Source organism: Caniella muris, assembly GCF_943193035.1.
GTDB lineage: Bacteria > Actinomycetota > Coriobacteriia > Coriobacteriales > Atopobiaceae > Granulimonas > Granulimonas faecalis.
In genome coordinates this window covers 1-57,051 of sequence record NZ_CALPCK010000002.1, presented here as the reverse complement: position 1 = coordinate 57,051, position 57,051 = coordinate 1, and the positions used below count along the sequence as shown (strand labels likewise).

Annotated in this window: 49 protein-coding genes and 1 other RNA gene (1 of these 50 only partly in view); 11 read left to right on the top strand and 39 right to left on the bottom strand. The window is 71.0% G+C overall.

Features of this window, described 5'->3' with window-relative positions:
- The 10 genes from leuB to NFR49_RS07295 all read right to left on the bottom strand — a co-directional run.
- Window positions 1–9: the 5' portion of a 3-isopropylmalate dehydrogenase gene (gene leuB, locus NFR49_RS07340; RefSeq protein WP_251158995.1), read on the bottom strand. It extends 1,101 nt beyond the left edge of the window; only the first 9 of its 1,110 coding nucleotides appear in the window; it begins with the start codon at window positions 7–9; its stop codon lies beyond the left edge, outside the window.
- Between the two features lie 2 nt (window positions 10–11).
- Complete coding sequence (locus NFR49_RS07335) at window positions 12–518, bottom strand: 3-isopropylmalate dehydratase small subunit (protein WP_135978937.1); 507 nt, start codon at window positions 516–518, stop codon at window positions 12–14.
- A gap of 2 nt (window positions 519–520) precedes the next feature.
- Complete coding sequence (leuC, locus tag NFR49_RS07330; RefSeq protein WP_251158994.1) at window positions 521–1,798, bottom strand: 3-isopropylmalate dehydratase large subunit; 1,278 nt, start codon at window positions 1,796–1,798, stop codon at window positions 521–523.
- A 25-nt stretch (window positions 1,799–1,823) separates the two neighbouring features.
- Complete coding sequence (locus NFR49_RS07325; RefSeq protein ID WP_251158993.1) at window positions 1,824–3,353, bottom strand: 2-isopropylmalate synthase; 1,530 nt, start codon at window positions 3,351–3,353, stop codon at window positions 1,824–1,826.
- A 520-nt stretch (window positions 3,354–3,873) separates the two neighbouring features.
- Complete coding sequence (locus NFR49_RS07320) at window positions 3,874–4,812, bottom strand: transketolase family protein (protein WP_251158992.1); 939 nt, start codon at window positions 4,810–4,812, stop codon at window positions 3,874–3,876.
- Between the two features lie 3 nt (window positions 4,813–4,815).
- Window positions 4,816–5,715, bottom strand: coding sequence for a transketolase (locus NFR49_RS07315; RefSeq protein WP_420840269.1), 900 nt, complete (start codon window positions 5,713–5,715; stop codon window positions 4,816–4,818).
- A gap of 300 nt (window positions 5,716–6,015) precedes the next feature.
- On the bottom strand, window positions 6,016–6,720 hold the full coding sequence (gene deoC, locus NFR49_RS07310) for a deoxyribose-phosphate aldolase (RefSeq protein ID WP_251158991.1): 705 nt from the start codon (window positions 6,718–6,720) through the stop codon (window positions 6,016–6,018).
- 152 nt (window positions 6,721–6,872) lie between these two features.
- The gene (locus NFR49_RS07305; protein ID WP_135978923.1) at window positions 6,873–7,655 is read right to left on the bottom strand and encodes a GntR family transcriptional regulator; all 783 of its coding nucleotides are present in this window, start codon (window positions 7,653–7,655) and stop codon (window positions 6,873–6,875) included.
- Between the two features lie 155 nt (window positions 7,656–7,810).
- On the bottom strand, window positions 7,811–9,067 hold the full coding sequence (locus tag NFR49_RS07300) for a sensor histidine kinase (protein WP_251158990.1): 1,257 nt from the start codon (window positions 9,065–9,067) through the stop codon (window positions 7,811–7,813).
- The gene (locus NFR49_RS07295; RefSeq protein WP_251158989.1) at window positions 9,064–9,771 is read right to left on the bottom strand and encodes a response regulator transcription factor; all 708 of its coding nucleotides are present in this window, start codon (window positions 9,769–9,771) and stop codon (window positions 9,064–9,066) included. The genes NFR49_RS07300 and NFR49_RS07295 overlap by 4 nt, the downstream gene beginning before the upstream one ends.
- Window positions 9,772–9,965: 194 nt before the next feature.
- Between NFR49_RS07295 and NFR49_RS07290 the strand changes: the two genes are divergently transcribed.
- Window positions 9,966–10,691 carry a C39 family peptidase gene (locus NFR49_RS07290; protein WP_251158988.1) on the top strand — a complete coding sequence of 242 codons (726 nt, stop codon included), beginning with the start codon at window positions 9,966–9,968 and terminating at the stop codon, window positions 10,689–10,691.
- 103 nt (window positions 10,692–10,794) lie between these two features.
- Here the strand turns inward: NFR49_RS07290 and tsaD are convergent, their stop codons facing one another.
- The 12 genes from tsaD to NFR49_RS07230 all read right to left on the bottom strand — a co-directional run bounded on the left by tsaD (window position 10,795) and on the right by NFR49_RS07230 (window position 25,446).
- Complete coding sequence (gene tsaD, locus NFR49_RS07285; RefSeq protein ID WP_251158987.1) at window positions 10,795–13,185, bottom strand: tRNA (adenosine(37)-N6)-threonylcarbamoyltransferase complex transferase subunit TsaD; 2,391 nt, start codon at window positions 13,183–13,185, stop codon at window positions 10,795–10,797.
- 73 nt (window positions 13,186–13,258) lie between these two features.
- On the bottom strand, window positions 13,259–13,804 hold the full coding sequence (tsaE, locus tag NFR49_RS07280) for a tRNA (adenosine(37)-N6)-threonylcarbamoyltransferase complex ATPase subunit type 1 TsaE (RefSeq protein ID WP_251158986.1): 546 nt from the start codon (window positions 13,802–13,804) through the stop codon (window positions 13,259–13,261).
- A gap of 2 nt (window positions 13,805–13,806) precedes the next feature.
- Entirely contained in the window at window positions 13,807–14,472 is a 666-nt protein-coding gene (locus NFR49_RS07275) for a uracil-DNA glycosylase (protein WP_251158985.1), read from the bottom strand.
- A 10-nt stretch (window positions 14,473–14,482) separates the two neighbouring features.
- On the bottom strand, window positions 14,483–15,643 hold the full coding sequence (alr, locus tag NFR49_RS07270) for an alanine racemase (protein ID WP_251158984.1): 1,161 nt from the start codon (window positions 15,641–15,643) through the stop codon (window positions 14,483–14,485).
- Window position 15,644: 1 nt separating this feature from the next.
- A complete protein-coding gene (locus tag NFR49_RS07265; protein WP_251158983.1) occupies window positions 15,645–17,270 on the bottom strand; it encodes an NAD(P)H-hydrate dehydratase in 1,626 nt (541 codons plus the stop codon).
- 4 nt (window positions 17,271–17,274) lie between these two features.
- Window positions 17,275–17,817, bottom strand: coding sequence for a holo-ACP synthase (locus NFR49_RS07260; protein WP_135978916.1), 543 nt, complete (start codon window positions 17,815–17,817; stop codon window positions 17,275–17,277).
- Between the two features lie 3 nt (window positions 17,818–17,820).
- Window positions 17,821–19,665: a glutamine--fructose-6-phosphate transaminase (isomerizing) gene (gene glmS / locus NFR49_RS07255; RefSeq protein ID WP_251158982.1), complete on the bottom strand. Its 1,845-nt coding sequence runs from the start codon at window positions 19,663–19,665 to the stop codon at window positions 17,821–17,823.
- A 41-nt stretch (window positions 19,666–19,706) separates the two neighbouring features.
- Window positions 19,707–21,041, bottom strand: a complete 1,335-nt coding sequence (glmM, locus tag NFR49_RS07250; RefSeq protein WP_251158981.1) for a phosphoglucosamine mutase — start codon at window positions 21,039–21,041, stop codon at window positions 19,707–19,709.
- A 143-nt stretch (window positions 21,042–21,184) separates the two neighbouring features.
- Window positions 21,185–21,580, bottom strand: coding sequence for a 30S ribosomal protein S9 (rpsI, locus tag NFR49_RS07245; RefSeq protein ID WP_135978913.1), 396 nt, complete (start codon window positions 21,578–21,580; stop codon window positions 21,185–21,187).
- A gap of 3 nt (window positions 21,581–21,583) precedes the next feature.
- On the bottom strand, window positions 21,584–22,021 hold the full coding sequence (rplM, locus tag NFR49_RS07240; protein ID WP_135978912.1) for a 50S ribosomal protein L13: 438 nt from the start codon (window positions 22,019–22,021) through the stop codon (window positions 21,584–21,586).
- Window positions 22,022–22,580: 559 nt separating this feature from the next.
- Entirely contained in the window at window positions 22,581–23,459 is an 879-nt protein-coding gene (locus NFR49_RS07235; protein WP_251158980.1) for a patatin-like phospholipase family protein, read from the bottom strand.
- Window positions 23,460–23,586: 127 nt separating this feature from the next.
- On the bottom strand, window positions 23,587–25,446 hold the full coding sequence (locus NFR49_RS07230; protein WP_251158979.1) for a PTS mannitol transporter subunit IICBA: 1,860 nt from the start codon (window positions 25,444–25,446) through the stop codon (window positions 23,587–23,589).
- 296 nt (window positions 25,447–25,742) lie between these two features.
- Between NFR49_RS07230 and NFR49_RS07225 the strand changes: the two genes are divergently transcribed.
- The 9 genes from NFR49_RS07225 (at window position 25,743) to NFR49_RS07185 (ending at window position 36,011) form a co-directional block, all read left to right on the top strand.
- Complete coding sequence (locus NFR49_RS07225) at window positions 25,743–27,011, top strand: zinc-binding dehydrogenase (protein WP_251158978.1); 1,269 nt, start codon at window positions 25,743–25,745, stop codon at window positions 27,009–27,011.
- Window positions 27,012–27,171: 160 nt separating this feature from the next.
- Window positions 27,172–27,936: a DeoR/GlpR family DNA-binding transcription regulator gene (locus NFR49_RS07220; RefSeq protein WP_251158977.1), complete on the top strand. Its 765-nt coding sequence runs from the start codon at window positions 27,172–27,174 to the stop codon at window positions 27,934–27,936.
- Between the two features lie 29 nt (window positions 27,937–27,965).
- Window positions 27,966–28,889 carry a 1-phosphofructokinase gene (gene pfkB / locus NFR49_RS07215; protein ID WP_251158976.1) on the top strand — a complete coding sequence of 308 codons (924 nt, stop codon included), beginning with the start codon at window positions 27,966–27,968 and terminating at the stop codon, window positions 28,887–28,889.
- A gap of 313 nt (window positions 28,890–29,202) precedes the next feature.
- Entirely contained in the window at window positions 29,203–29,925 is a 723-nt protein-coding gene (locus NFR49_RS07210; RefSeq protein WP_251158975.1) for a helix-turn-helix transcriptional regulator, read from the top strand.
- A gap of 121 nt (window positions 29,926–30,046) precedes the next feature.
- The gene (locus tag NFR49_RS07205) at window positions 30,047–31,003 is read left to right on the top strand and encodes an ABC transporter ATP-binding protein (protein ID WP_251158974.1); all 957 of its coding nucleotides are present in this window, start codon (window positions 30,047–30,049) and stop codon (window positions 31,001–31,003) included.
- Between the two features lie 9 nt (window positions 31,004–31,012).
- A complete protein-coding gene (locus tag NFR49_RS07200) occupies window positions 31,013–32,218 on the top strand; it encodes an ABC transporter permease (RefSeq protein ID WP_251158973.1) in 1,206 nt (401 codons plus the stop codon).
- Window positions 32,205–33,452: an ABC transporter permease gene (locus tag NFR49_RS07195; RefSeq protein ID WP_251158972.1), complete on the top strand. Its 1,248-nt coding sequence runs from the start codon at window positions 32,205–32,207 to the stop codon at window positions 33,450–33,452. The genes NFR49_RS07200 and NFR49_RS07195 overlap by 14 nt, the downstream gene beginning before the upstream one ends.
- 285 nt (window positions 33,453–33,737) lie before the next feature.
- The gene (locus tag NFR49_RS07190) at window positions 33,738–35,477 is read left to right on the top strand and encodes a DEAD/DEAH box helicase (protein ID WP_251158971.1); all 1,740 of its coding nucleotides are present in this window, start codon (window positions 33,738–33,740) and stop codon (window positions 35,475–35,477) included.
- A 318-nt stretch (window positions 35,478–35,795) separates the two neighbouring features.
- Window positions 35,796–36,011 (top strand): DUF6485 family protein, encoded by a 216-nt coding sequence (locus NFR49_RS07185; RefSeq protein ID WP_251158970.1) that lies wholly within the window; start codon window positions 35,796–35,798, stop codon window positions 36,009–36,011.
- 65 nt (window positions 36,012–36,076) lie between these two features.
- Here NFR49_RS07185 and NFR49_RS07180 read toward each other — a convergent pair whose 3' ends face one another.
- The 4 genes from NFR49_RS07180 to NFR49_RS07165 form a co-directional block, all read right to left on the bottom strand.
- A complete protein-coding gene (locus tag NFR49_RS07180) occupies window positions 36,077–36,580 on the bottom strand; it encodes a PTS sugar transporter subunit IIA (protein WP_251158969.1) in 504 nt (167 codons plus the stop codon).
- 48 nt (window positions 36,581–36,628) lie between these two features.
- The gene (locus NFR49_RS07175; RefSeq protein WP_251158968.1) at window positions 36,629–37,225 is read right to left on the bottom strand and encodes a hypothetical protein; all 597 of its coding nucleotides are present in this window, start codon (window positions 37,223–37,225) and stop codon (window positions 36,629–36,631) included.
- Window positions 37,226–37,349: 124 nt separating this feature from the next.
- The gene (locus NFR49_RS07170) at window positions 37,350–38,693 is read right to left on the bottom strand and encodes a 6-phospho-alpha-glucosidase (protein ID WP_251158967.1); all 1,344 of its coding nucleotides are present in this window, start codon (window positions 38,691–38,693) and stop codon (window positions 37,350–37,352) included.
- A gap of 87 nt (window positions 38,694–38,780) precedes the next feature.
- Window positions 38,781–40,376, bottom strand: coding sequence for an alpha-glucoside-specific PTS transporter subunit IIBC (locus tag NFR49_RS07165; protein WP_251158966.1), 1,596 nt, complete (start codon window positions 40,374–40,376; stop codon window positions 38,781–38,783).
- A 273-nt stretch (window positions 40,377–40,649) separates the two neighbouring features.
- Here NFR49_RS07165 and NFR49_RS07160 point away from each other — a divergent pair, with 273 nt between their 5' ends.
- On the top strand, window positions 40,650–41,405 hold the full coding sequence (locus NFR49_RS07160) for a GntR family transcriptional regulator (RefSeq protein ID WP_251158965.1): 756 nt from the start codon (window positions 40,650–40,652) through the stop codon (window positions 41,403–41,405).
- A gap of 78 nt (window positions 41,406–41,483) precedes the next feature.
- On the opposite strand, the gene ssrA is transcribed toward NFR49_RS07160, so the two are convergent.
- The 13 genes from ssrA to NFR49_RS07095 form a co-directional block, all read right to left on the bottom strand.
- Window positions 41,484–41,852: a transfer-messenger RNA gene (gene ssrA, locus NFR49_RS07155) on the bottom strand.
- A 44-nt stretch (window positions 41,853–41,896) separates the two neighbouring features.
- Window positions 41,897–42,043, bottom strand: a complete 147-nt coding sequence (locus tag NFR49_RS07150; RefSeq protein WP_135978899.1) for a rubredoxin-like domain-containing protein — start codon at window positions 42,041–42,043, stop codon at window positions 41,897–41,899.
- A 115-nt stretch (window positions 42,044–42,158) separates the two neighbouring features.
- Window positions 42,159–42,668, bottom strand: coding sequence for a flavin reductase family protein (locus NFR49_RS07145; RefSeq protein WP_251158964.1), 510 nt, complete (start codon window positions 42,666–42,668; stop codon window positions 42,159–42,161).
- Between the two features lie 44 nt (window positions 42,669–42,712).
- The gene (smpB, locus tag NFR49_RS07140; protein WP_135978898.1) at window positions 42,713–43,213 is read right to left on the bottom strand and encodes an SsrA-binding protein SmpB; all 501 of its coding nucleotides are present in this window, start codon (window positions 43,211–43,213) and stop codon (window positions 42,713–42,715) included.
- On the bottom strand, window positions 43,213–44,058 hold the full coding sequence (locus tag NFR49_RS07135) for a tetratricopeptide repeat protein (RefSeq protein WP_251158963.1): 846 nt from the start codon (window positions 44,056–44,058) through the stop codon (window positions 43,213–43,215). Before NFR49_RS07135 ends, smpB begins: the two co-directional genes overlap by 1 nt.
- The gene (locus NFR49_RS07130) at window positions 44,059–46,128 is read right to left on the bottom strand and encodes a ribonuclease R family protein (protein ID WP_251158962.1); all 2,070 of its coding nucleotides are present in this window, start codon (window positions 46,126–46,128) and stop codon (window positions 44,059–44,061) included.
- 93 nt (window positions 46,129–46,221) lie between these two features.
- Window positions 46,222–47,148 (bottom strand): permease-like cell division protein FtsX, encoded by a 927-nt coding sequence (gene ftsX / locus NFR49_RS07125; RefSeq protein ID WP_251158961.1) that lies wholly within the window; start codon window positions 47,146–47,148, stop codon window positions 46,222–46,224.
- Window positions 47,135–48,097 (bottom strand): cell division ATP-binding protein FtsE, encoded by a 963-nt coding sequence (gene ftsE, locus NFR49_RS07120; protein ID WP_251158960.1) that lies wholly within the window; start codon window positions 48,095–48,097, stop codon window positions 47,135–47,137. The genes ftsX and ftsE overlap by 14 nt, the downstream gene beginning before the upstream one ends.
- A gap of 110 nt (window positions 48,098–48,207) precedes the next feature.
- Complete coding sequence (locus NFR49_RS07115; protein ID WP_251158959.1) at window positions 48,208–48,489, bottom strand: PTS sugar transporter subunit IIB; 282 nt, start codon at window positions 48,487–48,489, stop codon at window positions 48,208–48,210.
- A gap of 122 nt (window positions 48,490–48,611) precedes the next feature.
- Window positions 48,612–49,490, bottom strand: coding sequence for a YitT family protein (locus NFR49_RS07110; protein WP_251158958.1), 879 nt, complete (start codon window positions 49,488–49,490; stop codon window positions 48,612–48,614).
- Between the two features lie 8 nt (window positions 49,491–49,498).
- Complete coding sequence (prfB, locus tag NFR49_RS07105) at window positions 49,499–50,614, bottom strand: peptide chain release factor 2 (RefSeq protein WP_251158957.1); 1,116 nt, start codon at window positions 50,612–50,614, stop codon at window positions 49,499–49,501.
- Window positions 50,615–53,356 carry a preprotein translocase subunit SecA gene (gene secA / locus NFR49_RS07100; RefSeq protein ID WP_251158956.1) on the bottom strand — a complete coding sequence of 914 codons (2,742 nt, stop codon included), beginning with the start codon at window positions 53,354–53,356 and terminating at the stop codon, window positions 50,615–50,617.
- Window positions 53,357–53,537: 181 nt separating this feature from the next.
- Window positions 53,538–56,504 (bottom strand): AfsR/SARP family transcriptional regulator, encoded by a 2,967-nt coding sequence (locus NFR49_RS07095; protein WP_251158955.1) that lies wholly within the window; start codon window positions 56,502–56,504, stop codon window positions 53,538–53,540.
- Window positions 56,505–57,051 lie beyond the last annotated feature (547 nt).

Genomic DNA, 57,051 nt, shown 5'->3' with positions numbered 1-57,051 from the left:
GGCGGCCACGGTCACTCCCCCTCCCTGGCGTCGAGCACCCGGCGGGTGCGCTCCACGAGGCCGCCGGCGTCCATGATCTCCACCAGGAACGGCGGGAACGGCTCGGCGGTGAACTCCTGGCCCGTGGTGACGTCGCGCACGGTGCCGGCCTCGGTGTCCACGGCCACGGTGTGGCCGTCCTCCACGGCGTCCACGGCCGCAGGGCACTCGAGGATGGGCAGGCCCATGTTGATGGCGTTGCGGTAGAAGATGCGCGCGAAGCTCTTGGCCACGACGCAGGCCACGCCGGCGGCCTTGAGGGCCACGGGGGCGTGCTCGCGCGACGACCCGCAGCCGAAGTTCTCCTCGGCCACCACGATGTCGCCGGGGCGCACGCGGTCGACGAAGGTCTCGTCGAGGTCCTCCATGGCATGGCGGGCCAGCTCGGCGGGGTCGGACGTGTTGAGGTAGCGGGCCGGGATGATGACGTCGGTGTCGATGTCGCGGCCGTAGCGGAAGGCGGTGCCCTCGAACTCCATGGCTACTCCTCTCGGGGGTCGAGGTCGCTGGGCAGGCAGATGCGGCCGGCCACGGCGCTCGCCGCGGCGACGGCCGGGGCGGCCAGGTAGACCTCGCTGGTCTTGGCGCCCATGCGGCCCACGAAGTTGCGGTTGGTGGTGGAGATGCAACGCTCGCCGTCGGCGAGGATGCCCATGTAGCCGCCCAGGCACGGGCCGCAGGTGGGCGTGGAGACGACGCAGCCGGCGTCCACGAAGACGTCCATGAGGCCCTCGGCCACGCACTGGCGCCAGACGTCCTGGGTGGCCGGCAGCACGATGCAGCGGACGCCCGGGGCCACGCAGCGGCCCTCGAGGACGTCGGCGGCCTCACGCATGTCCTCGATGCGGCCGTTGGTGCAGCTGCCGATCACGGCCTGGTCCACGGCGATGTGGCGGCTCTCGGCCACGGTGTGCACGTTGCTGGGCAGGTGCGGCCAGGCCACGCAGGGCTCCACCTCGGCCAGGTCGATGGTGACGGTGCGGGCGTAGGCGGCGTCCGCATCGGGGTGGTACTCGGTCCACGGGCGCTCGCAGCGGCCCTCGAGCCACGTGCGGCAGACGTCGTCCACCTCGAAGAGCCCCGCCTTGGCGCCGGCCTCGATGGCCATGTTGGCGATGGTGAGGCGCCCCTCCACGGAGAGGTCGGCCACACCGGGGCCGCCGAACTCGAGGGCCTGGTAGAGGGCGCCGTCGACGCCGATGAGCCCGATGAGGTGCAGGACGACGTCCTTGGCCGTGACGTAGGCGGGCAGCTCGCCCACGAGCTCCACGCGCAGGGTCTCGGGCACGCGGAACCAGGCGCGGCCGCTCGCCATGCCCACGCCGGCGTCGGTGGAGCCCACGCCGGTGGAGAAGGCGCCGATGCCACCGTAGGTGCAGGTGTGGGAGTCGGCGCCGATCACGAGATCGCCGGGGCCCACGACGCCCTGCTCGGGGAGCAGGGCGTGCTCCACGCCGGCGCGGCCCTGCTCCCAGTAGTGGGAGATGCCCTGGGCGTGGGCGAAGTCGCGCATCCTCTTGGTCTGCTCGGCGCTCTTGATGTCCTTGTTGGGGGCGTAGTGGTCGGGCACGAGGCACACGCGGTCGGCGTCCCACACGCCGTGGCCGAGGTCCTCCACCACGTCGATGGCGATGGGGGCCGTGATGTCGTTGGCCAGCACGAGGTCGAGGTCGCACTCCACGAGCTGCCCGGGGTGCACCTCGGGCAGCCCCGCGTGGGCCGCGAGGATCTTCTCGGCCATGGTCATGGGCCTGGGCATGGTTGTCTCCTAACTCGCGCCGTGCCTAGGCACGCTCGCGCTTGTCGGCGATGAGGCGGTTGAGGGCGTTGAGGTAGGCGCGGCAGCTCGAGACGATGATGTCGCCGTCGGAGCCGCGGCCGATGTAGACCTCGCCGTCGCCCCCGGTGACGCGCACGGTGACCTCGCCGAGGGCGTCGATGCCGCGGGTGACGGCCTTGACCGAGAACTCCGAGAGGTCGCAGCCCACGCCCACGACCTTGTCCACGGCCTTGTAGACGGCGTCCACGGGGCCGGTGCCGTAGGCCACCTCGGTGATGCGGTTGCCGTCCTCTCCGATGAGGGTGAGGGTGGCCGTGGGGGTGAGCGGGAAGCCGCAGGAGATCTGCACGGCGTCCAGGGTCCAGATGGCCTCGTCGGCGCGGTTGCGCTCGTTCACGATGGACTCGAGGTCGCCGTCGTAGACCTCCTTCTTCTTGTCGGCCACCTCGAGGAAGGCCTCGTAGACGGGCTCGAACTCGGCGTCGGTGAAGGTGTAGCCCAGCTCCTCGTAGCGGTGGCGCAGGGCGGCGTGGCCGCTGCGGGCCGAGAGGATGATCTGGGAGCCGCCGGCGCCCACGTCGGCCGGGTCGATGATCTCGTAGGTGTCGCGGGCCTTGAGGACGCCGTCCTGGTGGATGCCCGAGCTGTGGGCGAAGGCGTTGGCGCCCACGATGGCCTTGTTGGGCTGCACGTTGATGCCGGTGATGGAGGAGACCAGGCGGCTGGCCCGGGTGAGCTCGCGGGTGTCCACGTCCGTGTGCGCGTCGAGCTCCTCGCCGTGCATGCGGATGGCCATGACCACCTCCTCCATGGCGGTGTTGCCGGCACGCTCGCCGAGGCCGTTTATGGTGCACTCGATCTGGGAGGCGCCGTTGCGCACGGCCTCCATGGCCAGCGCCGTGGCCATGCCGAGGTCGTTGTGGGTGTGCACGGAGACGGTGACGTCCTCGATGCCGCGGACGTTCTCCATGAGGGAGCGGATGCGGGCGCCGAAGCCCCACGGCAGGTTGTAGCCGGTGGTGTCGGGGATGTTCACCACGGTGGCGCCGGCATCCACGGCGGCCTGCACGATGCGGATGAGGAACGGAATGTCGGCGCGGCCGGCGTCCTCGGCATAGAACTCGACGTCGTCCACGAAGCCCTTGGCGTAGCGCACGGCGTGGACGGCGCGCTCCACGGCCTGGTCCTCGGTGAGGCGCAGCTTGTCGCGCAGGTGCGAGGGCGAGACGCCCAGGCCGGTGTGGATGCGCGGGCGCTTGGCGGTGGCGAGGGCCTCGGCGGCGACCTCGATGTCGCGGTCCACGGCGCGGGTGAGGCCGCAGACGACGCACTCGTCGCCGGCCAGGCGGCCGATCTCGGCCACGCTCTTGAAGTCGCCCGGGCTCGAGATGGGGAAGCCGGCCTCGATGACGTCGACCTTCATGCGGATGAGCTCGCGGGCCACCACGAGCTTCTCCTCGGTGTTCATGGAGGCGCCGGGCGACTGCTCGCCGTCGCGCAGGGTGGTGTCGAAGATGGCGATCTTGCGGGTCATGGGGTCCCTCCTTGGGGTCCGGGGCCCGCAGCGTCAAGAGAAAGCACGCGTGGGGCCCAAGGGCGACGCGTGCTCTCGATGGTGCTGGGTGCTCGCGTCTTGCTAGGTCGCAAGGGCGAGAAGGGACCGCGGGGACGGTGCGTGGTTCATGGGGCCGCCTCCTCGGTCGCGGACTGATGCTTGTGGAGGGAGTATGTCATGGTTCTGTGGAGGGGACAACAGGCCGTTTTCAGATGGAAACAGAAACGGGACCGGGGCGGGGCGGCTGGGCTTCTCCGCACCTGAACACATCTGAGGGCGACCTGGGGCGGGGCGGTCCAGTCGAGGGCGGGGTCCGAACCTGAACGCAATTGAGGGCGACCCATCCCGCACCTGAACGCGATTGAGGGCGGATTCCTGCCGCATGGGCATGAAGAAGGGCGCCCCGGACACGGAATCCGTGCCACGGGGCGCCCTCAACCGCATTCAGGTGCCAAGGGGGGGGTGCTGCCAAGGGGTGCCGAGAGGGGCGCGGCCGGCGTCAGCCCTGGCAGAACTCCCGGACCTGGCGGGCGATGCCCTCGGCGTCCAGGCCAAAGTGCGCGAGCAGGTCGGCGGCCGGCGCGGAGGTGCCGAACGTCGTCATGCCCAGGCGGTGCACGGGGCAGGGGTGCCTCTCGCCGAGGAGCTCGGCCACCGCGGCGCCGAGGCCCGTGGCGGTGCTGTGCTCCTCGACCGTGACCACGCGGCCGCAGCGATCGGCGGCGGCGAGGACGGTCTCCTCGTCCAGCGGGCTCACGGAGTAGGCGTCCACCACGTGGGCCTCGATGCCGTCGGACGCGAGGATGTCGGCCGCGGCGAGGGCCTGGGAGACCTCGACGCCGCAGGCCACGATGGCCACGTCGCGGCCCTCGCGCAGCACGCGGGAGCCGCCGAGCTCGGCGGTGAAGCCCTCGTCGTACAGGGCGGGGACGGGGTGGCGGCCCATCCGCACGTAGAGGGGGCCGGGGGTGGCGGCGGCCAGACGCAGGCACGCGGCGGCGCTGTCGTAGTCGGCTGGCACGAGCACGCGCATCTGGGGCAGGGCGCGCATCATGCCGATGTCCTCGAGCGACTGGTGGGTGGCGCCGTCCTCGCCCACGGTGATGCCGGCGTGGGTGGGGCACACCTTCACGTCGAGGCCGGAGTCGCACACGGTGTTGCGGATCTGGTCGTAGGCGCGGCCGGTGGCGAACACGGCGAACGAGCCGCAGAACACGGTGCGGCCGGTGAGCGACAGGCCCGAGGCCACGCCCACCATGTCCTGCTCGGCGATGCCCACGTCCACGAAGCGGTCGGGGTAGGCGGCGCCGAGGACCCCCAGCTTGGTGGAGCCGGCGAGGTCCGCGTCCACGGCGCAGACGTTCAGGCCCTCCTCGACGAGCGACACGAGCGTGGCGCCGTAGGCCTCGCGGGTGGCGCGGGGTTTGGTCTCAGCCATGCCTTAAGCCTCCTTCTCGATGGCGTCGCGCTCGGCGTCGAGCTCGGCGAGGGCGGTGGCGGCCTGCTCGGGGCTCGGCGCGTTGCCGTGCCAGGAGGCCTGGTCCTCCATGAAGGAGACACCCTTGCCCTTGACGGTCTCGCAAACCACGGCCTGAGGCGCGCCGGTGGCGGCCTTGGCGGCGGTAAGGGCGTCCACGACGGCGGCCATGTCGTGGCCGTCCACGCGGGTGACGTCCCAGCCGAAGGCCGCGAGCTTGGCGTCGATGTCGCCGAGGGAGCAGACGTCGGTCACGTGGCCGTCGATCTGCAGGTTGTTGAGGTCGACGACGGCGCAGAGGTTGTCGAGGCCGCGGTGGGCGGCGAACATGAGCGCCTCCCAGTTGGAGCCCTCCTGCAGCTCGCCGTCGCCGAGCAGGCAGAAGACCTGGCGCGGGGCGACGCCGGCGGCCGCGGCGTCGATCTTGAGGCCGAGGGCGCAGCCGGCGGAGACCGAGAGGCCCTGGCCGAGGGAGCCGGAGCAGACCTCCACGCCGGGGCAGGCGTGGGAGTCGGGGTGGCCCTGGAGCTTGGAGCCGAGCTGGCGCAGGGTCATGAGGTCGTCGTCGGAGAGCCAGCCGAGCCGGTGGTAGGCGGCATAGAGGATGGGGGCGGCGTGGCCCTTGGAGAGGAAGAAGCGGTCGCCGGCGTGGTCGTCGGGGTTCTCGGCGTCATAGTCCATGACGCCCGAGAAGAACAGGGCGGCCACGATGTCGGCCGCCGACAGCGACCCGCCGGGGTGGCCCGACTTGCTCTGTGCCAGCATGCGGATCACGTCGTGCCGCATGGCGTTGGCTGCGAGCCTGAGGTCTCGCGTGTCCAAGGATGGTCCTCCTTCTGCGAGGTGAACGGACGGTTCAAGCATACCCGTCGGGCGGCGGCGCGACGGGAAGACGGCGGCGGGCGGGGCGGGGAGGCGGGCGGAGCGACTCTGCAGGTGCGCCCCGCCCGGCACCGCCCCTCTCGGCACCGCCCTATCGGCACCTGAACGCGGTTGAGGGCGCCCCTCCCCGCACCTGAACGCGCTCGGGGGCGGATTACGCCTCCCTGAACGTGGATGAGGGCGACTTCCGGCACGGTTCCGCGCTGGAAGTCGCCCTCAATCGCATTCAAGTACCCATGGGGGCCGTCGAGGGGGTGCCGATAGCGACAGGGGACTGCCGCCCTACTCCCCCAGCACCTCGGGCGTGGAGCGGTACCCGATGCCCATGCGGTCGATGCCCTTGTCGATGAGCTCGAGGAAGTGCTCCCGGTCGCGGATGCAGCCGGAGCCCTTGACGCGGATCCTGCCCTCGCCGGCCTCCATCATGAGGTCCACGACCTCGTTGGTGGCGCCGCGCTGCTCGCCGCCGGTGTAGAAGCCGGTGGACGACTTGATGAAGTCCGCGCCGGCGGCCACGGCGCAGCGGGTGCCGGCCTGGATCTGCCCGGGGGTGAGGGCGTCCGTCTCGATGATGACCTTCACCAGGACGCCCTTGGCGTGGCAGGCCTCCACGACGGCGCGGATGTCCTCGGTCACGTAGTCGAGGTCGCCGGAGCGCAGGCGGCCGTAGTTGGCCACGATGTCGAGGTCCTGGATGTCGTAGCCGCCCATGATGGCCTCGGCCTGGGCCACCTTGGAGGCCGTGGAGCTGGTGCCAAAGGGGAAGTCGCACACCACGCAGAGACCGGTGCCGGTGCCCTCCACCATGGGGGCCACGATGGGCAGGCTCGACGGGTTGATACAGATGGTCGCGCAACCGAAGTCGATGCCCTCCTGGGCGTACCTCCTGATGTCCTCCACCGTGAACTCGGGTTTGAGGACCGACTGGTCGATGTAGGCGGCGAGCTCGGCGCGGGTCATCTCGGAGGCGGGCTTGGCGGGGGTCATGGCGCTCCTCTCTGCAAGGGGTCTGAAGGACTGTTCGAAGATACGACCGCTCGCAGGCGTTTTCGGGGAGCGTGGGAAAAACAACCCCTTGCTGCTGAACGTTCTGTACGTTTGCGGCGGGGCGATGGCCGGTATCCGCGCACACCGCGGCCCTAGGCGCGGCGATAGGCGGTGCCCTCGGCGGAGACGTCGAGCACGAACCGCGAGAGGGCGGCCGGCATGAGGATGACGCTCGTCTCGAACGGCAGGCCGTCGCCGTCGAGGGTCTGACGCACGCAGCGCAGGGCCGGGGCGCCGGGCTCCAGCCCCAGGGCCCGGGCCTCCCCCGCCGCCAGCGTGCAGGCCTCGTAGGCCTCCAGCGCCCGGGCGGGGAGCTTGCCGCTGCCGGCGGCGATGGCGGCGTAGAGGGAGCCCGTGCCCTCCACCTGCCCCCGGGAGAGACCGGGCACGAGGTCCTGCGGCACCCAGGCCGTCACATACTGCCGCGGCTCGCCGTCGGCCATGCGCACGCGCACCACCCGCCAGAGGGGCGTGCCCTCGGCCACCTGGAGCTGGCGGGCCTGACGCTCGTGAGCGGGCACGGCGGAGAGGTCCAGCAGGCGGGAGAAGGGCTCGCCGCCGGCGGAGCGCACCTGCCCGGAGAAGTTGAGGGCCGTTGAGATGTCCTCGGCCTCCTCGGGCCATCGGGCGAAGGTGCCGAGGCCCCGGCGGCGCACCACGCGGCCCTCGCGGGCGAGCTCGTCGAAGCAGCGGCGCACCGTGCCCCGGGAGAGGCCGAAGGCCCGGCAGAGCTCCTGCTCGGAGGGCAGCGGCTGGTCGGGACCCACGGCGCGCGCGGCGATGACCTGCAGGATGCGGTCCTTGAGCTGGCGGTAGAGCGGCGCCTGCGCCGCCGGGTCCAACGGCGGGGCGCACACGAGGGCGAGCACGTCCATGGGTCCTCCTCCGGTGGCCGACGGGACAAAGGTAACCGAGCGGCAGCGCGCGCGGCAAAGCGACCCGAGCGGCAGCGCCGGCCGGTGGGACAAAAGTGTCCGACCATTGGGACAAAAGTGTCCGGGTGATGGGACAGGCGGTGGGACGGGCGGGGTCAGCGGGGCAGCTCCACCGTGAACGTCGTCGTGCCGCCGGCGCTCTCCGCCCACACGCGGCCCCCGTGGGCCCGGGCGATCTCCTCCACGATGGAGAGGCCCAGCCCGGCCCCGGCGCCGTCGCCACGGGCGTCGTCGCCTCGCACGAACCGCTCGAAGACGTGGGGCAGCAGCTCCTCCGGGATGTCGGGCCCGTTGTCGCGCACCGTCATCCGCACGCCGCCGTCGGGGGCGCGGCCCACCCCCACCACGACCTCCGTGCCGTCGTCGCCGTGGGCCACGGCGTTCCTCACCAGGTTGGAGAGCATGCGGGCGGCCCGGCCCGGGTCCACGGCGGCCACGCACGGGCCGTCGGCCGCCACCCGCACCGTCAGGCCGTGGGCCGCGGCGTCGGGCATGGCCTCCTCGGCCACCTGCTCGCCGAGGAGCACAAGGTCGACTCGGCTCCTCTCCAAGGGGATGGTCTGCAGGTTGAACCGCGAGATCTCGAAGAGCTCCTCCACCAGGTCGCCGAGGCGCACCGCGCGCCCGTGGGCCACCGAGACGTAGCGGCGGCGGGCGTCCTCGGGCAGATCGGGCGACTCGTCGAGGAGCTCGAGGTAGCCGGTCACGGAGGTGAGCGGGGTCCGGAGGTCGTGGGCCAGGTAGGTCACGAGCTCGTCCTTGCGGCGCTCCGCGGCGAGCGCGGCCTCGTCGGCGGCCCTGGCGGCGGCGTCGGCCTCCAGGCGCTCCCGACGCACCGACTCCAGCTCGCGCCCGGCCACGGAGAGCTCCTCGGGCAGGCGCACCGGCGCCGCGGGGTCGCGCACGAGGTCGGTCACCGCGGCGGCGAGGTCGTCGAAGGCGTCGAGGTAGCGGCGCTGCGCCCAGAGGAACACGACCACCAGCCCGCCCAGGTAGACGACGACGGCCGCGGGGGCCTTGAGGTCGTGGAGGCGCGTGTAGAGCGTGATGTCGCGCACGCGGAAGACCTCCTCGCCCGAGGCCTCGTCGTAGGCGCCCACCACCTGGTAGGTCTTGCGGGGGTCGGAGAAGCGGCCCGTCTCCGCGAGGGCGTTGTAGTCCTCCACCGTGTAGGTGGCCCATGCGGAGTCGTTGGCCGCGATGGCCTCGCCGAGCGCGCTCACGAGGTCGCGCGAGCCCCATGCCACGAGGAGGCAGAACAGCGTCCACAGGGCCACCGCGAGCACGGTGCGGCCCTCGACGCGGCGGGCCAGGACGCGGGCCTGCTCGCTGCGGGAGACCCGCCGCCTCACCGGCCGTCGCCCGACACGCGGTAGCCCACGCCCCACACGGTCTGCACGTAGCCGCGGGAGGCGTCCACACGCTCGAGCTTGGCGCGCAGGCGCCGGATGTGCACCATCACGGTGTTGCGCGACGAGGCATCCGGCTCGGCGTCCCACACGCGGCGGAACAGGTCGCCCACGGGCACGGGGTCGCCGCCGGCGGCCATGAGCTCCTGGAGGAGGCGGAACTCCGTGGGCGTGAGGTTGAGGGGCACGTCGAGCAGCGACGCCCGGTGCGCCACGGGGTCGAGGGCCAGCGGGCCCACGCGCAGGCCGTGGGAGGAGCCCTCGCTGCGGCGCAGGCGCGCCCGGATGCGGGCCACGAGCTCGCGGGGGCGGAACGGCTTGGCCACGTAGTCGTCGCCGCCGATGGTGAGGCCCACCACCTGGCTGGTCTCGTCGTCCTTGGCGGAGAGGAAGATCACCGGCAGGTCGGGCTCGCGGGAGCGGAGGAGGCGGCACGTCTCGAAGCCGTCCATGCCCGGCATCATAACGTCGAGGACCACGAGGTCGACGGGGCCGTCGGTCACGGCGGCCAGGGCCTCCTCGCCGCTGCCCACTCCCACGAACCCCAGGCCCTCGCCCTCCACCAGGGCGCCCACCAGGCCCACGATGGCCGGGTCGTCGTCCACCACGAGGACCCGCGGCGTGCGCCCCTCTCGTCCCTCTCCCATGGCTCTCCCCTCTCCCCGCTCCGTTGCCTCCAGTCTAGGGGGACTGCGGGCGCCGAACGACCCTGTCAGGCCACCGTAAGGAATTCGTAAGTCACCCTTACGGGCTTGTCAGCAAGCGTAAGGCGCCCGTCACGGACTTTCCGGGAGGCAGGGCGGACGATGGGGACACCGAGACGCGCCGTGAGGAGGACCCCATGGACACGCGACCCACCACCGTTGCCGCCAACCCCCACCTGGACGAGAGCGCGGCGTTTCCCGCACCGGCGGCCTGGCAGGAGCCGCCCCACCGGCGCGTGGGCGCCATGGTGCTCATTGTCCTTGCGGCCGTGGTCGCCCTCTGCCTCGTGGCCGTGGCCTTTGGCCTGGCGGGCACGGCGGCGCGGGCGGCGGACGGCTCCTGGGCGAGCGACCCAGCGGGGCAGTGGCGGCAGGGCAGCGTGCCACGGCTGTACCAGACCGACCCCGCCTGGGCCGGGGAGCCCTACGCCGGGCAGACCGTCGGGGAGGCCGGCTGCGGGCCCACGTGCCTCTCGGCCGTGTACGTTGCCGTCACGGGCCGCGGCGACCTCACGCCGGTGGACGCCGCGCGCCTGTCGGAGCGGGGCGGACATGTGACCGACGGCCTCACCGCCTGGACCCTCATGGACGAGGGCGCCGCCTCGGTGGGCCTCGCGTCGCGGCCGGTGGCGACAGACGCCGGCGCCGTGCGGGCGGAGCTGGCCGCGGGCAGGCCCGTCATCGCCTCCATGGGCCCGGGCGACTTCACGAGCAGCGGGCACTTCATCGTGCTCACCGCCGTGGACGACGCCGGGCGCCTGCGGGTCATGGACCCCAACTCGGAGCCGAGGACCGAGCAGCCCTGGAACCTGGAGCGCACCCTCTCCCAGGCGCGGGCGCTGTGGTCCTTCTCCAAGGCGTGACAGCAGCGTGACAGCGGTGCTTGGCCCATCTGTCACTTCGCATGTTTCTCAGTTTATGACATCCACCCATGCCGGACGGTGAGGCCGGGGGCCGCAGGCGCCCCTACAGCGACATGTTGGGGTCCCCGTCCATCGACAGCGGGGCCAGCCGGCCGGCGCGGTAGTCGCGCAGGGCCACCAGCGCGATCATGGCGGCGTTGTCGGTGCAGGCGTTCATGGGCGGCACGGTCACCCGCACGCCCCGCTCGCCCAGGCGCTCACGGTAGGCCGCGCGCAGGGCCGGGTTGGCCGCGACGCCACCGCCCACGCAGAAGTCGTCCACGTCGCACTCCTCCACGGCCGTGAGGGCCTTGGCCACCTGCACGTCGATGACGGCGGCCTGGAAGCTCGCCGCGAGGTCCGGCAGGTCGATGGGGCGCCCGGCGGCGTTCTCGGCCTCGATGTGGGTGATCACCGCGGTCTTGAGGCCCGAGAGCGAGAACCGGTAGTCGTGGCTGTGGAGCATGGCCCGCGGGAACGCCACCGCCTTGGGGTCGCCCTGCTCGGCGAGGCGGCTGATCACGGGGCCGCCGGGGTAGCCCAGACCCAGGGCCTTGGCCACCTTGTCGAAGGCCTCGCCCACGGCGTCGTCGATGGTCTCGCCCAGCACCTCGTAGTCGCCCCAGTCGCGCACGTGCACGAGCATGGTGTGGCCGCCCGAGACGAGGCTCGCCACGAAGGGCGGCTCGAGGTCGGGGGTCTCGAAGAGGTTGGCGTAGAGGTGGCCCTCCAGGTGGTTCACCCCCACGAGGGGGACCCCGGCGGCCGCGGCGAGCCCCTTGGCGAAGGCGATGCCCACCACGAGGGCGCCCACGAGGCCGGGGCCCTGGGTGACGCCCACGCAGTCGAGGTCGGAGGCCAGAAGCGTCTTGCAGCCGAAGTGCGCGCCCGCCTGGGCCATGGCCTCCTCGAAGACGCCCACCACGGCCTCGGTGTGCTTGCGGCTGGCGATCTCGGGCACCACGCCGCCGAAGCGCGCGTGGAAGTCGATCTGGGTGGCAACCACGTTGGCCACGATCTCGCCCGTGCCGTCGATGACGGCCATGGCGGTCTCGTCGCAGGAGCTCTCGATGGACAGCACCAGCGGTTTTGCCGCCTCGACGGCAGCGGCGGCCTCGGCCGTGCGGCCCGCGTCGGCCATGGGCCAGGGCTCCACGGCGGCCGTGGGGTCGGGCAGGTCGTCGCTGGCGGCGATGGACAGGGGCAGGGACGCCGTGAGGATGAGGGCGTCGTGGCCGCTGCCGTAGTAGTCGGGGCGCCGGCCGGCCTCGGAGAAGCCCACGGAGCCGTAGAGCGCCCGGGCGGCGGCATTGTCCTCGAAGACCTCGAGGGACGCCGTGCGGGCGCCGAGCATCTGGCCGTCGTAGGTCACCCGGGCCAGGAGCCTGCGGCCGACGCCCTCCCGGCGCCGGGCCGGGCTCACGCAGACGTCGAGCACCTCGAGGTCGTCGCCGGCCATCTGGGCGCCGGCGAAGCCCACCACCTCGCCCTGGTCGTGGGCCACCCACCAGGTGCGGCCCTCGGCCCCCAGCTCCTGGGAGAACATGGCCTCGCTCCACGGCGTGTGCTCGGTGCCGGCGAAGACGGCGTCCTCGAGCAGCGCCACCTGGGGCACGTCGTTCACACCCATGGGGCGCAGCTGGAGGTGGCGGCCGGCCAGGGCGTCGTCGACGCCGGTGGTGGCCACGGTGGCCGGCTCGGCCATGCCCAGGCGCTTGAGCTCGTTCTCCTCGGCGTCCGAGAGGCGCGTGTACACCGGCAGGACGAGGGCTGGGTGGCCGTCGCCCTCCCAGAGGGCGGGGTCGGCCGCGGCCGAGAGGAGCAGCGACTCCCCCGTGGGGTGCCAGAGGTCCTCGGGCAGCACGGCGGCGAGGCCCGCCTCGGCAAAGAGCCCGCGGTACTTCCTGAGGCCGTCGCCGGTGAGCTGGATGTCGGCGCCGTCCGCACGGTCGGCCCACGCCGCCGCGGCGGCCGGTGCCTTCATCACCGTCTCCACCGAGAAGAGCCGCTTGGGACCCTCGTCGTCCACGCCGTAGAGGCCCGGGTAGACCTCGCGGCGCATGGCGTCGCCCACCACGCCCACGAGGCCGCGCACGCCGGCGGCCCAGGCGCGCCAGGCCACGGCGTCCAGGGTGGAGGCGCCCGCCACCGGGCGGTCGAGCCCGCAGCCCAAGCCCTTGGCCGTGGCGATGCCGATGCGCACCCCCGTGAAGGACCCGGGGCCGCGGCCCACCACCACGCGGTCCACGTCGCCCATGGAAAGGCCCGCCTCGTCGAGGAGGCCCAGGCACGTGGGCACGAGCTCCACGTTGGCTTGGCGACGGCATGGACGGTCGCCCGAGGCCAGGACCTCCACGCGCCGGCGGCCGTCCCCCTCGCCCACCCGCGCCACGGCACAGGCAAGCTCGTCGGTGGAGGTGTCGAAGGCAAGGACGACGCGGTCTTGTGTGGTCATGGGCAGGTCCTCCAAAGGCTCGGGTTGCACCACGCCATTCTAGTTCCCCGGGACGCCCGTGAAGAGACGGACCTCAGCCGACAGACCCCGCCACCGCCGCGTCCAGGGCCGCCGCGAGCTCCGCGCCCCGCACGCCCGCGCCCCGCACCTCCACGGTCCGGGCAGGCTCGGCACCGCCCTCCACGGGCGCGCGCGATATGACCACGTCCAGGCGCTCGTCGCCGAGGTCGTCGGCAAAGGCCTCGCCCCACTCCACCAGGCTCGCCCCCTCCACGCCGGCGACGTCGAGCACGCCGGCGTCGCCCAGCTGGTCGGCGTCGTCCAGGCGGTAGAGGTCGAAGTGGTAGAGGTCCAGGGTCTCGCCCCGGTGGACGGCCATGATGTTGAACGTGGGGCTCGTGACGTCGTCGGTGCAGCCCAAGGCCCGGGCCACCCCCTTGGTGAGCTGGGTCTTGCCGGCCCCGAGGTCGCCCGTGAGGATCACGAGGTCGCCCTCGCCGAGAAGGGCCCCCAGAAGCTCCCCCAGGGCCTGGGTGGCCTCGGCCGAGGTGGAGGCGTAGCGGCCCTCCCCGGTGCGGGTGAGGCCGTCCATGGCGGCATCGTCGCAGGTGGCACCCATCGTCACTCCTCCCCCGCCGGCTCGGCACCCGTGGCCGGCTCGGCGCCCCCGGCAGTCGCGGCGCCCGCGGCCGGGTGCTCGGCCAGCCACTGGCCGAGCAGCGCGAAGTCTGCCTCGAGGCTCGCCTGCTTGGTGCGGTCGTAGATGGCCGCGGCGGGGTGGAACACCGGCAGCACGTGGAAGTGCCCCGTCTCGTAGAAGCGGCCGCGGAGCGACGTGATGCCCTGCTCGGTACGCAGGATGAACCTCGTGGCGAAGTTGCCCAGGCACACGATGACGTCGGGCCAGACGCTGCGGATCTGCTCCCGCAGGAACGGGCTGCACTCCGCGATCTCCTCGGGCCGCGGGTCGCGGTTGGAGGGCGGGCGGCACTTGAGGACGTTGCAGATGAAGACGTCGTCGCGCCTGAGCCCGGCGATCTCGAGCAGGGCGTCGAGCTTCTTGCCGGCGGCCCCCACGAAGGGCACGCCGGAGAGGTCCTCGTTCTTGCCCGGGGCCTCGCCCACGATGACCACGCGGGCGCAGGGGTCGCCGTCGCCGAACACGATGTTCGTGCGCGTCTCGCAGAGCGGGCACCGGCGGCAGTCGCCGAGGAGGTCGCGCACGGCCGACAGCGGCACCTCGCCGGGGCGCTGGTTCTCGTAACCCGGGATCTTGAGCATGGCCATGGCCGCCCCCTTAGACGTAGACCTTCTCGAGCCTGAGGCCGAAGTCGCAGACGACCTCGTAGTTGATGGTGCCCGACAGCTCGGCGAGCTCCTCGGCCGTTATCTCCTCGTCGCCGTCCACACCCATGAGGGTGACGAGGTCCCCCTCCTCCACGGGGCCGCAGGGGCGGTACTGCCGCACCTGGTTGACCTCAACGGCGAACATGCACTGGTCCATGCAGACGTTGCCCACCTGGCGGTGGCGGCGGCCGCGGCAGAGCACCTCGGCGCGGTTGGAGAGGATGCGCCCGTAGCCGTCGGCATAGCCGATGGGAATCGTGGCCACCTGCACCGAGGAGGTGGTCACGCGCCAGGTCATGCCGTAGGAGACCCCCGTGCCCACCGGCGGCCACCCGCAGCGGGTGACCCGGGCGCGCACGGCCATGGCCGGCTCGAGGTCGATGTGGTCGCGGCTGGGCTCGCAGGGGTGCAGGCCGTAGAGGCCGATGCCCACGCGCACCATGTCGTAGTGGGTGTCCTTGTGGAGCACCACCGAGGGGGTGTTGTCGCAGTGGACGAGGCCCGGGTCGAACCCGGCGTCGCGCAGGGCCGCCACGGCCTCGTCGAAGTGGCTGCGCTGGAGCTCCCAGTCCCAGTCGCCCGGCACGTCGGCCGTGGCGAAGTGCGTGAAGGTGCCGGCGCACACGAGGCCGGAGTGGAAGTCCACGGCGCGCCGGAACTCCACGGCCTCGGCCCAGGGCACGCCGATGCGCGTCATGCCAGTGTCGAGCGCCAGGTGGTAGGCCCCCTGGCGGCCCCCGGCCGCGGCGTACTCGCCGTAAGCCAGGGCGAACTCCGTGGTGTAGACCGAGGGCATGAGGTCGTAGGCGAGGAGGTCGGGGATGGCCGTGGCGGGGGGCTGCGAGAGGACGAGGATGGGCTTGGAGACCTCGGCCTCGCGCAGGGCGATGCCCTCGCGCACCGTGGCCACGGCGAAGGCGTCGGCGCCGGACGCGGCCATGAGGGGCGCGCACACGGCGGCGCCGTGGCCGTAGGCGTCGGCCTTCACCACGCACATGAGCTTGACGCCCCGCGCGAGCCGCTTCTTGTACTCGCGGGTGTTGTGGCGGATGGCGGCTCGGCTCACCTCCACCCAGGCCCAGCGGGTGTCGGGGCAGCGGCTCTCCGCCACCTCACTCACCTTCCTCGGGCGACACGCCGGCGGCGGCCAGCGAGACCTGCTCCTCCATGGCGTCGAGGGCGAGGCCGAGGTTGCCGATGAGGTCGGAGGCCATCACGCCGCGGCTGCCGTGGGCCTCGGCGGCGAGGTTGGCGGCGAACCCATGGACCTCGCAGGCGAAGGCGCACACGAGGGGCAGCACGTCGTTCTCCACGACGCCGCGGGCGAGGAGCGCCGCCATGATGCCGCCGAGCACGTCGCCGGAGCCGGCGGTGGCCAGGCACGCGGGGCCGGGCTTGGGGAGCAGGGCGATCTCGACGCCCACGCAGCCCGTAGCCTCGCCCTTGGTCACCACGCAGATGTCGGAGCCGCCGTCGGCCCAGACGATGCGGCGCGCGGCCTCGAGGGCGGCGGTGAGGGAGCTGGGCGGCTCGCCGGGCTGGCCCACGAGGCGGCCGAGCTCGCGGCGGTGCGGGGTGAGCACGAGGGGTGCCTCGCGGCGGATGAGCTCGGGGAAGTTGTCCAGGCGGTTCGTGGTCATGCGCGACAGCGCGTTGAGGGCGTCGGCGTCGAGCACGAGGGGGACGTTGCACTCGAGGAGCGACGAGACCACCGAGACGGTGTCGGCGCACACCCCCATGCCGGGACCGCAGAGCACGCAGCTGCGCTGCTCGGCCATCTTGACGATCTCCGTGCGGGCGTCGGCCGAGAACATCCCCTCCTCGTTGGTGGGGAGCCCCACCACGGGGATCTCGAGGAGGTGGGTGCGGCACACCGTGGCGATGCGGTCGGGCACCACGAGGGTGACGTAGCCGGCGCCGGAGCGGGCGGCCGCCATGGCGGCCATGACGGCGGCGCCGGGGAAGCGCGTGGAGCCGCCCACCACGAGGACGGAACCGCGGGAGTACTTGTCGACGTCGGCCGTGGGCTCCTGGAGGGTCTCGAGGTAGTCGGCCGTGTCGCAGCGCCAGGCCACCGGGTCGGCCTCCACCACGAGGCGCTCGGCCTGCTCGGCGAGGGGCGCGAGCACGATGGCGCCGCAGACGTCGCGGCCGCGGCCCGAGAGCAGGCCCGGCTTGAGGCAGATCATGGTCACCGTGGTGTCGGCGAAGACGGCGCCGCCCGGGGCGTGGCCGGTCTGGGCCGAGAGGCCGCTCGGCACGTCCACGGCCACCACGTGGGCGCCGCTGGCGTTGACCGCGTCGATCCAGATGTCGAAGGGCGCGGCAGGCTCGCCGTGGAACCCGGTGCCGAGCAGGGCGTCCACCACCACGGCCGCCTGGGCCAGGTGGGCGTCGAGCTCGTCGCGGCTGGGGGCCACGAAGAACGGCACGCCGGCGTTCACGGCCGACTGGGCGACCATGAGGGCGAGCGGGCTCTTGAGGGCCTCGGGCTCCACGGGGGTCATGACCTCCACCTGGGCGCCGGCCTTGGCCATGAGCTCGGCCGCCACCCAGCCGTCGCCGCCGTTGTTGCCGGTGCCGCAGAGCACCACCACGGGCCCGAGGTTGCCGAGGTCGAGCACCTCCTGGGCCACGGCGTGGCCGGCGCGGCGCATGAGCTCGGCGAGGCTCACGCCCTCCAGCGTGAGGTCCTGCTCGACCTTGCGGACGTCTTCGACGTTGAGAACCGGTTGCATGGGATCAGACCTCCTCGGGGCCCGCGGGCGCGGGCTGGGCCGCCTGGGCGGCCTTCCATTCTGTCTCCTGGACGCGCTCCAGGTCGTCGAGGACCGAGCGCGCCTCCTTGAACGAGCGGGTGAGCTCGGCCGCCGGGTCGGGCCGCTCCTCCTTGGGAGGGCGGGCGTCCTCGGTCACCGCCACGGCGATGGCCTGGGCCACGTCGCGGGTGTGGGAGAGCGAGAGCGCCACCTCCACGACACCCCGCTCGGCGGCCAGCCGGGCGGCGGCGCCGGCGAGACGCGCCTTGGGGGCGCCGGTGCGCGGGTCGGGCACCACCGAGACGTCGGCGAGGCCCATACCCGCGAAGCCGCAGCCCAGGGCCTTGAGCACGGCCTCGCGGGCCGCGAAGCGCGCGGCGTACGACTCCGCGGGCCGGGCCCGGCCGTCGCAGTAGGCGCGCTCCTCGGCCGTGAACACCCGCTCCCTGAACCGGGGCGTGCGCTCCAGCACCCGCTCCATGCGGGCGATCTCGACCATGTCGACCCCGACGCCGGCGCAGGCCACGGGCTACTCTACCGTGACCGACTTGGCGAGGTTGCGCGGCTTGTCCACGTCGCAGCCGCGGGCCAGCGCCACGTAGCGGGCCAGCATCTGCAGGTGCACCACGGCCACGATGGGCACGTAGTACTCGGGCGCCGGCGGGATCATGAGCAGGTAGTCGGAGAGCTGGGCGATCTTCTGGTCGCCGTCCGTGGCCACCGACACCACCACGGCACCGCGGGCCTTGACCTCCTGGATGTTGGAGATGGTCTTGTAGCGCACGCGGTCGTCCGGGCAGATGACCACCACGGGGAAGCCCGAGTCGATGAGGGCGATGGGGCCGTGCTTCATCTCGCCCGCCGGGTAGGCCTCGGCGTGGAGGTAGCTGATCTCCTTGAGCTTGAGGGCGCCCTCGGCGGCCGTGGTGGAGTTGAGCCCGCGGCCCAGGAACAGCGACGAACCGGCGTCGACGAAGGCACGGGCCGCGGCCTCGTCCTGCCACGCGCGGGCGAGCACCTCGCGGATGAGGCCGGGCACGCGCTCGAGCTCGCGGAAGCGGCGGGAGACCTCGCGGTAGCCGAGGGAGCCGTTGCGCTGGGCGAGGAACAGGGCCACGAGCACGGAGGCCACCATCTGGGCCGTGTAGGCCTTGGTGGAGGCCACGGCCACCTCGGGGCCGGCCTGCACGTAGAGGACGCCGTCGGCCTCGCGGGCGGCGGAGGAGCCGATGACGTTGGTCACGGCGAGCACCTTGGCACCGGCGGCATGCATCTTGCGGGCGCTGGCCAGGGTGTCGGCCGTCTCGCCGGACTGGGTGATGATGATGCAGAGGGTGTGGTCGGAGACCAGCACGTCCTCGTAGTTGAACTCGCTGGCGGGCTCCACCGAGACCGGGATGCGCGCCCACGACTCGATGAGGGAGCGGGCGATGAGGCCCACGTGGTAGGAGGTGCCGCAGGCCACGATGTAGACGCGGTCGATGGCGGCGATCTCGGCGTCGGTCATCTCGAGCTCGTCGAGGCGGATGCCCTTGGGCGTGAGGCGGTCCTTGAGGAGGCGCTCGATGGCCTCGGGCTGCTCGGCGATCTCCTTGGCCATGAAGTCGGGGTAGTCGCCCATGGCGGCGGCGCCGGCGTCCCAGTCGATGTCGAAGGAGTCGGGCTCGGCGCAGGCGGAGAGGTCGCTCTCGAAGACCTCCACGGTGCCGTCGGGCGAGAGGCGCGCGAGCTGGCCGTCGTCCAGGTTGACCACGTGGTTGGTGATGCCGGCGAGGGCCGTGACGTCGGAGGCGGCGTAGGCGCCGTCGTCGGTGGAGGCGAGCACCAGGGGCGAGCCCTTGCGGGCGCAGACGATGGTGCCGGGGTCCGCGGCGTCCACGAGGGCCATGGCCCAGGAGCCCTCGAGGCGCGAGCAGGCCAGGGAGACGGCCGTGAGCAGGTCGCCCTCCGCGGGGCCGGCCAGGGCGTCCTCCACCAGGTGGGCGATCACCTCGGAGTCGGTCTGGGAGCGGAACGTGTGGCCCGCCCGGGAGAGCTCCTCCTGGAGGGCCTGGTAGTTCTCCACGATGCCGTTGTGCACCACGGAGAGGGTGCCGTCGCAGTCCTGGTGCGGGTGCGCGTTGGCGTCGCTCGGCTCGCCGTGGGTGGCCCAGCGGGTGTGGGCGATGCCGCAGGTGGAGGCGGTGTCGAACCGCTCGCAGAGCTCGGCGAGGGCGGCCACGCGGCCCTTGCACTTGATCTGGAGGATGTCGTCCTGGGGCGTCACGAGCGCCACGCCCGCGGAGTCGTAGCCGCGGTACTCGAGGGTGGTCAGGCCGTCGATGAGGAAGGGCAGCGCCTGACGCGCGCCGGTGTAGCCAACGATGCCGCACATGACAGGTCTCCTTTGGTCTGGTTTGCGGGGGACGGCCCCGTCTAGGCGAGGGCGCGGATGACGTCGGCCACGGACTCGGCGAGCTCGGCGGCGAGGTCCTCGGTCTCAGCCTCCACCATGACGCGCATGAGGGGCTCGGTACCGCTGGCGCGCACGAGGATGCGGCCGTTGCCGGCCAGGCGCTCCTCGGCGGCGGCCACGGCGGCCGTCACGGAGTCGTCGCCCATGGCGACGTCCTTGTCCCCCACGGTGACGTTCACGAGCTTCTGGGGGAACAGACGCACGGGGCGCACGAGCTCGGCCAGGGTCTCGCGCTCGGCGCGGATGACCTCCATGACCCGGAGGCTCGTCATGATGCCGTCGCCGGTCTTCTCGATGTCGCCGAAGATGATGTGGCCGGACTGCTCGCCGCCGAGGGAGTAGCCGTTCTCGCGCATGCAGGCGAAGACGTTCTTGTCGCCCACCGCGGTGGTCTCGTAGTTGAGCTGGGCGATCTCGAGGGCCTTGAGGAACCCGAAGTTGCTCATGACCGTGGGCACCACGGTGCCGCCGGCCAGGCGGCCGTGCTTGTTGAGGTACTTGCCGCACACGTAGAGGATGAGGTCGCCGTCCACCACGCGGCCGCGGTCGTCCACGGCCAGGCAGCGGTCGGCGTCGCCGTCGTAGGCGAAGCCCACGTCGAGGCCTTGCTCCACCACGAGGCGCTGGAGGCGCTCGATGTGGGTGGAGCCGCAGTCGACGTTGATGTTGAAGCCGTCGGGGGCGTTGTTGATCACGCGGACGTCGGCGCCGAGGGCGTCGAACACGGGTTTGGCCACGGAGGAGGCGGCGCCGTTGGCGCAGTCCAGGCCCACCTTGACGCCCTGGAGCGAGAAGTTAGCGCTGGCGATGAGGTGCGCGATGTAGCGGTTGCGGCCCTGCATGTAGTCCACGGTGCAGCCGATCTCGTTGCCGGTGGCCAGCGGGATCTCGAACTCGCCGTCGATGTAGGCCTCCACGCGCTCGAGCACGGCCTCGTCCATCTTGAAGCCCTCGCGGTTGACGAGCTTGATGCCGTTGTCGGTGAAGGGGTTGTGGGACGCGGTGATCATGATGCCGCAGTCGAAGCTGCCGTCCACCACCTCGTAGCACACGCCCGGGGTGGGGATGACGTGGAGCATGTAGACGTCGGCGCCGGAGGCCACGAGGCCGGAGATGAGCGCCGCCTCGAACATGTAGCTGGAGCGGCGGGTGTCCTTGCCGATGACCACGCGGGCCTTGCGGCCCTGCTCGAGGCCGTAGTGCCAGCCCACGTACCGGCCGATCTTGAAGGCCTGGTCGACGTTGAGGCCCTCGTTGGCCCTTCCTCGGAAGCCGTCGGTGCCGAAGTACTTCATCTGCTATCTCCTTTTTAGCTGCTTTCAGCGGATGAGCGCGATGTGGGTGGCGCCTCGCCTAATCGTAGCGAACGAAAAGGGGCCCGTCGCGGACGACGGGCCCCCACAGGACAATCTTCGTGGCGACTGCGCAGATGCCAGGCTTAACGCTTGGAGAACTGCGGGCGCTTGCGGGCCTTCTTGAGGCCGTACTTCTTGCGCTCGACGGCACGGGCGTCACGGGTGAGGAAGCCGGCCTTCTTGAGCTCGGGGCGGTAGTCGCCGGCCTCGAGGAGGGCGCGGGCGACGCCGAGGCGCACGGCGCCGGACTGGCCGGAGATGCCGCCGCCGTCGCACTTGGCGAGGACGTCGAAGCGGCCCTGGGTGTCGGTCACGCGGAAGGGGGCGAGGGCGGCGTCGACCAGGTGCTGGCGGCCGAAGTAGGCCAGGGCGTCCTTGCCGTTGACGATGAACTTGCCGGTGCCCGGGATCAGGCGCACGCGGGCCACGGCCTCCTTGCGGCGGCCGGTGCCGTAGTAAACAACAGTGTTCTCAGCCATGGGTTAGCCCTCCAGCTCGATCTTGACGGGGTTCTGGGCCTCGTGGGGGTGCTCAGGGCCGGCGTAGACCTTGAGCTTGCCGAACTGCTGGCGACCCAGGGTGGTCTTGGGGAGCATGCCCTTGACGGCGTGCTCGATGACGCGCTCGGGGTGCTTGGCCATGGCCTCCTCGAACGACTCCGTCTTGAGACCGCCGAGCCAGCCAGAGTAGCGCCAATAGCTCTTCTGGGCGGCCTTGTTGCCGGTAAGCTGGACCTTATCGGCGTTGATGACGATCACGAAATCGCCGGTGTCGACGTGCGGGGTGTACTGCGGCTTGTTCTTGCCGCGCAGGATCGTGGCGATCTGCGTGGCGAGACGGCCGAGGACGGCACCGTCAGCGTCGATGAGGACCCACTTGCGGGCGACCTCGCCGGGCTTGGCGTACTTGGTCGACTTCATGCTACGAACTCCTCCATGCATTGGTGGTACGTGTTCTTTTACGAGGTTACGGGGCTCAGCAAAAGAAGCCTGTCGATTGTACACGAACGGCCCAGAAAAGCGCCGGTAGTTTGGGCTTTCTCCACAGGTGGGTCACGGCGCCCCGCGCCGGGGGCCCGAGACCCGGCCGAGGGGCGCCCCCGAGGGGTTCCGCACGGGGCGGGACCGTGGCGCTCCCCCGCCCTCTAGGGGCGCAGGCGAACGGAGAGGCGCCCTCCAGGGGCCCCGTGGCGCACATGCCTTTTAGAGTGCGCCCCGCAAGGCGGTCCTGCGGCAAGGCGGCCTTGGAGGGGGCCTCCCGGCCGCAACCGGCCGTTGCAGGGTGGCCCGACCGCCCCGCAACGGCCGGTTGGGACAGGCTTCTCGCGCAGGGCGCCCCTGGAGGGGGCGTCTGCGGCGCCGCGGGGCGGGCGCCTCGGGGCGGGCACCGCATGGCATAAACCATCGAATATGCGAAGTGACAGATGGGCCGGGCACCGCTGTCACGCCGCTGTCACGCCGGGTCTCGGGCCGCGGGGGCCTAGTGGAGGGTGGGGTTTCCCTCCCAGCCCAGCGACTGCAGGAGCGCGGTGCCCATGCGGCGGCCGTCCACGTAGAGCTCCAAGAGCTTGGTGCCGTCCTCCTCCATGAGGGCGAGCTCCACCGGGGCGGAGGGGGCCACCACGTGGGCCACGCCCTCGGCCTCGAGCTCGAAGACGTGGTCCAGCTGCGCGTTGTAGCGGGCCCCGCGGGTCTCCAGGGCCTCGAGGTAGTAGGGGTAGTCGCTGTAGAGGCGGCGCGCCACGCCCATGAGGGAGTAGGTCTCGGACTTGCGGTAGCCGCGGTGCTGGGTGAGCACCACCACGAGCTCGTCGGCGCCGTCGGCCAAGGCCCGCTCCACCGGCACGGAGTCGCAGGTGCCGCCGTCGAGGAGCCGGCGCCCGTCGTAGGCGACCACCTCGGAGAGGCACGGGAGCGAGGAGGAGGCCATGACGGCGTCCATCTGCGCGGGGAGGTCGGCCACCTCGAGGTAGGCCGCCGTGCCGAAGGTGAGATCCGAGGCCACGACGGTGAAGGGGACGGGGTCGGCGTTGAAGGCGGCGCAGTCGAAGGGGTCGATGCGCGTGTTGACCGTGTCGTAGAGGAACTCTCGCCCGGTGACGTTGCCGGTGAGGGCGAGGCTCCGGAGGCTCATGAACGCGGGGTTGTCGCGGGCGGCCAGCGTGTCGCGGCAGAACCGGCCGACCTGCCCCGCCTTGAAGTTGGCGCCGTTGATGGCGCCGGCGGACACGCCGTAGATGTGGCTGAAGTCGCGGAAGCCCTGCTCGAGGAAGACGTCGAGCACGCCGGCCGTGAACATGCCGCGCATCCCGCCGCCCTCGAGCACGAGGGCGACCTTCCTGCCGGTATCCTGCTCCATCGCACGCCCCTCCCGCCAGGTTCCCGTCGTATTGGGTCAGGATACCCCGTCGGGGGCGGGACGGAACGGGGGCCGGGCCCCGGGATCGGCTCCCCGGCGCCCGGCCCCCTCGCCCCGTGGCGGCGGCCTAGCTCAGCTGCTCGAGCATCCACTCGGGGTCGTCGCAGACCTTCATCTTCTCGAGCACGGCCTCGTCGGAGATCACGTTCACGAGGTTGGAGAGGACCGTGAGGTGCTCGTCGCCCTTGCCGGCGATGCCAAAGAGCAGGTGGGCCTTCTCGCCGCCCCACTCGACGCCGTCGGGGTACTGCAGCACCACCACGCCGGTCTCCTTCACCGACTCCTTGGCCTCGCCGGTGCCGTGGGGGATGGCCACGCCCATGCCCATGTAGACGCTCGTGAGCTCGTCGCGCTCCACCATGGCGTCGATGTAGGCCTCGTCGACGCATCCCTTCTCCACGAGCACCCGGCCGGTGGCACGGATGGCGCTCTCGCGGTCGACGCTGGGCAGGCCGAGGTGGATGGAGTCGAGGGTGATGGCCAGGGAGCCGAGGTCGGGCTCGGGCTCCGGCTCCGGCTCGGGGGCCACGGGCTGGGTCTCCATGAGCTCGGAGGCGTGGGAGAGCTCGGTGAGGGCGCCGTAGAGGCTGTCGAGGGCCGGATCGTCCAGGAAGTTGTCGATGACCACGATCTGGGCCTGCGGGGCGCTCGAGCGGGCGCGCTCGGAGAGGATGCGCTGGCAGACCACGATGGCGGCGTCCGCGGGCACGGTGTCGACCGAGGAGTGCTCCACCGTGAGGTCGGGGCGCACGGCCTTGATGCGGTTGCGGAAGCGGGTGGCGCCCATGGCCGAGGAGCCCATGCCGGCGTCGCAGGCGAAGACGATCTTGGCGTCCTCGGTGTTGGAGATGACCACGGCCTCGGCGGTGCCGAGCTGGGCGCGCAGGTCCTCGGCGGCCTCGTCGGCGGCGGCGGGGGCGGTGGCGCGGAGCATGGGCGCGGCAATGAGGAACGAGACGCCGGCGGAGATGGCCACGCCCGCGACGGTGGGCAGCATGTAGGCGGCGGGCGTCATGGACAGGTACGCGATGATGGAGCCCGGGGACGCGGGGGCCACGAGGCCGCAGCCGGTCATGGAGAACCAGGCGATGGCGGCGGCGGAGCCGGCGATGGGGGCCACGATGAGCTTGGGGTTGGACAGCACGTAGGGGAAGTAGATCTCGTGGATGCCGCCGAAGAAATGGATGACCACGGCGCCGGGGGCGGACTGCCTGGCCTTGACGTCGCGGGAGAACAGGCAGTAGGCCAGGAGCACGCCCACGCCGGGGCCCGGGTTGCTCTCGAGCATGTACATGATGGAGCGGCCCATGGTGGCGGCCTGCTCGGCCCCGATGGGGCTCAGGATGCCATGGTTGATGGCGTTGTTGAGGAACAGAATCTTGGCGGGCTCGATGAAGACGGCGAGCAGCGGCAGGAGGCCGTGGTTGACCAGCACGGCGACGCCGGCGGACAGCACCACGAGGATGGTCTCCATGACGGGGGCCGCGGCGTAGTAGCCCACGATGGTGAGCAGGAGGCCGATGATGCCGACGGAGAAGTTGTCCACGAGCATCTCGAAGCCGCCGGGGGTGTGGTCGTGGGCCCACAGGTCGAAGCGCCTGACGCATAGGCCGGCGAGCGGGCCCATGACCATGGCGCCCATGAGCATGGTGTAGTCGGAGCCCACGATGCAGCCCATGACGGCGATGACGCCGGCCACGCGGCCGCGGTCGCCGCCGGTGATGTAGCTGCCCTGGCCGGCGATCATGATCGGCAGCAGGTACTTGAGCATGGGGTCGGAGATCTGGGCCAGCTGCTCGTTTGGGATCCAGCCCGAGGCGATGAACAGCGCGGCCAGGAAGCCCCAGGCGATGAACGCGCCGATGTTGGGCATGACCATGGAACTCAGGAACTTTCCGAACCTCGAGACGCTCTCTTTTATAGACACGGCGCTTCCTCCCCTGCTCGCCTCCCGGCCCGCCCCGTGCGGGCCGCAATCGGTGGACCCCATACTATTGTTGTTGTTTCGACAGATACATGGACTTCAGTTCGTAGTCAGATGAACGGTATCATCTTCGCCGCGAACGGTTATTTCCCGCGATTTCTGGCAAAAACAGTGCGAAGAGTTTGACAACGGCCCCATCGGGGCTACTATGCCATTAGTGTTGAATCAACAATATTTGCTCTGAACAACTTTCGTTACAAAACAACGAGCACCATCGAACCGAAAGGAAGGGAAGCGCCATGAAGGCAAAGGCGGTCAGGCTCCACGGGAAGAACGACCTCAGACTCGAGGAGGTCGAGCTCCCCGCCATCGCCGACGACGAGATCCTCGTGCGCATCGTCTCCGACAGCATCTGCATGTCCACCTACAAGTGCGCCACCCTGGGCGAAGGCCACAAGCGCACCCGCGACCTGGCGAACCACCCCGCCATCATGGGCCACGAGTTCGCCGGCGACATCGTGGAGGTGGGCGCCCGCTGGGCCGGCGAGTTCAGGCCCGGCATGCGCTTCACCATCCAGCCCGCCCTCAACTGGCAGGGCACCATGTGGTCGCCCGGCTACTCCTACGAGTTCTGCGGCGGCGACGCCACCTACTGCATCCTGCCCTCCGAGGTCATGGAGGCCGGCTGCATGCTCGAGTACACCGGCGACGCCTACTACGAGGCCTCCCTCGCCGAGCCCATGAGCTGCTCCATCGGCGCGTTCCACGCCGCCTACCACACCCAGATGGGCGTCTACGAGCACCAGATGGGCATCCGCGAGGGCGGCAACCTGGCCATCACCGCCGGCGCCGGCCCCATGGGCCTCGGCGCCCTCACCTACGCCCTCCACGCCGACCGCCGCCCCGGCCTCGTGACGGTCACCGACATCGACCAGGAGCGCCTCGACCGCGCCGCCGCGCTGTTCGACCCGGCCGCGGTCAAGGAGGAGTGCGGCATTGAGCTGCACTTCGTGAACACCGGCCTCCTCGACGACCCCGTGGCCGAGCTCCGCGCCATCACCGGCGGCGCGGGCTACGACGACGTGCTCTGCTACGCCCCCGTGGCGGCCGTGGTCACGCAGTCCTCGGCCATCCTCGGCCGCGACGGCTGCCTCAACTTCTTCGCCGGCCCCACCGACCCGAACTTCTCGGCGTCCATGAACTTCTACGACGTGCACTACAACAGCGCGCACGTCATGGGCACCACGGGAGGCAACACCGCCGACATGGTGGAGTCGCTCGAGCTCTCGGCCGCCGGCCGCATCGACCCCGCCGTCATGGTCACCCACGTGGGCGGCCTCGACGCCGCGGCGGAGGCCACGCTGAACCTGCCCTTCATCCCCGGCGGCAAGAAGCTCATCTACACGCACGTGAGCATGCCGCTCACCGCCATCGACGACTTCCGCGGCCTCGCCGCGGAGGACCCGCGCTTCGGCGAGCTGGCCGCCATCGTGGAGGCCAACAACGGCCTGTGGTGCGCCGCCGCCGAGCGCTACCTGCTGGACAACTGGGACCCCATCGACGCCTGATCCCGGGGTCCCCGAGAGCCCCGCAGGGCCGCCCCCGGGCGCCCTGTGGGGCTTTTCGGTCAGCCATGCCCGTCGCGCCGCACCCCCTTGCGAAACGATGGTATTTTCCTTTTGGAACGACAATTACCGAGACCGAGGGGGCGGCGTGAGGGAGCGACCCATGACCCAGGAGATGCACCAGCGGCGCGAGCGCATCGTCGGGCTCGTCAACCGCCAGGGCAGCGTCTCGTTCGCCCAGGTGAAGCAGGAGCTGCCCGGGGTCAGCGAGATGACGCTGCGCACCGACCTCAAGGCCCTGGACGCCGAGCGCCGCATCGTGCGCATCCACGGCGGGGCTCGCTCCGTGGGCTACGTGGTGGGTACCGACGACCTGCTCGACCGCCGCACGGTGCGCAACGTCGAGGCCAAGGAGGCCATCGCCGCCAAGGCCGTGGCCCTCGTGCGCCCGGACAGCTGCATCTGCATCGACTCCGGCTCCACCACCACGGCCCTTGCGGCCCGCATCCCCGACGAGCGGCTGCTCGCCTTCACCAACAGCCTCACGGTGGCCAGCGAGCTCGCCCGTCTCGCGAACCCCCAGACCCACGTGTTCGGGGGCACCCTCAACCGCTTCTCCCGCTGCATGAACGGCAGCGCCGTGGTGGAGGCCGTGCGCGACGTGCACTTCGACACGTTCTTCTTCGGCGTCACCAACTACAGCGACTCCATGGGCTTCACCTGCGGCTCGGAGGAGGAGGCCCGGTTCAAGCGGGCCTGCATCGAGCAGGCGGACACCGTGGTGGCCCTCATGGACGGCTCCAAGGTGGGCCCCCGGGGGACCTTCCGCATCTGCGGCCTCGACGCCGTGGACGCGGTGGTGGGCGACGACGGCCTGCCCGCCGGTTTCCGCGAGGCGTGCTCCGAGCACGGGGTCGACGTCCTCTGACACGGCACACAGACCAGAAGGGATTGGCCATGATCTACACCGTCACGCTCAACCCGGCCCTCGACAAGACCATCTACGTGGACGGGTTCGCCGTCGACGAGGTCAACCGCGTGCGGTCCCTGCGCGAGGACCCGGGCGGCAAGGGCATCAACGTCACCAAGGTGGTGGACGCCCTCGGCGGGTCGTCCCGCGCCCTGGCCCTGCTCGGCGGGTCGGTGGGCCGCCGCATCCAGGACATGCTCGCCGCCGCCTCCATCGACTGCTGGGCCTTCGAGGTCCCGGGCGAGACCCGCACCAACACCAAGGTGGTGGACGAGAAGCTGCACACCAACACCGACATCAACGAGCCCGGCCCCACCGTCACCGCCGCCGACCTCTCCGCCATGCTCGACGCCCTCGTGGACATCGTGGGGGAGGGCGACATCGTGGTGCTCTCCGGCAGCCTGCCCGCCGGCGCCCCGGCCGACACGTACCGCACCTGGGTGGGCGCCTGCCGCGACGCCGGCGCCCGCGTGTTCCTCGACGCCTCCGGCGACGCCTTCGAGCTGGGCCTCGAGGCCAAGCCGTACCTGGTGAAGCCCAACGAGGTGGAGCTGGGCGCCATGCTCGGCCGCGACCTCGACACCGACGAGAAGGTCGTGGAGGCCGCGCGGGAGCTCGTGGCCGGCGGCATCGAGCGCGTGGTGGTCTCCCGCGGCGGCGACGGCGCGGTCTTCGTGGACGCCGACGGCGCCACCGTGGTGCGCTCGCCCAAGGTCAAGGTGGCCTCCACCGTGGGCTGCGGCGACTCCGTGGTGGCGGCGCTGGCGCTGGGCTGCGACCGTGGCATGGACGCCCGCGACGTCATGGTGCTCGCCATGGCCACCGGCTCCGCCAACGCCATGCAGTCCGGCACCCAGCCGGCGCCGCTGGACCTCGTGGAGTCGCTCAAGGGCGACGTGAGCTTCGTCTAGGGCCCGCCCCCGGAAAGGCCGGGAAGCCCATCTCGGCACCCCCTCGGCACCTGCCTCTCGGCACCTGAACGCGATCGAGGGCGACCGCATCCCCCACCTGAATGCGGTCGGGGGCGGATTCTGGGCACCTGAACGTCGTTGAGGGCGGATTCGCGGGCCGATGAGACCCGGGAGCCGCCCTCATTCGCGTTCAGGTGGAGAAGGGGGAAGGGGTGTGGGGCGGGTGGCGTGAAGCGGGCGGCGTGGGGCGGGTGGCGTCCCGTGCGCTACCCTACTGGGGTCCGCATCCGCCGCCGAGGAGAGAGGGGCGCCCGTGGCCGCCGTGCCCGTCGACAGGACCGTGAACCACGCCGTCGCGCTGGCGCTCGGCATCGCCGCGCAGCTCCTCTCCCCCACCCTGGAGCCCCACGCGCCCGCCTTCCTGGCCGCCCTCTGCCTTGCCTGCCTCCTCGACCTCGCCCGGCCCCGCTGGAGCGACGCCGTGACGGCCGTGGCCTTCGCCCTCCTCGCCCTCTGGGGGCCCTTCGCGGCCTTCGGCCCCCTCGTCGCGGCCCTCGCCGCCTCCAACCGCCGCCGATGGGTGCGCCTGGCCTGGCTGGCGCCCGCCGCGGTGTCGCTCGCCCCCATGGGGCCCACGGCGGCCGTCGGGCTCGCCCTGCTGGAGGCCGTGGCCTTCGCCCTCGCGGTGCGCAGCGAGGCCTCGGCCGCCGAGCGCGCCGCCCTCACGGCCCTGCGCGACGGCCTCCGGGAGCGCGTGATCGCCCTCGGCGAGGAGAACACCGCCCTGGCCGACGAGGCCGCCCGCTCCGCCGCGGCCCCCGCCGCCGAGGCCGCGCTCGAGGGCCTCACGGACCGTGAGCGGTCGGTGCTGGCCCTCGTGGCCGAGGGCCTCGACAACCGGGAGGTCGCCGGCCGCCTCTACCTCTCCGAGGGCACGGTGCGCAACCATGTGAGCGCGATACTGCGCAAGAAGGAGCTCCGCAACCGGGCCCAGCTCGTCTCGCTCTACTATCGCGGACCCGTCGTCGCCCCCTGAACCAGCACCCCCATCTAGCTGCGAAGACAAAGCCCGTGACAGAAGTCACTTCCGCTTCTGGCGGCCGTCGGGCCATGCTGTGGCCACGTTTTGGCACCCAGACCCACCGGGAGGACCCATCATGGACACAACCTCGCCGCCGACGCCCGCCGTGTCGGTGGAGAACCTCGTGAAGCGCTACGGCTCCTTCGTGGCCGTCGACCACCTCTCGCTCTCCATCCGGCCGGGGGAGGTCTTCGGGCTCCTCGGCCCCAACGGCAGCGGCAAGACCACCACCATCGACTGCATCCTGCAACTGCTCACCTACGACAAGGGGCGGATCAAGCTCTTCGGCGAGCCCATGACCCCCACGAGCTACGCCCTCAAACGCCGTGTGGGCGTGGTGCCCCAGAACATCGCGGTCTTCGACGAGCTCACGGTGCGCGAGAACATCGACTTCTTCTGCGGCCTCTACGTGGCGGACCGCGCCGAGCGCGCCCGCTGCGTGGACGCCGCCGTGGACTTCTGCGGCCTCGGGGAGTTCGCCTCGTGGCGCCCCCGCAAGCTGTCGGGCGGCCTGCTGCGGCGCCTCAACATCGCCTGCGGCATCGCCCATCGGCCCGACCTCGCGTTCTTCGACGAGCCCACCGTGGCCGTGGACGCCCAGAGCCGCGCCCAGATCCTCTCGGGCATCCGCTCCATGAACGAGGCGGGCACCACCGTGGTCTACACCTCCCACTACATGGAGGAGGTCGAGGAGCTCTGCAGCCGCGTGGCGATTCTCGACCACGGGCGCATCATCGCCCAGGGCACCGTGGACGAGCTCAAGGCCCAGGTAAAGATCGGCGAGACCGTCTCCGTCGAGCTCGCGAGCCTGCCTGCGGGGCTCCTGGAACGCATCGAGGCGCTGCCCGGGTGCCGCGAGGCCTCCTATGGCGACGGCACCCTGCAGGTGCGCTGCGCCAACGGGCCCCACAACCTCCTCGACGTCCTCGGCGCCGTGCGCGACTGCCACGGCACGCCGGGCCGCGTGTGGAGCGAGCCGCCCACGCTGAACGACGTGTTCCTCGAGCTCACCGGCCGCAAGCTCAGGGATTAGGGGGTCGCCATGCTCAAGAACTGGTGGCTCGCCCTGCTCACCCTGGTGCGCGACAGGAGCTTCCTCGTCTGGTGCCTGGGCCTCCCCCTGGGCCTCGCCACGATCTTCGTCTTCATGTTCCAGCCCCTGGAGCGGCTCACCGTCCTGGAGGAGCTCCCCGTGGCGGCCGTGCGCCCCGGAGACGGCGCCGAGGGCGAGGCGTTCCGGGACTTCGTGGACGCCCTCTCCACGGGCGACGGCGCCCCGGCGGCCTTCTCGGTCTCCTGGTACGACTCCGAGCAGGACGCCCGCCGCGCCGCGGAGGAGGCCGCAGCGAAGGGCTCCGCCGCGGGCAACGGGAGGGCGCCCATAGCCGTGGTGTCGCTCGACGGCGCCGACGTCTCCGTGGACCTCGCCCCCACCTCCGACTCCACCGTGGAGCTCGAGCAGTCCGTGGTGGTCTCGGTCTTCGACGGCTGGGCCGCCCGCATGGCCGCCGCGGGGGCCGTGGCCGGGAGGGACCCTGCGGCCCTCGCCTCGGAGGCCGTCGCGGCCGCGCTCTCGGGCGGCGGCCACGTGGACAAGGTCTCGCTCACCGAGACCGCGCCCAAGGAGACCACCGCCTTCTACTTCGCCCTCCTCGGCTTCGCCGCGCTCATGAGCGCCCAGAGCGGCCTCATGGCGGCGCTGACCCTCGTCCCCGGCGCCACGGGGTGCGCCTCACGCATCACCGTGGGCGGCAGGCCCCGGTCCCAGCAGCTCCTCTGCTGGCTCTCGGCCTCCTGGGCCACCTCGTTCGCGGGCCTGGCGGTATGCCTCGCCTACATCTGCGTCGCCGCCTCCATCGACTTCGGGGCGCGGCTCCCCCTCGTGGTGCTGGCCCTCGCCCTGGCCTCGCTCATGGCCACGGGGCTCGGCGGCCTTGTGGCGGTGACGGGGCCGCGGGACGCCGGTGTCAAGGACGGCATCCTCACGGCCGTCACGTGCGTGGGCGCCCTGTTCGCCGGCCTCTACGGCGAGCCCGTCATGGAGATGGCCAACTCCCTGGCCCGCGAGGTCCCGGCGTCCGCCTGGGTGAACCCCGTGCGCCAGGTCATGGACTCGCTCTCCTCCCTCGTCTACTACGACAGCCTCGCCCCCTACTGGTTCCACCTGGGCCTCGTGGCCGCATTCGGGGTCGTGTGCTGCGCCGTTGCCGTCGTCCGCCTAAGGAGGCTGCGCCGTGAGAGTCTTTAGGTACGCACTGACCATGGCCGTCAGGAAGCCGCTGTTCTTCCTCATCTACGCCGTAGGGCTGTCGTTCATGGGCGTGGCCATGGCCCTGGCGGTCGTGTCCACGCAACCCGAGGACACCGCCGCGGCCGTGGCCCGGCCCCAGGTGGACTGGGCCGTCGTGGACCGCGACGGCAGCGAGCTGTCCCGCGGCCTCGTCGAGGGCCTGGCCGGCCTGGGCACCCGCGAGGACGTGGCCGACGACCGGCTCGCCATGGAGGAGGCCGTGGCCCAGGGGCAGGTGGACTGCCTGTTCATCGTCCCCCCGGGCTTCGGCGACGACTTCCTCGCCGCCGCCCGGGCGGGCCGGGAGACGCCGTCCGTGGAGGCCGCCTACGGGTTCGTGGGGGCCGGAGGCGCCCTGGCCTCCGCCACCGCCGATCGGTGGCTCTCCGCGGCCGCCGTGGCCACGGCGGCCGACCCCGGGGCCGGCGGCGCGGCCGTCTCCGAGGAGGCCGCCAGGGCCGCAGCCGAAACCGTGTCCGTGGCGGTGCTCCCCTCCGAGCGGGCCGAGGGTGCCGACGGGGGCGTCAACGCCTTCACGTTCTACCTGCAGTGGTCCATCTACACCACCGTCGCGTCGGTCGTCGCGTGCACCGCGTCGCTCTTCTCGACGTTCAACCGCACCGATGTGCGCCGCCGCGACCTCGCGTCCCCCGAGACCTACGCCTCCTACACCCTCCAGGTGGCGGGCGCGGCCCTGGTGGTCACGCTGGCGTGCTGGGGCGTCGCCACCGCGGTGGGCCTGGCGCTCTTCGGGACCGACGCCGCGGCCATGGGGCCCGTGGGCCTCGCCGCCACCCTGGGCGCCTCGCTGGTCTTCTGCCTGGTGCCGCTGGCCGTGTCGTTCCTCGCGGGGCAGTTCGGCTGCGGGCTCGGCGGCGCCAACGCCATCGGCAACCTCCTCGGCATGGCGATGTCGTTCCTGGGCGGCGCGTGGATCTCGCTCAGCCTCCTAGGCCCCGAGGTCCAGGCCGTGGCGCGCTTCACACCCGGCTGGTGGTACACCGACGCCCTCACCCGGGCCCGCGACCTCGCCGGGTCGGCCGGCACCGACGCCGCCCTCGAGGCCGTCGCGGTCGACCTCGCCGTGGTGCTGCTCTTTGCCGTCGCGCTCTTCCTCGTGGCCCTCGTGGTAGGAAAGCTGCGCGAGCAGACCGCCGAGGCCGGCGGCAACGGGGCCGTCGAGGGGGCGTAGGCGGGCACCGCGCCTGAAAGCGCCCGAGGGCACCCTCAGGCGCTTTCAGGCGCGGGAGACACGGGTGGGGCATCGGCAGGAGGGGCCGTCCGTCGAGGCCCCGGCGCCCGGGCCTCTTCTTTTGCACCGGCGGCGGTCCCGTGGATTTTGCCTGCGATGACCGCGTGACGGCGGCGCGGGCGTGTAGAGTGTTCAAGTTGTCGGTCCGGGCCCACGCCGCCCATCGTCCAGGGGCCGCTCCCCCGCCATGGGCGGGCCTTGTGAATCGACCTGTAAGGAACCCTTTTGTCTGAAACCCAATCCAGCACCTTCGCCGAGCTCGGCCTCGGCGCCAAGGTCCTTGCCGCCGTGAAGTCCCTGGGCTACGAGAGCCCCTCCCCCGTGCAGGAACAGGCCATCCCCGCCGTGCTCGCCGGGAAGGACGTGCTCGCCGCCGCCCAGACCGGCACCGGCAAGACCGCGGCCTTCCTGCTGCCCGTGCTCAACGACCTCCCGCACCACGGCAAGGCCAAGGGGCCGCTCTGCCTCATCGTCACCCCCACCCGCGAGCTGGCGATCCAGATCGAGGACGTGTGCCAGACGATCTGCAAGAAGACCGGCCACCGCTCCGTCACCGTGGTGGGCGGCGTCTCCTACGGGCCGCAGCGGGGCAAACTCGCCCGCGGTTGCGACGTGCTCGTGGCCACCCCGGGGCGCCTCGTGGACCTCATGGGCACGGGCGACTGCGACCTGTCCGAGGTGACCACCCTCGTCATCGACGAGGCCGACCGTATGCTCGACATGGGCTTCCTGCCCACCGTGCGCAAGATCGTGGCCGCCTGCAGGAACCGTCGCCAGACGCTGCTCTTCTCGGCCACCCTCGACGAGGCCGCCGTGGGCGAGATCACCGACCTCGCCCACGACCCCGCCGTCATCGAGATCGCACGGCGCGGCACGGCGGCCCAGACCATCGACCAGTTCCTGCTGCCGGTGTCGCCCGAGGTCAAGAACAAGCTCCTGGCCAAGGTGCTCGAGCGCGAGGGCCACAGCCGCGTCATCGTGTTCTGCCGCACCAAGCACCGTGCCGACGCCGCCTGCCGACGCCTGCGCAAGGCCGGCATCGCCGCGGCGCCCATCCACGGCGACCGCAACCAGAACCAGCGCGAGCGGGCGCTCCGCGACTTCCGAAAGGGGTCCATCGAGGTGCTCGTGGCCACCGACGTGCTGGCCCGCGGCATCGACGTGCCCGACGTGGACTATGTGGTGAACTTCGACGTGCCCGGCGACCCCGAGGACTACGTCCACCGCATCGGCCGCACCGGCCGCGCCGGGGAGTTTGGCTGGGCCCTCACCTTCGTGACGCCCGACGACGTGGACGACATGCTGGCCACCGAGGCCCTCATGGGCCGCACCGTGCCCGCCTTCGAGCGCACCAAGGGCCTGGACCTGGGCACCACGCCGCCCGAGCTCGACCCCGACCGCGTGCCGGCCAAGGTGAGGAACCTGCCCGCCTCCGGCAAGCACCGCAAGAGCCGCACGAAGGCCGCCGCCGCAAAGGCCGTGGCACGTCAGGCCAAGGCCGGCAAGGGCGCCGGCAACGGCGAGCCGGCACCCAGGAAGGCGCGGCGGCCGCGGCGTCAGGAGGGCGCCTCGGGCGACGGCGCGGCGTCCGGCACGGGCGCCTCCACGGCCGCGAGGACCGGGGAGTCGGTGGAGAAGGCCGCCGGGAAGACCCAGGCCAAGGGTGGCGACGGCCGCGGCACCAAGGGCGGCCGATCCCGCGACGGGCGCGGCAGCTCCGGGCACGGCAAGGGCGACGGCGCCAGGCGCCGAACCGAGGGCGACCCCAGGCACGGCAAGGGAGGCAGCCCCAAGGGCGGCCAGAACCGGCACCGCGGCAACGGGCCCGGCAGGTCGCAGCGCCGTAGCGGCTCCTCCGCCGGCTGGCAGAGCTACGACGGCCCGCGCCCGTCCAAGCCGGCGCGCAAGAAGGGGCGCCGTCCGGGCGACCTCGGCGGCAAGGCCCGCAAGGCCGGCCGCCACTAGGGCCGCCGCAGACCGCACCGGACAAAGACCGACCGGAGAGCCCACGGCGCAGAACCTTGCGCCGTGGGCTCTCCGTATACGAGCGGCCAGAACCATGCCAAAGGCGGCTATGGCATGGGTCCCCCGGGCGCCTGTGGCCCACATCCCATGCCGAAGGCCCCTCCGGCATGGGTCTTCTCGACAGCCGGCCCCAAAACCCATGCCGAAGGCCCCTCCGGCATGGCCGCACCCCTGGCACCGGCACCCCGACGCATCGACTCCTGCGCCCGTGACACAATGGAGGGAGCTGCTGCCATCGAGACCCGCCGAGGAGGCCCCATGGACCGGCTTTCCCCCTTCTGCACCTGCTCCGACCTCGCCTGCCCCTATCATCCCTCGAACCATAGCCGGGGCTGCGCGCCCTGCATCGCCAAGAACCTCGCAGAGCACGAGGTCCCCAGCTGCCTGTGGAACCTCGTGGACACCGCCAAGGACCAGCCCTCCTACTCCATCCGGTCCTTTGCCGAGCTCGTGGTGGAGAAGGACCTCCGCTAGGGACCCATGCGAAAGGGGCGGCCAGGGCATCGTCGCCCCGACCGCCCCTTCAGGCGCCGCGCCCGCTACTCGAACCAGATCACCGGCTCCCCGACCTTCACGGGGCCGGGCTCGCGCTTGCGCATGGTCATGCCGGCGGGCGCCTCCAGGACCACCACCATGACGGTTGGGTCGTAGCCGGCGGCGCGCACGGCGTCGGCGTCCATGGTCACCACGGTCTGGCCGGCCGTCACGGCGTCGCCCTGGGCGGCCGCGACCTCGAAGCCCGCGCCCTCGAGGTCCACGGTGTCGATGCCGCCGTGGACCATGACCGAGAGGCCCCCGGCCTCCACGCCGAACGCGTGCCCCGTGGGGAACAGCGCCGAGAGGGTGCCGTCCACGGGCGCCGCGAGCGGGCCTCCCACGGGCACGATCGCCACGCCGTCGCCCATGGTCTTCTCGGCGAAGACCGGGTCGGCCACCGACTCGATGGCCACGAGCTCGCCGTCGGCCGGTGAGAGGACGCGGGGCCCCTCGGATGCCTTCTGCGCCTTGCCGGCCCCCTTGAACACGCGATCGAACAGTCCCATAGGTTCTTCCTCTCCCTGTCTCGGCGGCCCGGGCCGCCCTCCCTTGAACTAACCGTTGTTGAGCCGCCAGCTCGCGAAGGCGCAGACGGCGGCGAGCAGCACCACGACCACGGAGCCCGACACGTCGGCGAGGACCCCGCCGACGCCGCGCCGCCTGCGCCAGGCCACGCCCTCCGGGGCGGCCGGTCGCCACACGCGCCACAGGAGCAGCGCGAGCCCCGCCACGCCGGGGATGCTCTGCATGAGCATCTCGGCGCAGAGGACGCCCACCAGGTTGCCCAGCGCGTAGCCGCCGTCGCCGTCGCGGTAGTGGCGGTAGGCGATGTGGACGATATAGGCGGCGAAGGGCTGCACGCAGGCCGCCAGGAAGCTCACCATGAAGCGCGGGTCCTGGGCCATGAGGTCCTTAAGGCTGGAGACGCCCGCCGCGTCCAGGTTGAGCGACCCGGCCACGGCGAGCCCGGCGAAGGGGGCCACCACCAGCAGGATCTCGACCCCCGTGAAGAAGCGCCGGGTGAGGCGCTCGCGGGAGGAGTCCGGACGGCCGGCCGGCGCCGTCTCCGCCGCCACCGGGGCCGCGGCGGAGCGGGCCGGGTCGAGCCTGGTGCCGCGCCGCGCCTCCCGGGCGCGGTTCTTGGATGCCATGGTGTGCCTCCTCCTCGGGCGCCGGGGGCGCCGTCTCACACGGGGCCGACGGGCGGTCGCACCCGCCGGCCCCACCGTTGTTACCGTAACCGCCGCCGACACGCCGGTGCCGGCGGGGGCGACCCTACGAGAGCTCGGGCCAGAAGTCCTTGTTGGCCTCGATGAGGTCGTCCAGGACGTCCTTGGCCACCTTGGCCGAGGGGATGGTGGCCGAGAGGGTGAGGGCCTGCCAGAGCTTCTGGTAGCTGCCCTCGGCCCAGGCCTGGACCACGAGCTTCTCCACGGAGACCTGCTGCTCCATCATGCCCTTCTGGAACTGCGGGATCTGGCCCTGGCAGATCTTCTCGTAGCCGTTCCTACCCACGATGCAGGGCACCTCCACCATGGCGGTGGGGTCGAAGTTCGAGATGGCGCCGTCGTTGGGGACGATGAGCAGGAAGCGCTCGAGGGTGTTCTCGGCGAGGGCGCAGGCAAGGTCGACGATGTAGGTGGCGTGGGCGTCGGCCTCGAAGTCGGACCCGACGGCCGTCCCCTTCTCGATGATCTCGCGGCAGGCGCCGAAGACCTTCTTCTCGCGGCCGTCCATGACCTCGTTGGCGCGGGTGTACTCGGGGTTGGAGGTCTCCACCACGTAGTCGGGGAACAGGTAGTACTTGAGGTAGGTGTTGGGGATGGTCTCGGGGTCGACGGCGTAGACGTCCTTGGCCTTGCCGAACGTGTGCACCCAGGACTCGTCGATGTGCTGGGCCTTGTCGCCGGAGGTCTCGAAGCCGTCCATGTAGCCGTTCTTGGCCATGTGCTCCTTGATCTGGGGCATCAGGTCGTTGCCGTCCCTGTCGAAGATCTCGGTGAACCAGCCGAAGTGGTTGAGGCCGTAGTAGCTGTACTGCAGCTCGCGGCGGTCGGCGATGCCGCACATGTGGGCCATCTTGTCCATGAGGTCGATGGGCATGTCGCAGATGTTGATGATGCGGGAGTTCGGGCGCAGCATGCGGCAGGCCTCGGCCACGATGGCGGCGGGGTTGGAGTAGTTGAGCATCCAGGCGTCGGGGCTGTACCTCTCCATGTAGTCGAGGATCTCGAAGACGCCGCCGATGGAGCGCATGCCGTAGGCGATGCCGCCGGCACCGCAGGTCTCCTGGCCGACCACGCCGTGCTTGAGGGGGATCTTCTCGTCGAGCTCGCGCATGGCGTAGAGGCCCACGCGGATGTGGGCGAGGACGAAGTCCACCCCGGTGAAGGCCTCCTCGGGGTCGGTGGTGTAGGAGAAGTCGAGCTCGGGGGCGTTCTCCTTGAAGTAGATCTCGCAGGCCTTGGCCACGGCCTCCTGGCGCTCGGCGTTGTTGTCGTAGAAGACGACGCGGTCCACGGGGAAGCGGTCGTGCTCCTCCAGGAGCATGAGGGCGATGCCGGGGGTGAAGGTGGAGCCGCCGCCGGCGATGACGACGGAGTAGCTCTTCTTAGCCATGGGGCACATCCAATCTCGGCCACGGGTCTGGGAGGGCGGGGCGCCGCGGTGGCCACGGGCGGCGCCCCGGGAGGGTTCGGGAGGGGCCTAGGAGTCGAGCAGCGCGTCGAAGCGGTCGCGCACCTTGGGCACGTTGAGGCCGATGATCACCTGCATGGCGCGGCCGTTCTTGGCGCACCCGCTCGTGCCGATGGACTTGAAGTCCACGTCGTCGGCCACGAGGCTCTCGTCCTTGACCGTGACGCGCAGCCGGGTGACGCAGTTGGTGACGTCCTCGATGTTGTCCCTGCCGCCCAGCAGCTCGAGCACCGCCGCCGCGGTCACGGCGAAGGGGTCGCTCTGGTCCACGGAGGCGATCACGGCGTCGGTGGAACCGTCCTTGGCGGCGCGGTACTCGGCCTTGGAGCGGAACCTCACCTCCTCCTCGTCGTCCTCGCGGCCGGGGGTCTTGAAGTCGAAGCGCAGGATGAGGAAGCGGAAGACCACGAACCAGACGCCGGTGAAGCACAGGCCCACGACGAGGGCGAGCAGGTAGGTCTGCCAGTGGTTGGCCATGAGGGGAATGAAGTTCAGGGAGGCCATCTCGATGAGGCCGCCCGAGAAGACGCCCACGCACCCGATGAGGTTCATGACCATGGCGAGCACCGCGGCGAGCACCGCGTGGACCACGAAGAGCGCCGGCGCGATGAACAGGAACGTGAACTCGATGGGCTCCGTCACGCCGCAGACGATGGCCGTCAGCGTGATGGGGATGAGCAGGCCGAGCAGCTCCTCGCGCTTCTCGGGCTTGGCGGTGGCGTAGAAGGCCAGCGCGATGCCGGGGCAGCCGAAGATCTTGGACCAGCTGGAGCACGTGAAGGCCGCGTAGGGGGCGAGCTCCTTGAGGGAGGCGCCGGAGGCGGCGATGCGCGGCAGGTCGGTGGCGAACGCGGCGTAGATGCCGCCGTTGACCACGGCGTTGTCGTAGTAGAACGGGCTGTAGAGCAGGTGGTGCAGGCCGAAGGGGATGAGGGCGCGCTCGAGGAAGGCGAACAGGCCCACGCCCCAGATGCCCGTGGTGGCCACGAAGCCCTGGAACATGCGGATGCCGTCCTGGACATGGGGCCACAGGAGGCAGGCCAGGAAGGCCACGGGCAGCATCACGAAGAACGTGACCATGTAGACGAAGGTGGACCCGGAGAAGACGCCAAGCCACTCGGGCAGCTCGAACTCGAAGAAGCGGTTGTGGATCCAGATGATGATGCCGGAGATGGCGAGGGCACCGATCATGCCCATGTCGAGCGTCTTGATGCTGGCGATCATGGCCAGGCCGCTCGTGTTGCCGGTCTCGAGGGAGTAGTCGACGCCGAAGAAGCCGCCCCACTGGGAGAGCATGGTGGCGACGAAGTAGTTGAACGTGAGGTAGCCGACGAGCACCTCCATGCAGCACCGGGCGTTGTGCTTCTTGGCCAGGCCGATGGGCAGGGCCACGGCGAAGAGGAGCGGGAGCTGGTTGAACACGGTCCAGCCGCCCTGCAGGACGACGTTCCAGACGCCGTACCACATGGTGCCTTCCGCCGCCATGGGGCCGAAGATGACCTCGGTGGTGAACAGCGTCCCCAACCCGATGACCACGCCGGCGAAGGCGAACAGCAGCACCGGGGTGAACATGGCCCCACCGAACTTCTGGATCTTCTCCATCATCTCGGGCATCCCCCTTTCTTGTCTGTCGTGCGATGTCTTTTACTGGCGGCCCTCGGGCCGCCGCCTCGCACGGGCCCCGCGGCGCCACGGGGCATTACTTGTTCGTACAAGGCACGCATTCATGGTGCAGCAACTTGTTCGTATAAGTTGCCAACTTAAGGGGAACCAGGGTGAACGGTCGTATTCTCCCGGCAAGCGTTGTACGAATAAGTTAGACACAGGTAGAGTATGCTGGGTGCTGAAAGTAATCGTCCTTCTTCCGAGGAACCCGCCGTGCCCAAGGCCATCTACCGACAGATCTACTCCACCCTCAAGGACGAGGTCGTGAGCGGCCGCCTTCCCTACCAGTCGTTCATACCGTCCGAGCACGCGCTCACGGAGCGGTTCGACTGCTCGCGGAGCTCGGTGCGCCGGGCCCTGTCCCAGCTGTCAGCCGAGGGGTACGTGCAGCCCATGCAGGGCAAGGGCGTGCGGGTGATCTACAACCCGCTGCACGAGAGTCCCAGGGAGCGTGAGGACAACGGCCTCGAGACCTACCAGGAGCTGGGCGCGCGCCGGGGCTTCGTCCCCGAGACGCGCACCGTCGTGCTCGAACAGGTGATCGCGGACGAGGAGCTCGCGCACCTCACGGGATTCTCCCGGTCGAGCGGGCTCACGCACATCCTGCGCGTACGCTACGCCGACGGGGTGGCCGTGGGCACCGACGAGAGCTTCTACCTCTCGTCCAGCGTGCCCGGGCTCACCCCCGCCATCGTCGACCGGTCGGTCTACCGCTACCTCGAGGAGGATCTGGGCATCCGGATCGTCACAAGCAAGCGCGTGGTGACCGTCGAGCGCACCAACGCCGTCGACGAGGCGCTCCTCGACCTCGGGGGCCTCAACGCCATGGCCGTCATGCGCTGCAACGCCTACGACGGCACCGGCATCATGATCGAGTACACGGAGACCCGGCAGGTGCCCGGCTTCTTCGAGCTCTGCTTCACGTCCCAGCGCAACCGGCCCGCCCGCGCGACGGGCCAGACCGGCTGAGCCCGGGCCGCGCACCGGAACCCGACCGACACAAAAAGCGGCCCTGCGCCACGGTCTGGCGCAGGGCCGCGTTGCCATTGGTGGAGGCGCGGAGAATCGAACTCCGGTCCTACATGGCCCCCTGGCGGGCATCTCCAAGCTCAGCCACCGATCGGGTCTCGAGCCGGGCTGGTACGGTGGCCCACGCACCCGGCTCCAGTCGGTTCTATCTTAGCCTGCGGCATACCGACCACGTCCGCAGGCGCATCTCCCTAAGATGACACCTTGCACGGGCCAGGAGCGAGCCCGTGCTCGGCGCGCTGGTTAGTTAAGACTAAGCAGCGAGGGCATACTGCCCAGAGAACTCAGTGTCGTCAATTGAATTTGACGGTACCCCTGTTTAACGTGGCGAGGAGACCACGGCTTGCTTCCCACCTCAGGACCATCCAGTCGAAACCAGTCGCCCCCGAAGGAAGAACGAGTCTAGCACAGGGCCGGACCCGCAGGCAGGGCTAATCCTCCTCGACGAGCTCGAAGAGCTCGGGGCCCACGCCGCACACGGGGCAGACGTAGTCCTCGGGAAGCTCGGGCTCGTCGATGGTGACCTCGTAGCCGCACACGGTGCAGCGGAAGGTGTAGGTCTTCTTCTCATCAGCCATGATGTCTCCTTTTTTTGACGTGGCGACGTGCCGGCGGGTCCGGCTTTGTCTTTAGATACCCCGCGGCACGCCCCGTAGCCGCACGGGCGCGTAAGCCCGCAAACCTTGGGCCGGGTCAGTCGGCCACGTAGCTGGCGGCCTTGGGCGGGGTCTTGCCCTTGAGAGTGGTGTGGTAGTAGCTGTAGGTCATGGGCGTGCCGTCGCCCAGGTCGCGCGTCTCGACGACCTCGGCGAGGAACACGAGGTGCGTCCCCGCGTCCACGGTCTGGCGCACGGCGCAGGCGCACATGCCGCAGCAGTGGTCGGTGGTGTAGACGTCGCCGAACTCGTCGGTGGCGCAGGAAAGCCCCTCGAACTTGTCGATGTCGGTGGAGCTGCGGAAGCCGAAGCGCCCGATGAAGGGCATGTCGGCCGACTCGTCGAGGACCGTCACGGCGAAGTGCCCGCTGGCGGCGATGCGGCCGCAGGTGACGTTGTCCTTGTTCACCGAGACGACGACCTGGATGGGGTCGGCCGTGACCTGCGTGACGGTGTTGACGAGGCAGGCGGCGGCGCCCTCCTCGTCCTTGGACGAGACGATGTACAGGCCGTAGGAGTGTTTGAACATGACGGTGGGATCCACCATGGCTCCCCCTTTCCGGGCGGGTGCGGGCGCCGGCCCGCCGCCGCTCATATACGTCGGTTGCGCTCCTTGAGTGCCCGGGCGATCTCTCGGTCGGAGTCGCGTTTGGCCATGTCGGCGCGCTTGTCGTAGAGCTTCTTACCCCGCGCGAGGCCGATCCGGAGCTTCACGCGGTTGTGCTCGTCGAAGTAGAGCTCGAGGGGCACGAGGGCGACGCCCTTGACCTTGAGCTTGCCGGCCAGGTAGTCGATCTGGCGGCGGTGCAGCAGGAGCTTGCGCTTGCGGTCGGGGTCCTGCCCCCAGGCGCCGGTGTGGCTGTAGGGCTGGATGTGCATGCCGTGGAGCCACGCCTCGCCGCCGCGGACGAGCACGAAGGCGTCCGTGATCTGGGCGGAGCGCTCGCGGAGGCTCTTGACCTCGCTGCCGGTGAGGACGATGCCGGCCTCGAACGTCTCGTCGATGAAGTACTCGTGGCGGGCGGTGCGGTTCTTGGCGAGGACCTTGATAGAGGGTCCCTTCTTCTTTCCGCCCTTGGCGGGAGAGGCCATCACTTTCCCCCTTCCCCGTCGTCCGTGGAACGGATGACGTCGATGAGCAGCGCGCAGGCCTCGGCGCCCACGAGGTCGCGGGCACGGAGGGTGAGCGACGCCGCGAGGTTGCGGTCGCCGGCGTCCGCGGCGTCGGTGGCGCACATGAGCAGGCAGACGGCGATCTCGGCGTTGGCGCCGTCGGGCAGCCCCTCGGCCTCCACGAGCTCGGCCGCCTCCCGGCGGGTCAGGGCGTCGGGGTCGCCGTCGGTGCCGCGGGCGGCGTCCACCATCTTCCCGAGGGCGGCGTCGTCCGGCGAGAGGTTCTGGGCGCTCTTGAGGCAGGCGGCCGCCGTGCGCAGGCGCCCAGTCTCCTCGAAGTGCCGGGCGAAGTTGCAGTAGGCGCGCACGAGGTGCTGGGCCTCGCTGGCGCGGGCGAACACCGAGAAGGTGAGGGCCAGCCACTCGTCGATGTCGCCCTTGATGCGGTAGAGCTCGGCGAGGTCGAGGCGGTAGCCGCAGCCCATGGGGTTCCAGCGCACGGCCTGCTTGAGCGCCTCGGCCGCGCGGTCGTAGTCGCCGAGGTTCACCAGGGCGAAGGCGAGGTCGCCGTAGAGGCGGTCCAGGGGCTCCCCCACCTGCTCGAGGCGACGCGGGTCGCGCTCCACGCGCCGGTAGGCGAGGCGGTCGAAGACCGTGGGGAAGCTGAACCACTGCACCTCGTCGGTGGTGTGGCAGTTGCGGTCGACGTACTCCTCGGCGTCGGCCGCCATGGCGGTGAGCATGGGCTCCGCCTGCTCGGCCTGACCGGCCGCGAGCAGCATCTCGGCCTGCACGAGGTCGGCCGTCATCTGGCTGAGGTCCATCTAAGACTCCCGTTCTCCGTTGTGGCCGCACCCATTGTGGCACGGCACCCCTCCGTCGTCGGCCAGGGTGAAGTCGATGCGTCCCCGGGGCACGTCCACGTCCTCCACGCGCACCCGCACCCGGTCGCCGAGGCCCCACCGGGTGCCGTCCTCCTCGCCCGTGAGCGTGAGGCGCCGCTCGTCGTAGGTGAACCACTGGTCGCCGAGGCGCCGTACGGGCACGAGGCCGTCCGCGCCGGTGTCGTCCAGGGTCACGAACAGGCCGAAGCGCTCGCAGCCGCTCACGACGCCGCCCTCCACCGAGCCGATGCGCCCCGCGTAGAACTCGGCCATCTTGATGGCCTGCGACTCGTGCTCGGCCGCGGCGGCGCGGCGCTCGCCGTCGGAGCAGTCGCGGCACCGCTGGGGCAGCAGGCGCTCGGCGGCGCGCCACTCCCGCGTGGAGAGGCGCCCGCGGGCGAGGGCCTTGAGGGCGCGGTGCACGAGGATGTCGGGGTAGCGGCGGATGGGGCTCGTGAAGTGGCAGTAGGCCTTGGCGCCGAGGGCGTAGTGGCCGTCGTTGCGCGGCAGGTAGATGGCCCGCTTCATGGCCCGGAGCAACAGCGTGGAGACGAGCGTCTCGGCCACGGTGCCGCCCGCGCGCTCGAGCACCCCCTCGATGGCGAAGGGGTCGCCCGCGGCCACTGCCGCCGCCTGGGCGGCGTCCACGAGGTCGAACTCCTTGAGCACCGGCACCACGCGCGCGAGGTCCTCCGGGGAGGGCTGCTCGTGCACGCGGAAGGCCGTGGCCACGGAGTGCCCGGCCAGCTCGGCCGCCACGGCCTCGTTGGCGAGAAGCATGGCCTCCTCCACGAGCTCCGTGGCCGCGGTGGGGCGGCGCACGGTGACGCCCACGGGGCGGCCGTCGGCGTCCACGGTCACCTTCGACTCCCTCGAGGCGAAGTCGATGGCGCCCCGGCGGTGCCGGAGCACCCTGCGCCGGTAGGCCACCTCGTCGAGCACGGCGAGCGACTCGGCCACCACGGACGGGTCGCCCTCGGCCACGGGCAGGTCCCGGGGTTCGGACCCGCCGCCGAGGAGGGCGTCCACCTGCCCGTACTCCAAGCGGGCCCGCGAGCGGATGACGGCCGGCGCTATGCGCGGCGACCCGGTCACCGCGCCGCCGCGGTCGAGCTCCACCGTGACGTTCATGGCCAGGCGGTCCATGCCCGGCACGAGGGAGCAGACGTCGCAGGACAGCGCCTCGGGCAGCATCGGCAGCACGCGGTCGGCCAGGTACACCGAGCAGGTGCGCGACGCCGCCTCGGAGTCGAGCGCGGAGCCGGGCCCCACGTAGTGGGTGACGTCGGCGATGGAGACCGACACCTCGTAGCCGCGCTCGGTGCGGCGTGCGAAGACGGCGTCGTCGTAGTCGCGGGCGCCCGTGGGGTCCACCGTGACGCACGGGACGTCGCGGAGGTCCAGGCGCCCGGGCTCGGACAGCGCCTCCTCGATGCCCGCCCTCACGTAGGACGCCTCCCGCTCCACGAAGGGCGGGAACGAGCGCGGCAGGTCGTGGCGGGCGATGACCGCCTCGATGTCCACGTCCACGTCGTCGGGCGAGCCCAGCCGCTCGTCGAGGGTGACCACACCGGCCTCCCCGCGGGACGGGTAGGTGAGGATCCGGGCCCGCACGAGGTCGCCGTCCCCCACCCCCAGCCGCCCCGCGCTGCGGTCGTCCGGCAGCACGAAGAAGTCCCGCCGGATGCGCTCGTCGAGGGGCGTGACGGCGCCGAGGGGGTCCAGACGCCCGTAGATGCCCACGAACGAGGTCGTGGCGCGGGTCACGACGGTCTGCACCCGGGCCATCTTGCCGGGCCCGTGATGGGCCGGCGAGAGGGTCACGCCCACGGTGTCGCCGTTCATGGCCTCGCGGATGCCGCCCCGGGCCACCGGGAACGTGCCCTCCGCCGTCTCGACCTCGGCCACGCCGGGCCGGGCCACCCGGATGGTGCCGATGAGGGCGCTCCGGTGCTTGGGCCTGGTCTTGGGCGGCCTGCGCCGGTTGGAGCCCTTCCTCCCCTTGGCCATGGGAACCCCTCCTTCAAACAAAGCGGCCCGCGCTCAGCGCGGGCCGCACCTGTCGCTCTTGTCCGTTCTTACCCCATACGGGGGCCGCCCGGGCTACACCTTGAGGTAGCGGCCCATGGCGATGGCCGAGCCGAACAGGCCGATCACGAGGCCCACCACGAGCAGGATCGCGTAGGTGAAGCCGACGATGGCCGGGTCGACCGTGATGGCCAGGAACTGCAGGCTGCTCTCGAGGCGCGGCAGCACCACGGAGAGGACCAGCTGCAGGGCGCCGATGGACAGCAGCGCGCCGATGAGGGCCTCGAGGGCGCCCTCCATGAGGAAGGGCCCGCGGATGAAGCCGTTGGACGCGCCCACGAGGCGCATGATGGCGATCTCGCGGCGGCGGGCCGAGATGGCCAGGCGGATGGTGTTGTTGATGAACACGAAGGCCACGAACGTGAGCATGATCACCAGCACCACGGCGATGACGCGGATGTAGTTGGCCACCGAGAAGAGGCGCTCGACGGTCTCCTGGCCGTACTGCACCGAGGCGGCCGGGTTGTCGGTGTCGTCGCAGACCTCGGCGAACGAGGGGTCGGCGATGAGCTTGTCGGCCGTGGCCGAGACCTGCTGCGGGTCGTCGAGCTTGATGACGAGGGAGGCGGGCACCGGGTTCTGGCCGTCCAGCGCGTCCACGGCCGCGGCCGCGTTCTTGTTGGACATGGTGGTGCGGTACTCCTCGAGGGCCTCGTCCTTGGACTTGTAGGTCACCGACTCGACGTTGTCCCAGCCCTGGACGGACTTCTGGAGCGCGTCCACCTTGTCCTGGGCGGCGTCGTCGGAGAGGAACGCCTGGATGGTGACCTTGTCCTCCACGGAGCCCACCATGTTGTTGACGATGGAGCTGCCGAGGACGAAGACGCCGATGATGAAGAGCGAAAGGAAGATGGTGACCACGGCGCCGAGGGCCGTGGACAGGTTCCTGCGGAAGTGATGCCCGGCCTCGCGCAGGGAGTAGCCGAAGTTAGAGGGCGCCATAGTAGCCGTAGCCTCCCCTCTCCTGGTCGCGGACCACATGGCCGGCCTCGAGCGCGATGACGCGCTTGCGCATGGAGTCGACCATCTCGCGGTCGTGGGTGGCCATGAGGACCGTGGTGCCGGTGCGGTTGATGCGCTCGAGCAGCTTCATGATGCCGAGCGAGATGGCGGGGTCGAGGTTGCCCGTGGGCTCGTCGCAGATGAGCAGCGGCGGGCGGTTGACCATGGCCCTGGCCACGGAGACGCGCTGCTGCTCGCCGCCGGAGAGCTGGTCGGGGTACATGTCCATCTTCTCCTGCAGGCCCACGAGGCGCAGCACCTCGGGGACCTGGGCCTTGACCACGGAGCGGGGCTTGCCGATGCACTCGAGCGTGAAGGCCACGTTCTCATAGGTGGTCTTGTCGGGCAGCAGCTTGAAGTCCTGGAACACGCAGCCGATCTGGCGGCGCAGGTACGGGACCTTCCAGTTGCGCATGGTGGTGAGGTCCTGGCCGGCCACGATCACCTTGCCGCTGGTGGCCTTGAGCTCGCGGGTGAGCAGCTTGATGAAGGTCGACTTGCCCGAGCCGGAGTGGCCCACGAGGAAGACGAACTCGCCGGGGTAGATGTCCAGCGAGACGTTCTCGAGGGCCGGCTTGTTGGGCTGCGCGGGGTAGATCTTGGTGACGTCGCGCATGGAGATGGTCGGCGCACCCGAGCGGTTGATATGGCTCTCGTCCTCGTCGGTGGGGCGCAGCGGCGCGAAGACGCTGGTGAAGCCGGGCTCGTTGGTGGGGTCGAAGGCGCTTTCGCGGGCGGGCGCGTGGGCCGTCTCCACGACGACGGGCTCGAGGCCCTCGTTCGCGGCGGGGGCCCCGTCGGCGGGCGCGTCCGCCGTGTCGGGGGCAGCGGGGCGCGGCGCCGGCGACTTGTCCGGCTCCGCATCCGGGCTGCGGAAGTGATTGGCCACGTGGTGCTCCTTTTGTCGTGCGTGTGTGACGTGCGCCCATAGCCTATCAGAGGCCGGGGTTGCCTATGTGGCCTTTCATCGGATGGGCAGAAGGGGCGGGCGCCCCGGGCCTAGCCCTGACGGGTGGCGAGGAAACCCTCGAGGACGGCCTTGATCTCGTCCTTGTCGAGGATGTTGTCCACCGAGGCGACGTAGACGCCGTGGGTGTCCACCCTGTCGGCGAAGTCGGACTGCGTGAGGATGAGGTCGCCCTTGAAGTCGGCGATGGAGTCGAGGGACCCGTGCTGGGTCACGATGGGGAGCTCGTTCTCCTTGATGACCTGGTCGGCCTTGATCTTGAGCATCATCGAAGAGCCCATGCCGGCCCTGCACGCAACGAGCGCCTTGTACATCTCGAATCTCCTTATCCGCCCGGTCACGACCGCCGGGCCATGGCCCATTCCAAAGGGCATACCTTACACACATGGTACCCACGGTAGCGCCAAAGAAGCCCGACCACCGCATTTCCAGAGGGTCAGCGACGCCCCATGCCCTCGAAGCCCTCGCCGAACGCCTCGTGGACCTCGGAGATGATCATGAGCGCCTCCGGGTCGGCGTCGGAGACGATCTCCTTGAGCATGCCCACCTCGCGGTTGGACAGGATCACCAGGAGCATGGGCTTGGGGTTGCCCGACCACACGCCCCGGGCCGAGACCTCGGTGCAGCCGCGGCCGAGGGAGTACATGACCGCGTTGGCGATCCGGTCGTGGTTCTGGGAGATGATCCAGGCCGCCCGCTCGCTTCTCGGGCCGTCGATGACGGCGTCGAGGACCCTGCACATGAGATACATCATCACCATGGCGTACAGGGCGTTGGAGAGCGAGAAGACCGGGATGGAGACGAGCACGATGAGGGCGTCCACGATCACCGACGCGGTGCCCACGGGGATGCCGAGGCGGCGGTTGGCGAGCTGGGCCACGATGTCGGTGCCGCCGGTGTTGCCGCCGGTACGAAAGACGAGGCCCAGGCCCACGCCGCATATCACGCCGCCCCACAGGGCACAGAGCAGGAGGTCGCCCCCGCCGAGCGGCGGCACCACCGGGGCGAACAGGTCGATGAACAGGGAACTCGCAACGATGCCGCCGATGGTGCGGGCGGCGTAACGCAGGCCGCCGGTGCGGATGACCGGGATCATGAGCAGGCCGTTCATGATCAAGGTCTGGGTGCCCACGGGAAGGTAGAGGCCGTGCTCGGCCCCCACGGCGTAGATCACCGTGGCAAGACCCGTGACCCCGCCGGCGGCCAGGCCCTCGGGGACGGCGAAGGCGTCCACGCCGAAGGCGTAGAGGGCCGATCCCACGACGATGAGGACGACGTCTCGCGCGACCCTCCTGACATCGACCCCACCGCCCATGGAACCCCCTACTCCGCCTGCTGCGACACCGCCCACCGATGATACCCGACGATGAACTGGTCGAGGTCCCCGTCGTCGAGCACCGCCGACACGTTGCCGGTCTCGATGCCGGTGCGGGTGTCCTTCACCAGCTGGAAGGGGTAGAGCACGTAGTTGCGGATCTGGTTGCCGAACGAGATCTCGTGCTTGGGGCCGCGCAGCTCGTCGAGCTCGGCCTCCCGCCTGGCCTTCTCCTGCTCGTAGAGGCGGGCCTTGAGGATCTGCATGGCGCTGGCCTTGTTCTGGATCTGGCTGCGCTCGTTCTGGCAGGTGACCACGATGCCCGAGGGCAGGTGGGTGATGCGCACCGCGGAGTCCGTGGTGTTGACGCCCTGGCCGCCGGGGCCCGAGGCGTGATAGACGTCGATCCTGAGGTCGGAGGGGTCGATCTCGACCTCGATGTCGTCGGGGAGCACCGGGAGCACCTCGACGCCCGCGAAGGTGGTCTGGCGACGCTTCTTGGCGTCAGTGGGCGAGATGCGCACGAGGCGGTGGACGCCCTGGTCGGCGCGGAGCATGCCGTAGGCGTTCTTGCCGCTCACGGTGAACGTGGCGCGGTCGAGGCCGATGACGTCGCCCGCGGGGGCGTCGTTGACGTCCACCCTCCAGCCGCGGCGCTCGCAGTAGCGCAGGTACATGCGGAAGAGCATCTCCGTCCAGTCCTGGGCCTCGAGGCCGCCCTGGCCGGGCGTGACGGTGACGATGGCGTCGCCGTGGTCGAGGTCGTCGGTGAACCAGCTGGACAGCTCGAGCTCCGAGAGGCTCGAGGAGAGCCGCTCGGCCAGGGCCTGGGACTCCTCGCGCAGGTCGTCGTCGTCCATCTCGTCGCCGAGCTCGAGGGCCGCCTGGGCGTCCTCGAGCAGCGAGCGGGCGGCCTCGAAGGCCGCCACGTCGTCGCGGTCGCGGGCCAGGGCCTCCATGACGGCCCTGGCGCCGTCGGCGTCGTCCCAGAACCCGGGGGCCGCGCTCTCCCGCTCGAGGCGGGCGATGCGCTCGCGGGTCTCATCGAGGTGCAGATAGCCCTCGACCTCCTCAAGGCGCGCCGAGAGGAGGCCGAGGTCCGCCGTGGTGGCTTCTTCGCTCACTTAGTGCTTCTTTCCGTGGCAGTTCTTGAACTTCTTGCCCGACCCGCAGGGGCACGGGTCGTTGCGACCCACGCCGGCGTAGGGGTCGCCGGACTCCGCCTTGACGTAGGGGCGGGGCTTGGCCGGCTCGCGGTCCTTGCCGTCGCGGGCGATGTTGCTCGTGGCGGCGATGCGGCCGCGGGGGCGGTCGCCCTGGTCGCCGTCGACCTCGGCAGGCCCGGAGAACGTGGCACCGGCGAGGTTGTCGCGCTCGGGCTCGGGCTGGGGCCTGGTGGAGACCTCGATGCGCAGGAGCGTGCGGATGTAGTCCTCGTACATGGCGTTCACGAGGGCCTGGAAGGCGCGGTAGGCCTCCTGCTTGTACTCCACCAGCGGGTCGCGCTGGCCGAAGCCGCGCAGGCCGATGCCGGTCTTGAGGTAGTCCATCTCCTGGAGGTAGGTCATCCAGCGCTGGTCGATGACGCGGAGCATCACCTGCTGGGAGAGGTCGGCCATGACGTCGGCGCCGAGGGCCTCCGAGCGCTGGGCGTAGAGGTCCGACACGTAGCCGCGGACGATGGAGAGGATCCGCTCGCGGTCCAGGTCGGCGTCGAGCTCGGGGATGTCCTTCCTGCCGGTGAGCTCCTCGAGCCAGCCGCGGAGGCCGTCGAGGTCCCACCCCTCCACGTCCTTGCCGGGGCAGAACTCGTCCACGGCGGTCTCGCAGGTCTGGTCGAGCACCTCCTGGACGTGGCCCACGAGGTCCTCGCCGTCGAGGATCCGGTTGCGCTCGGCGTAGATGACCTGGCGCTGCTGGTTCATGACGTCGTCGTAGTCGAGGACGTTCTTGCGCATGCCGAAGTTGATCTCCTCGATCTTGCGCTGGGCGCTCTCGACGGCCTTGGAGACCATCTTGGCCTGGAGCGGCATGTCGTCGGGCATGTCGTAGCGCTGCATCATGGCGCCGATGCGGTCCATGCGGTCGCCGCCGAACAGGCGCATGAGGTCGTCCTCGAGGGAGAGGTAGAACTGGGTCTCGCCGGGGTCGCCCTGACGGCCGGAGCGGCCACGGAGCTGGTTGTCGATACGGCGTGACTCGTGGCGCTCGGTGCCGATGACGCAGAGGCCGCCGGCCTCCACCACGTGCTCGCGCTCCTCGGAGCACACGGCCTTGGCGCGGGCGAGGGCGTCGTCGCGCTGTTCCTGCGTGGCCTCCTCGAGCTCCACGCCCTCGGCCACGAGCATGTCCTCGGCGAGCACCTCGGGGTTGCCGCCGAGCAGGATGTCCGTGCCTCGGCCGGCCATGTTGGTGGCGATGGTCACGGCGCCCTCGCGGCCGGCCTGGGCCACGATCTGGGCCTCGCGCTCGTGGAACTTGGCGTTGAGGACCTCGTGCCTGATACCGCGGCGGTCGAGGGTGTCGGACAGGCGCTCGGAGCTCTCGATGGTCACGGTGCCCACAAGGACCGGCTGGCCCTTGGCGTGGCGGCGCTCGATGTCGTCGGCCACGGCGGCGAACTTGTGGTCCACCGTGCGGTAGATCTGGTCGTCGAGGTCCACGCGGCGCACGGGGCGGTTGGGCGGGATCTCCTGCACCGGGAGCTTGTAGATCTCGCGGAACTCGCCGTCCTCGGTCATGGCGGTGCCCGTCATGCCGGAGAGCTTGTCGTAGAGGCGGAAGTAGTTCTGCAGCGTGATGGTGGCCAGCGTCTGGTTCTCCTCGAGGACCTTGACGCCCTCTTTTGCCTCGATGGCCTGGTGCAGGCCCTCGGAGTAGCGACGGCCCTCCATGATGCGGCCCGTGAACTCGTCGACGATCTTCACCTCGCCGCCCGTGACCACGTACTGCTGGTCGCGGTGGAACATGTACTCGGCCTTGAGGGCCTGCTGGAGGTGGTTCACCAGCTGGCCGGCCATGTCGCCGTAGATGTTGTCGATGCCGAGGCGGCCCTCGATCTTCTTGAGGCCCTCGTCGGTGGCCATGATGGTGTGCTTGGCCTCGTCGAGCTCGTAGTCCTCGTCGGCCACGAGGCCCTTCACGGCGCGGGCGAAGTCGCGGTAGATGGAGGCCGACTTGGTGCCGGCGCCCGAGATGATGAGGGGCGTGCGCGCCTCGTCGATGAGGATGGAGTCGACCTCGTCGACGATGGCGTAGTGGTGCCCGCGCTGCACGCGGCGGGAGGCCTGGGTGACCATGTTGTCGCGCAGGTAGTCGAAGCCGAACTCCGAGTTGGTGCCGTAGGTGACGTCGGCCGCGTAGGCGGGGTGCTTGTCGCCCAGGGGCATGCCGTTCTGGAGCAGGCCCACGTTCATGCCCATGGCGCGGTACAGGCGGCCCATCCACTGGGCGTCGCGGCGCGCGAGGTAGTCGTTGACCGTGACGATGTGGACGCCCTTGCCGTCGAGGGCGTTGAGGTAGCCCGCGAGGGTGGAGACGAGCGTCTTGCCCTCGCCGGTCTTCATCTCGGCGATCATGCCGCGGTGCAGCGCGACGGCGCCCACCACCTGCACGTCGAAGTGGCGCATGCCGATGACGCGGTCGGACATCTCGCGGACGGCCGCGAAGGCGTCGGGGAGCAGGTCGTCGAGGGACTCGCCGTTGGCGCGGCGCTCCTTGAGCAGCGGCGTCATGGCCGCGAGCTCCTCGTCGCTCTTGTCGGCGTACGTGGGGGCAAGACCGTTGACGCGGTCGGCTATCTTTTGGAACTCCTTGAGCTCCTTATCGGATCCCATCGACAGGATCTTCGAGAACAGTCCAGCCATAGGCACCTACCCTTTGTTCTTGACGGGGCGCGGGGCCGATAGACGCCGCGCCGCCATACCACTATAGCCATAGCCGACGGGGCTCCGACCGAGAGGGCGCTTCCGCGGCAGTATTTCAAGCTTCATGCAGACTACCTCATTCCCCCTCGTAGTGCCATATTTACACACCTACAACAATCGATTATTCGACGGTCTGGCACAGCCCCCTGATCCTCCGGTCGACCTCCCTCGCGAGAGCCGAGAGCTCGGGGCTCGGCGGCGCCCCGTAGACCCCCTCGACCGTCCTCTCGTGTTCCCGGCACACCTGGGCCGCCTCGGAGAAGCGGTGGGCGGCCATGAGCATGCGCACGTAGGAGGCCGCGGCGTCGTCCCTCGCGGGGCAGAGGCCGTAGGCCGCCTGGGCGAGCACGATGCCGTCGTGCTCACGGGAGCAGCCCGCGGAGAGCGAGGCGCCCCGCACGAGGGCGTCCACGTAACGGCACTCGAGGCGGTCCCGCTCCGCGGCGAAGAACTCGAACCCGGGCCCCGCGTCGGGCACGTGGAGGCCGCCGGAGTAGAGCGCCATGGCCTTCAGCGCGGCGTCGACGCGCCGCTCGTCGGACCCCGGGCCGAACACCGCCGCCAACGCGGCACGCAGCTCGTCGATGTCGCACTCGACGAGCCGCTCCGAGAGCGCCACGACGCCGTTCCGGCACGCGACCACCGGCTCGCCCTCCCGGGCCCGGCCGACGGCGCGGCGCACGGCCGACGTCATCTGGTAGAAGGCCTGGAGGCAGGCCTCCTGGCCGCGGTCCGGCCAGAAGGTGGGCAGGACCTCGTTGCGATAGGCCCGGTGCCCCTCCCGGACGGCGAGGTACCCCAGGAGCTGCGCGGACCCCCGCCGCCACGAGGACGGGGGCACCTCTCGCCCGTCCACGGTCACGCGGAGGCCGCCGAGCACCGCCACCCGCACCGCGGCCCGCTCCCCCTCCGGGGCGGCCCGGTCGGCCCACCCCCTCCTTGCCCTGATGGCGCCGCGCCAGGTCTCGGGCAGCAGCCGCCAGAGGCCGTCGGCCCCCTCCCGGCCCAGGGAGAGGGCGGCGCCGACGAGGAGCGCGGACGCCGCATCGCACCCCTGGGACGCCAGGAGCGACCTGATCCGCCGCTCGCGGGCCGCGTCGCGCGTGCCCCCGAGCCCCCAGGCCACGGCCTCGGCGGCCGCCCCGAGGGGCCCGCCGCCCCAGTCTGCCCCGGCGCCGCCCTCCTCGCCGCGGAGCATCGAGACCACGGCCACCGTCAGCGAGCAGCACCGCGACACCCACGGGCCGCCCTGGCCCTCCAGCGCCGCATGGGCGTGGGCGACGGCGTCGTCCAGCTCGCCGCGGGCCAGCTCCCCGAGGGCCATGCCGCACCTGACCAGCGACGCCACGGCGCCGTCCCCGTGCCCCTCGGCCGCCGCCAGCGCCTCCATGGCGCCCCCGCGGCCCGCGGAGGCGCCGCAGGCCGTGTCGGCGACCCAGCAGAGCGCCTCCTCGTAGACGCCCCAGGGCTCGGGCACGGAGGTCCTCAGGAACGCCAGCGCGTCGGCGAGGGCGGCCCTCTCGCCAAGGGAGACGACCTTGCCCAGGAGCCGAGCGCAGACGTAGGAGTCGACGGCCACGAGCGCCCCGCCCAGGGTGGAGCCGCCGTCCTCCCGACCCTCCTCGCGGGCGAGCACCCTGAGGGCCTCCCCGAACGCCCCCGACAGGATGTGCGTGCGCGCCCGCAGGTGCGCCGCGAGCCTGGTGCGCGTGGCCTCGCGCACCAGCGACGTCACGCCACCCTCCCCGCGGGCGCCGTCCCCGCACCGCCAGGGGAGCCCCGGTCCCGTGCCGTAGAGGTCGCGGACGCACCCGAGGAGCCGCACCTGGTCGGCCGCGGGGCCGGACCCCAGGACCTGCTCGGAAAGGTCGGCCCCGGACCCCTCGGCGGCCGCGAGCGCGGACCGCACGCGGCGGAGGTCGGGCCCGTCGCAGCCGTCCGACGCCGAGGCCGCCAGGGTGGAGCGGAGCAGCGAGGCGCCGCCCGCATCGAGGATCTCGGCGGGGAAGGCGGCCGCGACCGACAGCATGTCGATGGAGTCGACGCACCTCGCCGCGACCGCGATGGCCTGGGAGAGGGCGCCCCGGGACACCAGCCGCTGGACGGCCTCGAAGACGAGGTCGGGGTAGCGCCACGAGGCCTCGTCCACGCACGACGCCGGGCATGGTCCGCTCCCCACCACCGAGAAGCGCACACCCAGGGCGTCGATGCCGAGCACCGGGCACTCCTCGCGGGTCGACGCCACGAGCTCCGCGGAGAGTGGCACGCCGAGGGCCGAGACCTCCTCCAGGGAGCCGCTCCCCAGCAGCACGAGGGCGCAGCGGAGACGGCGCTCGTCCTCGATGAGCCGGCACGTGACAGCGTCCAGCAGGAGGGAGGCCCGCCGTCGGCGGTAGGCCGCGAGCCGCCTCGAGGGGTCGTCCCGGGGCGTGGAGGCCATGACGCGGGCCTCCACAAGGGAGGGGATGCCGCCGGTGGAGGCAAAGAGGTCGCGCAGGGTGCCCTCGTCGTCGAGCCCACGCGCCCACGAGGCGAGCTCCGACCTGAGGGCGAGGAGGTCGCGGGCGCCCACGAGGCGGTGCTCCGGGAGCGCGTCGCAGAGCAGGGCGCACTCGGAGGACCCAAGGAGCAGGACCGTGCCGCGGCGGACCAGGCGCGTGACCATCCTCGCGATACGGGCGCAGTGATGCTCCTCGAGCCCGTGGAGGCCGTCGAACACAAGGGCGAGCTCGTCGTCCTCCGAGTCGATCCCCTCGCCGGTCAGGAGGTCGTCGACAACGTCGAAGACGTTGGCCTGGGCCGAGGGGGCGAGCCCGGAGAGGTCGAGGAAGACCGGCTGGCGGCTGCCCCCGTCGAGGCGGTAGGCGGTCTCCACGGCAGTCGAACTCGCCCCATGGCCGGGGTTGCAGCAGAAGAACGCGAGATGGCAGCAGGCGAGGTCGGCGACGAGCGAGGAGACGAGCCCGGAGCGCTCTACCCGGGGCCTCTCCGGGACGGGGGCGGCCACGACCCCGACGGGGAGCCGGGAGAGGAGCAGGTCGCTCAGGCGCTCCTCGACAGGGACGGGGCGGGGGCTAGGCTCGGACATGGGTTCCTCTTCTCAGGTCGGCAAAGATGCACGAGGAACAATACGTCTGTTAAAGCCCTGAAAGCACGGCGCCGGGGGGAAATCTTATCCATATTGATGCAGCCCGTTCCATTGCCCTGTTTATCCATTAGCAACTTCACTATCAGGGCAGTTAACCCCGGGAAGTGACCAAAGTGCATTCAGAGTCAGTTCAGTCATATTCATCACAAGTGGAATTTGACACGGCTCCGACATCGGCCGGCGGCAGGAAGCCCCCACGCGTATATCGATATACTTCTATGCATAAGAAGCACGCGAACATATAGTTTGCGGCACTGAGAAGGGCCCTACGGCCCCTTGGGGCAGCGGCCCCCGACGCCCGGAGGGCCATTGCCCGACGGCTCTGCAAGCCCATTGAAAACAAGAGAGGGCGGGTCGAAGACCTGCCCTCTCAGATTCACATCGCTCGCCGGCGCCCCCCGAAAAGCGAGAGGGGCCCCGGAGGGCCCCTCGGTGCTCGCGCTGTCCCGCGCCCGTCGCTGGTCGGCGGCGTCCTGCTCTCCCACCG

Excerpts from the sequence above, each read along its gene's own strand:
- NFR49_RS07235 (WP_251158980.1), bottom strand. The coding sequence starts at position 23,459 with ATGGAGCAGGATACCGGCAGGAAGGTCGCCCTCGTGCTCGAGGGCGGC.
- tsaE (WP_251158986.1), bottom strand. The coding sequence starts at position 13,804 with ATGGGTGCCACCTGCGACGATGCCGCCATGGACGGCCTCACCCGCACC.
- glmS (WP_251158982.1), bottom strand. The coding sequence starts at position 19,665 with ATGTGCGGCATCGTTGGCTACACCGGCGCGCGTCAGGCGCTGCCCTTC.
- NFR49_RS07185 (WP_251158970.1), top strand. The coding sequence starts at position 35,796 with ATGGACCGGCTTTCCCCCTTCTGCACCTGCTCCGACCTCGCCTGCCCC.
- NFR49_RS07220 (WP_251158977.1), top strand. The coding sequence starts at position 27,172 with ATGACCCAGGAGATGCACCAGCGGCGCGAGCGCATCGTCGGGCTCGTC.
- NFR49_RS07175 (WP_251158968.1), bottom strand. The coding sequence starts at position 37,225 with ATGGCATCCAAGAACCGCGCCCGGGAGGCGCGGCGCGGCACCAGGCTC.
- NFR49_RS07130 (WP_251158962.1), bottom strand. The coding sequence starts at position 46,128 with ATGGCCAAGGGGAGGAAGGGCTCCAACCGGCGCAGGCCGCCCAAGACC.
- rplM (WP_135978912.1), bottom strand. The coding sequence starts at position 22,021 with ATGAAGTCGACCAAGTACGCCAAGCCCGGCGAGGTCGCCCGCAAGTGG.
- NFR49_RS07320 (WP_251158992.1), bottom strand. The coding sequence starts at position 4,812 with ATGGCTGAGACCAAACCCCGCGCCACCCGCGAGGCCTACGGCGCCACG.
- NFR49_RS07265 (WP_251158983.1), bottom strand. The coding sequence starts at position 17,270 with ATGCAACCGGTTCTCAACGTCGAAGACGTCCGCAAGGTCGAGCAGGAC.
- secA (WP_251158956.1), bottom strand. The coding sequence starts at position 53,356 with ATGGCTGGACTGTTCTCGAAGATCCTGTCGATGGGATCCGATAAGGAG.
- glmM (WP_251158981.1), bottom strand. The coding sequence starts at position 21,041 with ATGAAGTACTTCGGCACCGACGGCTTCCGAGGAAGGGCCAACGAGGGC.
- smpB (WP_135978898.1), bottom strand. The coding sequence starts at position 43,213 with ATGGCCTCTCCCGCCAAGGGCGGAAAGAAGAAGGGACCCTCTATCAAG.
- NFR49_RS07095 (WP_251158955.1), bottom strand. The coding sequence starts at position 56,504 with ATGTCCGAGCCTAGCCCCCGCCCCGTCCCTGTCGAGGAGCGCCTGAGC.
- NFR49_RS07115 (WP_251158959.1), bottom strand. The coding sequence starts at position 48,489 with ATGTACAAGGCGCTCGTTGCGTGCAGGGCCGGCATGGGCTCTTCGATG.
- rpsI (WP_135978913.1), bottom strand. The coding sequence starts at position 21,580 with ATGGCTGAGAACACTGTTGTTTACTACGGCACCGGCCGCCGCAAGGAG.
- NFR49_RS07200 (WP_251158973.1), top strand. The coding sequence starts at position 31,013 with ATGCTCAAGAACTGGTGGCTCGCCCTGCTCACCCTGGTGCGCGACAGG.
- NFR49_RS07290 (WP_251158988.1), top strand. The coding sequence starts at position 9,966 with ATGGACACGCGACCCACCACCGTTGCCGCCAACCCCCACCTGGACGAG.
- NFR49_RS07165 (WP_251158966.1), bottom strand. The coding sequence starts at position 40,376 with ATGATGGAGAAGATCCAGAAGTTCGGTGGGGCCATGTTCACCCCGGTG.
- deoC (WP_251158991.1), bottom strand. The coding sequence starts at position 6,720 with ATGACCCCCGCCAAGCCCGCCTCCGAGATGACCCGCGCCGAGCTCGCC.
- NFR49_RS07305 (WP_135978923.1), bottom strand. The coding sequence starts at position 7,655 with ATGGACGTGCTCGCCCTCGTGTGCGCCCCGCCGTTGGACCCGGCGGCG.
- NFR49_RS07295 (WP_251158989.1), bottom strand. The coding sequence starts at position 9,771 with ATGGGAGAGGGACGAGAGGGGCGCACGCCGCGGGTCCTCGTGGTGGAC.
- NFR49_RS07145 (WP_251158964.1), bottom strand. The coding sequence starts at position 42,668 with ATGGTGGATCCCACCGTCATGTTCAAACACTCCTACGGCCTGTACATC.
- NFR49_RS07135 (WP_251158963.1), bottom strand. The coding sequence starts at position 44,058 with ATGGACCTCAGCCAGATGACGGCCGACCTCGTGCAGGCCGAGATGCTG.
- ftsX (WP_251158961.1), bottom strand. The coding sequence starts at position 47,148 with ATGGCGCCCTCTAACTTCGGCTACTCCCTGCGCGAGGCCGGGCATCAC.
- NFR49_RS07150 (WP_135978899.1), bottom strand. The coding sequence starts at position 42,043 with ATGGCTGATGAGAAGAAGACCTACACCTTCCGCTGCACCGTGTGCGGC.
- NFR49_RS07325 (WP_251158993.1), bottom strand. The coding sequence starts at position 3,353 with ATGACCCGCAAGATCGCCATCTTCGACACCACCCTGCGCGACGGCGAG.
- NFR49_RS07275 (WP_251158985.1), bottom strand. The coding sequence starts at position 14,472 with ATGGCCATGCTCAAGATCCCGGGTTACGAGAACCAGCGCCCCGGCGAG.
- NFR49_RS07205 (WP_251158974.1), top strand. The coding sequence starts at position 30,047 with ATGGACACAACCTCGCCGCCGACGCCCGCCGTGTCGGTGGAGAACCTC.
- NFR49_RS07315 (WP_420840269.1), bottom strand. The coding sequence starts at position 5,715 with ATGCTTGAACCGTCCGTTCACCTCGCAGAAGGAGGACCATCCTTGGAC.
- pfkB (WP_251158976.1), top strand. The coding sequence starts at position 27,966 with ATGATCTACACCGTCACGCTCAACCCGGCCCTCGACAAGACCATCTAC.
- NFR49_RS07110 (WP_251158958.1), bottom strand. The coding sequence starts at position 49,490 with ATGGGCGGTGGGGTCGATGTCAGGAGGGTCGCGCGAGACGTCGTCCTC.
- NFR49_RS07225 (WP_251158978.1), top strand. The coding sequence starts at position 25,743 with ATGAAGGCAAAGGCGGTCAGGCTCCACGGGAAGAACGACCTCAGACTC.
- NFR49_RS07335 (WP_135978937.1), bottom strand. The coding sequence starts at position 518 with ATGGAGTTCGAGGGCACCGCCTTCCGCTACGGCCGCGACATCGACACC.
- leuC (WP_251158994.1), bottom strand. The coding sequence starts at position 1,798 with ATGCCCAGGCCCATGACCATGGCCGAGAAGATCCTCGCGGCCCACGCG.
- NFR49_RS07180 (WP_251158969.1), bottom strand. The coding sequence starts at position 36,580 with ATGGGACTGTTCGATCGCGTGTTCAAGGGGGCCGGCAAGGCGCAGAAG.
- NFR49_RS07170 (WP_251158967.1), bottom strand. The coding sequence starts at position 38,693 with ATGGCTAAGAAGAGCTACTCCGTCGTCATCGCCGGCGGCGGCTCCACC.
- tsaD (WP_251158987.1), bottom strand. The coding sequence starts at position 13,185 with ATGACCACACAAGACCGCGTCGTCCTTGCCTTCGACACCTCCACCGAC.